This is a genomic window from Enterobacter cloacae complex sp. IR5401 (assembly GCF_049238425.1).
Taxonomy (GTDB): Bacteria; Pseudomonadota; Gammaproteobacteria; order Enterobacterales; family Enterobacteriaceae; genus Enterobacter; species Enterobacter hormaechei_C.
Map to the genome: position 1 here is coordinate 1 of NZ_JBMKHN010000019.1, position 57,671 is coordinate 57,671.

Sequence of the window (57,671 nt, forward strand, 5' to 3'; positions counted from 1 at the left end):
TTCAATCTGAGCCATGATCAAACTCTTCAATTTAAAAGTTTGATGCTCAATGAATTAAACTTCGTAATGAATTACGTGTTCACTCGTTGAGACTTGGTATTCATTTAGTGTCCGAGGACGTTAAGAATCCATGTCACTTTGAGTGCCCACACAGATTGTCTGATAAATTGTTAAAGAGCAGTGCCGCTTCGTTTTCGCTGCGGCGCGGGGTGTGCATATTACGCTTTCCCGCTTCAGAGTCAAGCGTTTGTTTTGCTTTTCTCTGCTGACCCGGCGGCTTGCGTGCCGTTGTTCCGTGTCAGTGGAGGCGCATTATAGGGAGTTCTTCTGAAGTGACAAGCACTAAATACAAAAAACTTTTCGTTCGCTCATTTTTCAAACTCAACGCTTATTAAACCCGCGCATCGTCCGTTAAATGCGCAATTTCACGGGCAAAACTGGCGACCTGAGCCCAGTCGGTATAAACCACTTCTTTACGCGTATCCGTTTCCCCGCCCGTCATTTTCATGATCAGGCGGATCATAAAGCGGTCGTACCAGCGGTAACGCGGGTAACGCAGCGCGCCAGCAAAGACAGAACAGATATCGGGCTGCCATGGCGAACTCAGCAAAAACTTACGCGTATAGCTGTTAGTCTGCGGCGTACGCTTCTCTGCTTTACGGGCAACCAGGTTGACCGAGTAAAACGCGCCAGGCAGCTGAGCGAGTTCCGCCGTATGCTTTTTCACAAAGCGATCCAGCGCCGGATGGAAATGGCCGTAACGAATTGAAGCGCCAATGACCACGCGGTCGTAATCCTGCCAGGCAATCTGTTCAGTGCGATTCAGGTTCACCACATCAGAATAAATGCCCAGCTCTTTGAGTTCAGAAGCCAGATATGAAGCAATCTCACGCGTTTGTCCGTCACGCGTTGAGAAAAGAATTAACGTTTTCACCAATGTCTCCTTACTCACGCCAGAATGTTGGGGTAAACAGCACCAGCAGCGTAAAGACCTCAAGACGCCCAAACAGCATATTGGCGATTAAGATCCACTTCGCCACCGGGTTCATACTGGCGAAGTTATCCGCCACGACGCCCAGCCCCGGCCCCAGGTTGTTTAACGTTGCCACCACAGAGGCGAAGGCAGAAAAATCATCCACGCCCGTGGCGATTATCGCCAGCATACTGACAATAAAGACCAGTGCATAAGCGGAGAAGAATCCCCACACCGCTTCGAGGATGCGTTCCGGCAGCGCGCGGTTCCCCAGCTTAATACTGTAAACCGCATTCGGGTGGACCAGACGTTTCAGCTCACGGTTCCCCTGCTTGAACAGCAGCAGAATACGGATCACCTTCAGACCGCCGCCCGTTGACCCGGCACAGCCGCCGATAAACGCAGAGCACAACAGCAGCACCGGCAGGAACAGCGGCCAACGCGCAATACTGTCCGTGGTGAAACCGGCGGTTGTTGCCATCGATACCACCTGGAAGAAGGCCTGGTTCAGGGTCGTGACCGCCGAGTTATAGACATCGTGGAACCACAGTACCAGGGTACAGATGATCACCAGAGTCAGCTGGACGCCAATAAACATCCGGAATTCCGGGTCGCGCCAGTACACCTTCAGGCTCCGTCCGCTAAGCAACGAGAAGTGTAGACCGTAGTTACAGCCTGAGATCAGCAAAAAGATGGCAATGATGGTATTGATTGTCGGGCTGTCGAAGTAGCCGACGCTGGCATCGTGGGTGGAGAACCCGCCGATAGCAATAGTCGCAAAGCTGTGCCCGATGGCATCAAACGCAGGCATCCCGGCAAACCACAGCGCCAGCGCGCAGGCCACCGTCAGCAGGACATAGATAAGCCACAGGGTTTTCGCCGTCTCCGCAATACGCGGGCGCATTTTGTTATCTTTCAGCGGGCCGGGCATCTCCGCCCGGTAAAGCTGCATCCCCCCGACGCCCAGAATCGGCAGGATAGCCACCGCCAGGACAATGATCCCCATACCGCCGAACCACTGGAGCATCTGCCGGTAAAAGAGAATCGCATGCGGGAGCGAATCCAGCCCCACAAGCGTGGTGGCCCCGGTGGTCGTTAATCCGGAGAACGATTCAAAAAACGCATCCGTGACGGTGAGATTCGGTTGTTCGGAGAAGATAAACGGCAGCGCACCCACGCTTCCCAGTACCGTCCAGAACAGGACCACAATCAGAAACCCCTCCCGGGATTTCAGTTCACCTTTCTCACGGCGGTTTGGCCACCACAGCAGGGAGCCAATCGTCAGCGCGACAAAAAAGGTTTGCGTAAATGCACGCCCCGCACCGTCCCGGTAGATGAGCGCCACCAGTCCGGGAATGATCATTGTCCCGGAGAAAAGTATGACCAGCAATCCAACGATTCGGGTAATGGCACGAAAATGCATCTCTGCCGCTTCCTTAGGTATTCAAAATTGTGAGGTGGGGATTATTCTTCAATCGGCAGTAATTGCAATGAACCGCGACTAAAATCAGCGAGTTTTGCTGAAAAAGCAGCCAGTTCCGCCTGAGGAAGCGCCACGCGTAATTGCACCATTGCCTGATAATCACTGTGTGCGATGACACCGTTAAACTGTTTAAGCAGTGCTTCGATACCCGATAGCTGGGCGTAATCGCATAACAAAGTATATTCCGTAAGTGGCGTTTTGCGGGTTGTTATCAGAAGATTAAGCGCCTGCTGGACACCACCTCCGTAGGCTTTGACCAGCCCTCCGGTGCCTAACAAAATGCCCCCGTAGTAGCGGACCACGACGGCGGTGATTTCACCCACGCCGCTGCCCATCAACTGGGAGAGCATCGGTTTTCCGGCCGTACCCGCCGGTTCACCGTCGTCAGAAAACCCGAGCTGCTGTGAGTCGTCTGGCGGCCCTGCGACCCACGCCACACAGTGATGGCGGGCATCCGGGTGCTGCGCGCGGACGGACTCGACGAACGCCTTCGCCGCCTCCACGCCGTCGGTATGCGCCAACAGCGTGATAAAGCGGCTTTTTTTGATTTCCTCAACAAAGGTGACCGGCTCGGCCGGTATCAGCCAGCTTTCCATCAGGCCAGCTTCAAATCTCGCGTCATGTTCTCAATGCTGTTCTCGTGAATAACCACGTTATCCTCGATACGAATGCCGCCATAAGGCTTCAGCGCTTCAATTTTCTCCCAGTTGAAGTGTTTGCTGAATTGCCCTTCGCGCCACGGCGCCAGCAGGGATTCAATAAAGTAGATGCCCGGCTCGATGGTCAATACCATACGCGGCGCCAGAACGCGGGTGCAGCGCAGATAAGGATATTTAGACGGTGCCGCCAGGTGCGTGCCGGTATCATCCTGCATAAAGCCCGCGACGTCATGAACCTGCAAACCCAGCGGGTGGCCGATACCATGCGGCATAAATGGCCCGGTCAAATCGTTCTCAACCATCGCCTCTTCGCTCATGTCTTTGATAATCTGATGCTTACGCAGCAGTTTAGCGATGCGCTGATGGAACTGGATGTGATAATCCACGTAGCTGGTTCCGGCCTTCATGGTGCCAATCAGCGCCAGCTGTTCGTCGTTCACGTCTTTAATCAATTGCGCAAAATCGGTATCCGCATTCGCCGCCCAGGTACGGGTCAGGTCTGCCGCATAACCATTGTACTCAGCCCCCGCGTCCAGCAGGAAGCTACGCATCTCAGCCGGAACCTGATGATCCAGTTTGGTGTAGTGCAGAACCGAGGCATGTTCATTCAGCGCCACGATGTTGCTGTACGGCACGTCGGTATCGCGGTGGCCGGTCGCCGTCAGGTAAGCCTGATTGATATCGAACTCGCTCATACCGGACTGGAACGCTTCGTGCGCCGCACGGTGGCCATTCACCGCCGTTTTTTGCGCTTCACGCATGCAGTAAAGTTCGTAGTCGGTCTTGTAGGCGCGATAGTAGTGCAGATAATCCAGCACGCCTTTCGGGTTGAGTTTATCTGCCGGAATATCCAGACCCAGCGCGCGCTCAGGAACCGGACCAATGTAGCCGATGTTGCCGCGCGCCGCTGGCAGCTGGCTGCCTATGCCGTCTGCTTTTGGCAGCGCAATCACGTCAATTTCTTCGGTCCAGAATGAGGTCGGCAGCGGCTCCACGTTGTGCCAGTAATCGACCGGCAGGTAGAACCACAGTTTCGGCTTGTTCACGCCATCCACCAGCAGCCAGCAATTTGGAACCTGCGTGACAGGCACCCAGGCTTTAAACTGCGGGTTAACCTTGAAGGGATAAGCATGGTCATCAAGAAAAGTATTCATCAGCTCGCCGGAGTGGATCAGCAGGGCATCCAGCTTGAAGCGGGCCAGTACATCGCGGGTACGTTCCTGTAGGGTAACGATATGATTTTTATAAAGCGAAGCCAGTGAGTCCATCATTCTTCCTTTCGTTTTTTTGACCTCAAGTCATCGCATCTTAGCACACCTCACTCCGGCTGCGTGATTTCCACCGACCGTGATCAGTGCAGCAATTTCTTAATGACTAATTTGCATTTTATTAACATAAATTCCACACTCCGTTTCATCTGGTATGACCAGATCCAATTGCTGGATTCAGGAGACCGACATGCTCTACAAAGGCGACACCCTGTACGTAGACTGGCTGGAAGATGGCATTGCCGAACTGGTGTTCGATGCCCCCGGCTCAGTGAATAAGCTTGATACCGCGACGGTGGCCAGTCTTGGCCAGGCGCTGGATGTACTTGAAAAGCAATCAGATTTAAAAGGGCTGCTGCTGCGCTCCAACAAAGCGGCCTTTATCGTTGGCGCGGATATCACCGAATTCCTGTCGCTGTTCCTGGTGCCCGAAGAACAGCTGAGCCAGTGGCTGCACTTCGCGAACAGCGTCTTTAATCGTCTGGAAGATCTGCCTGTCCCGACCCTTTCTGCCGTCAACGGTTACGCGCTGGGCGGCGGCTGCGAATGCGTGTTAGCCACTGATTACCGTCTGGCGACCCCGGACCTGCGTATCGGCCTGCCGGAAACCAAGCTGGGCATCATGCCGGGCTTTGGCGGCTCCGTCCGTATGCCGCGCATGCTGGGCGCCGACAGCGCGCTGGAGATCATTGCCGCGGGTAAAGACGTCGGCGCAGAACAGGCGCAGAAAATTGGCCTGGTCGACGGCGTTGTAAAACCTGAGAAGCTTGTTGAAGGCGCACTCGCCATTCTGCGTCAGGCCATTAACGGCGACCTCGACTGGAAAGCCAAACGTCAGCCGAAGCTGGAGCCGTTGAAGCTCAGCAAAATTGAAGCCACCATGAGCTTCACCATCGCCAAAGGCATGGTGATGCAGACGGCGGGTAAACACTACCCGGCGCCGATCACGGCGGTGAAAACCATTGAAGCGGCAGCCCGTCTGGGCCGTGATGACGCCCTGAAGCTGGAAAACCAGAGCTTTGTCCCGCTGGCGCACACCAACGAAGCCCGCGCGCTGGTTGGTATCTTCCTTAACGATCAGTTTGTGAAGGGCAAAGCCAAACAACTCACCAAAAACGTTGAAACGCCAAAACACGCGGCGGTACTCGGCGCGGGCATTATGGGGGGCGGCATCGCCTACCAGTCTGCCTGGAAAGGCGTGCCGGTGGTGATGAAGGACATCAACGAGAAATCCCTGACGCTGGGCATGACCGAAGCGGCCAAGCTGCTGAATAAACAGCTTGAGCGCGGCAAAATTGATGGTCTGAAGCTTGCAGGCGTGATCTCCACCATCCAGCCAGTGCTGGAATACAGCGGGTTCGACCGTGTGGACGTGGTGGTTGAAGCGGTCGTCGAGAACCCGAAAGTGAAAAAAGCGGTGCTGGCCGAAACCGAAGACAAGGTGCGTCCGGAAACCGTGCTGGCCTCTAACACCTCCACCATTCCTATCAGCGAACTGGCGAGCGTGCTGAAGCGTCCGGAAAACTTCTGCGGGATGCACTTCTTTAACCCGGTGCACCGCATGCCGCTGGTCGAAGTGATCCGTGGGGAGAAAACCTCCGACGAAACCATCGCCAAAGTGGTGGCGTGGGCGAGCAAGATGGGCAAAACGCCGATCGTCGTTAACGACTGCCCGGGCTTCTTCGTTAACCGCGTGTTGTTCCCTTACTTCGCCGGCTTCAGCCAGCTGCTGCGCGACGGCGCAGACTTCCGCAAAATCGATAAAGTGATGGAAAAACAGTTCGGCTGGCCGATGGGCCCGGCGTATCTGCTGGACGTTGTCGGCATCGATACTGCCCATCACGCGCAGGCGGTGATGGCGGCGGGCTTCCCGCAGCGCATGCAGAAAGACTATCGCGACGCCATTGACGCCCTGTTCGACGCCAATCGCTTTGGTCAGAAAAACGGTCTGGGCTTCTGGCGCTATAAAGAAGACAGCAAAGGCAAACCGAAAAAAGAAGAAGATGCGGCGGTGGATGGCCTGCTGGCCGACGTCAGTCAGCCGAAACGCGACTTCACTGACGACGAGATCATCGCCCGGATGATGATCCCGATGATCAACGAAGTGGTGCGCTGCCTCGAAGAAGGCATTATCGCCAGCCCGGCAGAAGCGGATATGGCGCTGGTGTACGGCCTCGGCTTCCCTCCGTTCCACGGCGGCGCGTTCCGCTGGCTGGATACGCTCGGCAGCGCTCGCTATCTCGATATGGCTCAGCAGTACCAGCACCTCGGCCCGCTTTATGAGGTGCCGGAAGGTCTGCGTAACAAAGCGCGTCATAACGAACCCTACTACCCAGCAGTTGAGCCAGCCCGTCCGGTTGGCGCGCTGAAGACGGCTTAAGGAGTCACAATGGAAAAGGTTGTCATTGTTGATGCGATTCGCACCCCGATGGGCCGTTCAAAAGGCGGTGCGTTCCGTAACGTGCGCGCGGAAGACCTCTCCGCGCACCTGATGCGTAGCCTGCTGGCGCGTAACCCGGCGCTGGACCCTGCTGCGCTGGACGATATCTACTGGGGCTGCGTCCAGCAGACGCTGGAGCAGGGCTTCAACATTGCCCGTAACGCGTCCCTGCTGGCGGAGATCCCGCACTCGGTTCCGGCCGTCACCGTCAACCGTCTTTGCGGTTCGTCGATGCAGGCGCTGCACGACGCGGCGCGGATGATCATGACCGGCGATGCGCAGGCCTGTCTGGTGGGCGGCGTGGAGCACATGGGCCACGTGCCAATGAGCCACGGGGTCGATTTCCATCCAGGTATGAGCCGCAACGTGGCGAAAGCCGCCGGTATGATGGGCCTGACCGCCGAGATGCTCTCCCGTCTGCACGGCATCAGCCGTGAGATGCAGGATGCCTTTGCCGCTCGCTCGCATGCCCGCGCCTGGGCCGCCACGCAGTCTGGTGCCTTTAAGAGTGAGATCATCCCGACCGGCGGTCACGACGCAGACGGCGTACTGAAGCAGTTCAGCTATGACGAAGTCATCCGCCCGGAAACCACCGTTGAAGCGCTTTCTACCCTGCGTCCGGCGTTTGATCCGGTCACCGGCACGGTAACGGCGGGCACCTCGTCTGCCCTGTCCGACGGTGCCGCCGCGATGCTGGTGATGAGCGAAAGCCGCGCCCGCGAATTAGGCCTGACGCCACGCGCCCGCGTGCGTTCGATGGCGGTCGTGGGCTGCGATCCATCCATCATGGGCTACGGTCCGGTTCCGGCGTCAAAACTGGCGCTGAAAAAAGCGGGGCTGAGCGCAAGTGATATCGACCTCTTTGAGATGAACGAAGCGTTCGCCGCGCAGATCCTGCCGTGCATTAAGGATCTGGGGCTGATGGATCAGATCGACGAGAAGATTAACCTCAACGGCGGCGCGATCGCCCTCGGACACCCGCTGGGCTGTTCCGGGGCGCGTATCAGTACCACGCTGATTAACCTGATGGAACGCAAAGATGCCCAGTTTGGTCTGGCAACGATGTGTATCGGGTTGGGTCAGGGGATCGCGACAGTGTTTGAGAGGGTGTAAATTAATTGAGAGAGTGTAAATAAGGAAAAGTATCTCAAAGCCAATGACGTCAGAACAAGGCGGCAAGCGAGCGAATCCCGATGAGCTTACATTAGTAAGTGATTCGGGTGAACGAGCGCAGCCAACGCAGTTATGGCGCCATTGGCGAAGAGAGACAGTTTAGTTGCCGTTCTTCCCGCCTGTCAGGGGCGGGTTTTTTACGTTATTGCAGCAGCGAAATATCCGCCACGCGCAGGAACAGCTCACGCAGTTTCTCAAGCATCGAGAGACGGTTAATCCGCAGCTCTTTATCTTCCACGTTCACCATCACCTTCTCGAAGAAGGCGTCGATGACGTCACGCAGCTCCGCCAGCTCCACCAGCGCTTCCTGGTAGCGACCTTCCGCGAAATACGGCTCCAGCTTGTCGCGCAGCACCACAACCTGCATCGCCAGAGAAATCTCTTCCGGCTCTTTCAGGGTTGCAGCGTTTACGCGATCGTTCAGCGTCTCGTCGGATTTCGCGAGGATGTTGGATACGCGCTTGTTAGCCGCGGCCAGCGCAGACGCCGCTTCCAGCGTACGGAAGTGGGATACCGCTTTCATACGCGCATCGAAATCTGCCGGACGGGTCGGACGACGCGCCAGCACCGCCTGAATGGTATCAACGGAGTAACCTTCGTCCTGATACCACGCGCGGAAACGACCGAGCATAAAGTCGATAACATCATCCACAACCTTCGCGTTGGTCAGCTTATCGCCGTACAGACGTACCGCTTCTTCGGTTAGCGTTTGCAGATCGAGGTTCAGGTTCTTCTCAACGATGATGCGCAGCACGCCCAGCGCAGCACGACGCAGCGCAAACGGGTCTTTGTCGCCTTTTGGATGCTGGCCGATACCGAAGATACCCGCCAGGGTGTCCATCTTATCGGCAATCGCCACGGCGCAGGCAACCGGATTGGACGGCAGATCGTCACCGGCAAAGCGCGGCTGATACTGCTCGTTCAGGGCTACCGCCACGTCTTCCGCTTCGCCATCGTGACGCGCGTAGTGCATACCCATCACGCCCTGGGTGTCGGTAAATTCGAACACCATGTTGGTCATCAGGTCGCACTTGGAGAGCAGGCCCGCACGGGTAGCGTGGTTAACGTCGGCGCCAATTTCACGGGCAATCCAGCCGGACAGCTCCGCGATACGGTCGGTTTTGTCGCGCAGCGTACCCAGTTGCTGCTGGAACAGTACAGTTTGCAGACGCGGCAGGTTATCTTCCAGACGTTTTTTACGGTCGGTGTTGAAGAAGAACTCGGCATCCGCCAGACGCGGACGCACCACTTTCTCGTTACCGGAGATAATCTGGCTCGGATCTTTCGATTCGATGTTCGCCACGAAGATGAAGTTTGGCAGCAGCTTGCCGTCGTTGGCGTAAACCGGGAAGTACTTCTGGTCACCCTTCATGGTGTAAACCAGCGCTTCTGCCGGAACGGCCAGGAATTTCTCTTCGAATTTCGCGGTCAGTACAACCGGCCATTCGACCAGCGAGGTCACCTCTTCCAGCAGGCTGTCGCTCAGGTCAGCGTTTCCGCCAATCTTGCGCGCCGCTTCTTCTGCGTCCGCTTTAATTTTGGCTTTACGCTGTTCGTAGTCGGCAATCACTTTACCGCGTTCCAGCAGGATCTGCGGATACTGGTCGGCATTGTCGATGGTGAACTCCGGCTCGCCCATAAAGCGATGGCCGCGGATCACGCGATCGGACGCCACGCCCAGAATGGTCGCCGGGATAACGGTATCGCCCAGCAGCAGGGTCACGGTGTGAACCGGACGCACAAAGTGAACGTCGGACGCGCCCCAGCGCATCAGCTTAGGGATTGGCAATTTTGCCAGCGAGGTCGCGATCATGTCAGGCAGCAGCGCTTCGGCGCTTTCGCCTTTCACATGGGCACGATACAGCAGCCATTCACCTTTGTCGGTGGTCAGACGCTCGGCCTGATCAACGGTGATGCCGCAGCCGCGCGCCCAGCCTTCTGCCGCTTTGCTCGGCTTGCCTTCCGCGTCGAACGCCTGAGCAATGGCCGGGCCACGTTTTTCAACTTCGCGATCCGGCTGGGACGCCGCCAGGTTTGCCACTTTCAGCGCCAGACGACGCGGCGCAGCAAACCACTCAATTTTACCGTGCGCCAGGCCAGCGTTATCCAGCTCAGCAGTGACGTTCGCAGCAAAAGATTCAGCCAGGCTGCGCAGGGCTTTTGGTGGCAGCTCTTCAGTGCCGATTTCCACCAGGAAAGTTTTCTCAGACATGGCCGCCTCTTATTTGTTTCGGTTGCACATCGGGAAGCCAAGGGCTTCACGGGACGCGTAGTAAGCTTCTGCAACGGCTTTGGTCAGGGTACGAATACGCAGAATGTAGCGCTGACGTTCAGTCACGGAGATCGCTTTGCGGGCATCCAGCAGGTTGAAGCTGTGGGCAGCCTTCAGAATACGCTCGTAGGCAGGCAGCGGCAGCGGAGTCTCCAGCGCCAGCAGCTGCTGGGCTTCTTTCTCGTACTGCTCGAAGCAGGTGAACAGGAAGTCCACGTCCGCGTATTCGAAGTTATAGGTGGATTGCTCCACTTCGTTCTGATGGAACACGTCGCCGTAGGTGGTTTTACCCAGCGGGCCGTCGCTCCAGACCAGGTCGTAAACGCTGTCTACGCCCTGAATGTACATGGCCAGACGTTCCAGACCATAGGTGATTTCGCCGGTAATCGGTTTACATTCCAGACCACCAACCTGCTGGAAGTAAGTGAACTGGGTCACTTCCATGCCGTTCAGCCACACTTCCCAACCCAGACCCCAGGCACCCAGCGTTGGGTTTTCCCAGTTATCTTCCACGAAACGAATGTCGTGAATGGTTGGATCCATACCCAGCTCTTTCAGTGACCCGAGGTACAGTTCCTGAATGTTGTCGGGTGATGGTTTAATCACCACCTGGAACTGATAGTAGTGCTGCAAACGGTTCGGGTTTTCGCCATAACGGCCATCGGTCGGACGACGGGATGGCTGCACATAGGCGGTCGCCATTGGCTCTGGCCCTAACGCGCGCAGGCTGGTCATAGGGTGTGAGGTGCCTGCGCCAACTTCCATGTCCAAAGGTTGAACAATGGTGCAGCCCTGACGAGCCCAGTAATCCTGTAAGGTCAGGATCAGGCCCTGGAAGGTCTTGGTATCAAACTTTTGCATAGTATTTCGTGCTGGATACGTGTGGTTTTAAATGGAAGGGATCAGTATACCCGCTGGCTGCAAGATATACAGTACGAAACGGGGTTGTTTAGGGAAAATTGGGGAATAAGCCCTACAGCCAGAACCTGCGAAGGCTCTGGTTGCTGCTTATACGAGCAATTTAACGCATTGAGAGATGTAAAAACTGGCCGTCTGCATCAAAAGAGCAGACAAAGCCCTCTTTACGCGCCGTATAGCCTTTCAGTTCATAGCTGCCCTGAAAGCGCTCGAAGCCGTTTATATGAATTTTCTGTGCTTCAGAATTATAGCGGTGAGCCGCCTGATCCCTGCACAGCTGTTCCATATTCAGGGAACGCTCCGGGCTCATTTTCCCCTGCTGCGCTTTTTGGACAGGTATCTCCTCAGAAGCACTGCATCCTGTTAATAAGAGCAGCAGAAAGAGTGACACCCCACGCTTCATCATCATTTTTATTACCGCCCTGGTCAGTGGCTGTTATTTTTAGTAGCAACACGTTTATAGATTAAAGTCCGTCATTCTGCGAATCTCGCCAGCTCCCTACAAGTTAGCCTGGCTAAACTCAGAATTTTCCAAGGGAAAAGTTTTACGCAATCGCAGTCACACTTTCTTTATCAGGAATACAGAGGAACTGATGCAGTCAAAAATTAACTGGATTGATAACCTGCGGGGAATAGCCTGTCTGATGGTGGTGATGATCCACACAACGACCTGGTATGTCACGAACGCGCACAGTATCAGCCCTGTTAACTGGGATGTCGCCAATGTTCTGAACTCGGCCTCCCGCGTGAGCGTCCCGCTGTTCTTTATGATTTCCGGTTTTCTCTTTTTTGGCGAGCGTAGCGCACAGCCGAGACATTTCATCCGTATTGTCTCCTGTCTGCTGTTTTACAGCGCGATTTCGCTGCTCTATATCGTCCTGTTCACTTCAATTAACGCTGAACGTTCCCTGCTCAACTTGTTGCAAAAACCGGTGTTCTATCATCTATGGTTTTTCTTCGCGATAATCGTTATTTATCTTGTTTCACCGTTAATTCAGGTAAAAAACGTCAACGGTAAAATGCTGCTGGCGCTGATGGTGGTCATCGGGATCGTGGCCAACCCGAATACCGTCTCACAGAAAATTGATGGCTTTGAATGGCTGCCCGTTAACCTCTATATCACCGGGGATACGTTTTATTACGTGCTGTACGGCATGCTGGGGCGCGCCATTGGCATGATGGAGACGCAAAAGCGAGGAATAAACTGGCTATGCGCGGCCGCGTTTCTCGTCGGTGTGTTTATTATCTCTCGCGGGACGCTGCATGAGCTGCAATGGCGCGGCAACTTTGCCGATACCTGGTATCTGTACTGCGGCCCGATGGTCTTTATCTGCGCGCTCTCTCTGCTGACGCTGGTTAAAAACACCCTGAATGCCCGCCCGCTTCCGGTGCTGGGGTTTATCTCTCGCCACTCGCTGGGCATTTACGGTTTTCACGCGCTGGTGATCCACGCCCTGCGCACCCGAGGCGTTGAGCTTAAAAGCTGGCCGGTGCTGGATATTGTCTGGATATTTACCGTTACGCTGGTTGTCAGCCTGCTGCTGTCAATGTTGCTGCAAAGAATCGATACGCGCCGGTTTGTGAGCTAACCCGGTTGAAGGCTGGCAGGCCGGGTAAGCGTTAGCGCCACCCGGCTCCTGTTTATGACATTAGCGGCAAAAGCTGCCGATAAATTTTGCGGAACACGTCTCGTCTTTCAGCATAGCGAGCATGATTTTTCGCATCAGGACGATGCTGCTGTTCAAGCGACAGCTGGGGCAAAAGCTGGGGCAGTGGTTTATCCCGGTTCAGCGCAATTTGCGCCAGCCGTGCCGCACCGAGCGCCGGGCCGACATCGCCTCCCGTACGATAGTCCAGCTGCAACCCGCTGATATCGGAAAGCATTTGCCGCCAGTAGCTGCTTCGCGCACCGCCGCCAATTAACGTAATGCTGGATGGCGTAAGTCCACAGTCATGCACGACATCCATTCCGTCCGCCAGAGCATAGCCAACGCCTTCAAGCACCGCGCGCGCCAGCTCTGCCGGGCCGTGCTGATGGGTAAGACCGAAGAACACCCCTTTCGCTTCCGGGTTGTTATGAGGCGTCCGCTCGCCGGAAAGGTACGGTAAAAACCAGACCGCACCGGCATTATCATCCGCCTGCTGTGCCGCTGCGATAAGCGCCGGGACGTCCGCCATTCCGGTTAGTTTTGCCGCCCAGTCGAGGCAGGAAGCCGCGCTCAGCATCACCGACATTAAATGCCATTTACCCGGCAACGCGTGGCAGAAGCTGTGTACGGCGCTTCCAGGATTGCTACGATACCCGTCACTGACGGCAAAATAGACACCGGAAGTGCCGAGCGAGAGCATGGCCTGTCCTGCCTCGACCATCCCCACGCCGACCGCCCCCGCCGCATTATCGCCGCCGCCAGCGACGACAGGTACGGCTGGCATATTCCAGCGTTCAGCAACAGAAGGCTGCAAAGCGCCCGTGATTTCGCTGCCTTCAAACAGCGCAGGCATATGATCGCGCGTCAGCTGGCAGGCATCCAGCATCGCCTCGCTCCAGTCCCGTTTCGCCACGTCGAGCCACATCGTGCCCGCGGCGTCAGACATGTCGCTGGCAAAATCCCCCGTCATGCGAAAACGCAGGTAGTCTTTCGGCAACAGAACCTTCGCCACCTGGCGAAAAATATCAGGCTCATGGCGCTGCACCCACAGGAGTTTTGGCGCGGTAAAACCGGGCATCATCAGGTTGCCCGTAATCTCGCGGGACGCAGGCACACGTTCCTCAAGGATCGCGCACTCTTCCGCACAGCGGCCATCGTTCCAGAGAATAGCCGGGCGCAGAACGCGATGCTGGCTATCCAGCAACGTTGCGCCATGCATTTGTCCGGCGATGCCCAGCGCTTTAACGTCGCGCAGGCTGTGCTGCTCGCCTAAGGCTGTCATCGCGCGGTCCGTCGCCTGCCACCACTGCTCCGGATCTTGTTCCGACCAAAGCGGATGCGGGCGTGAAACCTGCAACTTTTCAGTCTGCGTGGCTAACACATCGCCCTGCTCGCTTAACAGGATGGCTTTCACCCCCGACGTGCCAAGATCGATCCCGATATACATGTGGTGACTCCTTTGACAGAAATGCCCGGTGGCGCAGCGCTTACCGGGCATGAATGCTGTTATTTATCGAACAGGTAGTGATTGACCAGGTTTTCCAGCAGCTCCTGATGGCCGCTCTGATGCTGCGGCGCAAGCTGATGCTGTTCAGCGTACTTCGCGATCTCCGCAAGCGATAACTGACCTTTCAAAATTTGCTGGCCCAGCTCACTGTTCCAGCCGCTGTAGCGCTTCGCCACGCGCTTATCCAGCTCACCGTCTTCAATCATACGGGCTGCCACTTTCAGCGCCAGCGCCATGGTGTCCATCGCGCCAATATGCCCGTAGAACAGATCGTATTTGTCGGTGCTCTGGCGACGCACTTTGGCGTCGAAGTTCAGGCCGCCGGTGGTGAAACCGCCCGCTTTGATGATCTCGTACATCACCAGCGCATTCTCTTCCACGCTGTTCGGGAACTGGTCGGTATCCCAGCCCAGCTGTGGATCGCCACGGTTAGCATCGACAGAGCCGAAGATGCCCAGCGCAATCGCAGAGGCAATTTCGTGATGGAACGAGTGGCCCGCCAGGGTAGCGTGGTTAGCCTCAATATTCACTTTGATCTCTTTTTCCAGACCAAACTGCTTCAGGAAGCCATACACGGTGGCGACATCATAATCATACTGATGCTTGGTTGGCTCCTGTGGTTTTGGCTCAATCAGCAGCGTGCCGCGGAAACCGATTTTGTGTTTGTGGTCCACCACCATCTGCATAAAGCGACCAATCTGCTCACGCTCCTGACGCAGGTCGGTATTCAGCAGCGTTTCATATCCTTCACGACCGCCCCAGAGTACATAGTTCTCACCGCCCAGCTGATGCGTGGCGTTCATCGCAGTCACGACCTGGGTTGCCGCCCAGCTGAAGACTTCCGGATCCGGGTTGGTTGCCGCGCCCGCGCCATAGCGAGGGTTGGTAAAGCAGTTAGCCGTACCCCAGAGCAGCTTGACGCCACTTTGCTGCTGTTTTTCAGCCAGTACGTCGACCATCTGCGCGAAGTTGTTCAGATACTCTTTCAGCGATGCCCCTTCCGGCGACACATCCACATCGTGGAAACAGTAGTACGGCACGTTCAGCTTATGGAAGAACTCGAACGCGACGTCGGCTTTACGCTTCGCCAGCTCAATGGCCTCGCCCGGCTGTTGCCATGGACGGTCAAAAGAGCCCACGCCGAACATATCGGCACCGTTCCAGCAGAAGGTGTGCCAGTAGCAGGCGGCAAAGCGCAAGTGATCTTCCATGCGCTTACCCAGCACCAGCTCATCCGGGTTGTAGTGACGAAATGCTAAAGGATTGGTCGTTTTCGTGCCTTCGAAACGAACGCGATCGAGTTGGTCGAAATAAGCTTGCATATTGAGCTCCATAATCAGGGTATGCGGCGTGGTCTTGCTTCTGGAGTAATAGTGAATAGACATTGGAGGTTGCTCAATTACGTTATTTCACACTGCTATTGAGAGAATGCGCAATTGTGCGCTGGCTCGCAAAATAATGTGCAGACAAACTATTTTTCGGCGCGCATTCCAGAATCAAATGTAATTAATAGGTTACGCTTTTTAAAATCCGATCGCGGTCATAAATTCAGAAATAAACCAAATATCGTAATGAGAAGATAAAAATCTGTAATTGCCAGCAGGCCTTTCCACGTTAAAAATTTGCTGCGTCTCAGCAGTGAATGTTTCTTTTATCTCAGCTACACATACCCCTACAAAAAGGCCTAATAATTATGAAGATAAAGAACCTGACCCTAACGCTCTGCACTACTCTCCTGCTTGCAAGCTTTGCCGGCCACGCCAAAGAGGTCAAAATCGGCATGGCGATTGATGACTTACGCCTGGAGCGCTGGCAAAAAGATCGCGATATCTTTGTTAAAAAAGCGGAATCTCTCGGCGCGGAGGTGTTCGTTCAGTCCGCTAACGGCAACGAAGAGACGCAAATGTCGCAAATCGAGAATATGATCAACCGTGGCGTCGATGTGCTGGTCATTATCCCGTATAACGGCCAGGTATTAAGCAACGTGGTGAAAGAAGCGAAACAGGAAGGCATAAAAGTCCTGGCTTATGACCGCATGATTAATAATGCCGACATTGATTATTATATTTCGTTCGACAATGAAAAGGTGGGCGAATTACAGGCTAAAAGCCTGGTCGCAAAAGTGCCTCAGGGGAATTATTTCCTGATGGGCGGCTCGCCCGTGGATAACAACGCCAAACTGTTCCGCCAGGGACAAATGAAAGTGCTGAAGCCGTATATCGACGAGGGCAAAATTAAAGTCGTCGGCGACCAGTGGGCTGACGGCTGGTTACCGGAAAACGCGCTGAAAATTATGGAAAACGCGTTGACTGCAAATAACAACAAAATCGATGCGGTGGTGGCCTCTAACGATGCCACTGCGGGTGGCGCCATTCAGGCGCTGAGCGCGCAGGGTCTGGCCGGGAAAGTCGCTATTTCCGGACAGGACGCCGACCTTGCGGGTGTAAAACGCATCATCGCGGGTACCCAGACCATGACGGTGTATAAGCCCATTACCGAGCTTGCCAATACGGCCGCCGAAATTGCCGTTGAGCTGGGCAATGGCCAGCAACCTAAAGCAGACGCGACGTTAAATAACGGCCTGAAAGACGTACCTGCTCGCCTGCTTACCCCTATCGAAGTCAACAAAGAGAATATTGACGCCACCGTGGTGAAAGACGGTTTCCATAAGAAGAGTGAACTGTAATCCAGCGCAGCCCCTGCCCGGCAGGGGCGCATCGACCTGCCCTGTACATCTGTCGGGCCATGCGGAGCAGTTATGTCTTATTTACTTGAAATGAAAAGCATCACCAAAGCCTTCGGGGCGGTGAAAGCAGTCGATAACGTAAGCCTGCGGCTGAATCCCGGCGAAGTGATGTCGCTGTGCGGCGAAAATGGCTCGGGAAAATCCACGCTGATGAAAGTGTTGTGCGGGATCTATCCGCACGGCAGCTACGAGGGCGAAATCGTCTTTGCCGGCGAGGTGCTCCAGGCCACGCACATTCGCGATACCGAACGTAAAGGCATCGCTATTATTCACCAGGAGCTGGCGCTGGTGAAGCACCTTACCGTGCTGGAAAATATTTTTCTCGGCGCCGAACTCTCACGCCACGGCGTACTGGATTACGACACCATGACGCTGCGCTGCGAAAAACTGCTGGCCCAGGTGAGCCTGGCTATCTCACCGGATACGCGCGTGGGCGACTTAGGTTTGGGCCAGCAGCAGCTGGTGGAGATCGCCAAGGCGCTGAACAAGCAGGTACGCCTGCTGATCCTCGACGAGCCAACCGCCTCACTCACCGAACAGGAAACCGCCGTTCTGCTCAATATCATCCGCGACCTGCAAAACCACGGTATCGCCTGCATCTATATTTCGCACAAGCTCAATGAGGTGAAAGCTATTTCCGACACCATCTGCGTCATCCGCGACGGGCAGCACATTGGCACGCGTGAAGCAGAAGGCATGAGCGAAGATGACATCATCACCATGATGGTGGGTCGCGAACTCACCGCACTGTATCCCAACGAACCACACACCATAGGCGAAGAACTCCTGCGCGTGGAAAACCTGACGGCGTGGCATCCCGTTAACCGCCACATCAAGCGCGTGGATAACCTCTCCTTCTCGCTGCACCGCGGCGAAATTCTCGGTATTGCGGGTTTAGTGGGTGCCGGAAGAACCGAGGCCGTGCAGTGTCTGTTTGGCGTCTGGCCGGGGCGCTGGGAAGGCAAAATTTATATCGACGGTCAGCCGGTAAAAATCGACAACTGCCAGCAGGCCATTGCCAAAGGCATTGCTATGGTGCCCGAAGACCGCAAAAAAGACGGCATCGTGCCGGTCATGGCGGTGGGAAAAAATATCACGCTGGCGGCGCTCAGCCAGTTTTCCGGCGCGCTGAGCAGCCTGGATGATGCCGCAGAACAGCAGTGTATTCTTCAGTCACTTGCCAGGCTCAAGGTGAAAACCTCCTCGCCGGAACTGGCGATAGGTCGCCTGAGCGGCGGCAACCAGCAGAAAGCGATTCTGGCGCGCTGCCTGTTGCTTAATCCGCGCATTTTAATTCTGGACGAACCCACGCGCGGGATCGATATCGGCGCGAAGTATGAAATCTACAAGCTGATCAACCAGCTTGTGCAGCAAGGGATTGCCGTCATTGTTATCTCGTCCGAATTGCCTGAAGTGCTGGGGCTGAGCGACCGCGTGCTGGTCATGCATGAAGGGAAACTCAAAGCCAACCTGAACAACCAGAACCTGACGCAAGAGCAGGTGATGGAAGCTGCCTTAAGGAGCGAACGCCATGTCGAAAAGCAACCCGTCTGATATCAAAGTCGCTGTTCCGACGCCCGGTGCGTTCGCAGGACTTAAATCGCTGAATCTGCAAGTTTTTGTAATGATTGCCGCCATTATCGTGATCATGTTGTTCTTTACCTGGATGACCGATGGCTCCTATTTGAGCGCACGTAACGTTTCTAACCTGCTGCGTCAGACCGCCATCACCGGGATCCTGGCGGTGGGGATGGTCTTTGTGATTATCTCAGCGGAAATTGACCTGTCAGTAGGGTCGATGATGGGTCTGCTCGGCGGCGTGGCGGCAATTTTTGACGTCTGGCTCGGCTGGCCGCTGCCGCTGACGATTGCGGTCACGCTGGTACTGGGTCTGCTGCTGGGGGCGTGGAATGGCTGGTGGGTGGCCTACCGTAAGGTCCCGTCGTTTATCGTCACCTTAGCGGGGATGCTGGCCTTCCGCGGCATTCTGATTGGGATCACCAACGGCACTACCGTCTCCCCGACCAGCGCCTCGATGTCCCAGATTGGCCAAAGCTACCTCTCTGATGGCGTCGGTTTTACGATCGGCGTGGTTGGGCTGATGGCGTTTGTCGCGTGGCAATGGCGAGGACGCATGCGTCGCCAGGCGCTGGGGCTGGCCTCGCCTGCTTCAACCTCGGTTGTCGGCCGTCAGGCGCTTACTGCGGTGATTGTACTGGGCGCCATCTGGCTGTTAAACGATTATCGCGGCGTCCCAACGCCCGTTTTGCTGCTGGCGCTGTTGCTGTTAGGTGGGATGTTTATGGCCACGCGTACCGCATTCGGTCGCCGTATTTATGCCATCGGTGGCAATCTCGAAGCCGCGCGTTTGTCCGGCATTAACGTAGAACGCACCAAACTCGCCGTCTTTGCCATCAACGGCCTGATGGTGGCCATAGCGGGGCTGATCCTCAGCTCACGTTTGGGGGCGGGCTCCCCCTCTGCCGGTAATATTGCCGAGCTGGACGCCATCGCCGCCTGCGTGATTGGCGGGACCAGCCTCGCCGGGGGCATTGGCAGCGTGGCGGGGGCGGTGATGGGCGCATTTATTATGGCTTCGCTGGATAACGGGATGAGTATGATGGACGTGCCGACGTTTTGGCAGTATATCGTCAAGGGTGCCATTCTTTTGCTGGCAGTCTGGATGGACTCTGCCACCAAGCGGCGCGCCTGATAACAGTATCGTGACTAATTTGGGAAATAAGCCATGTTTGAAAAGCGTCACCGCATTACGTTGTTATTCAATGCCAACAAAGCCTATGACCGGCAGGTGGTTGAAGGGGTTGGCGAATATTTGCAGGCGTCGCAATCCGAATGGGATATTTTCATCGAAGAAGATTTTCGTACCCGTCTGGAGAACATCAAAGACTGGCTGGGCGACGGGGTCATCGCTGACTTTGACGACCCCGTGATTGAACAGTTGCTGAGTGGCGTTGACGTGCCTATCGTGGGCGTTGGCGGCTCTTATCATACACCGGAACATTATCCTCCCGTTCACTACATCGCCACGGATAACCATGCTCTGGTCGAGACCGCCTTCCTCCATTTAAAGGAGAAAGGCGTCCATCGTTTTGCGTTTTACGGATTGCCCGCCACGAGCGGAAAGCGCTGGGCGATGGAGCGTGAGTATGCCTTCTGCCAGCTGGTTGCCCAGGAGAAGTATCGCGGCGTCGTTTATCAGGGGCTGGAAACCGCGCCAGAAAACTGGCAGCACGCACAAAATCGTCTGGCTGACTGGCTGCAAACGCTGCCGCCCCAGACAGGGATTATCGCCGTGACGGACGCCCGCGCCCGCCACGTATTACAGGTGTGCGAACATTTGCATATTCCGGTGCCTGAAAAGCTGTGCGTGATTGGTATTGATAACGAAGAGCTTACGCGCTATCTGTCGCGCGTGGCGCTCTCATCCGTGGCTCAGGGTACCCGTCAGATGGGCTATCAGGCCGCAAAGCTGCTGCACAGACTGTTAGACAACGAATCCCTGTCGCTCCAGCGTCTGCTGGTTCCTCCCGTTCGCGTGGTCGAACGTCGCTCAACTGACTACCGCTCATTAAACGATCCGGCCGTGATTCAGGCGATGCACTACATTCGCAATCATGCCTGCAAAGGGATTAAGGTCGATCAGGTGCTCGATTCGGTCGGCATATCACGTTCGAATCTGGAGAAGCGGTTTAAAGAGGAAGTGGGTGAGACGATCCACGCCGTGATCCATGCGGAAAAGCTGGAGAAAGCGCGCAGTCTGCTGATCTCCACCTCGCTGTCGATCAACGAGATTTCACAGATGTGTGGCTATCCGTCGCTTCAGTATTTCTATTCGGTGTTCAGGAAAGAGTATGACACCACGCCGAAGGAGTACCGGGAACGGTACAGTGAAGTCCTGCTCTAGAAAAAAGAACGCCTTCCAGTGGAAGGCGTTTTTCATTACATATGTGCGGCAATCAGACGCTGGTTATCCTGGTACATGGAGAACAGGTAATTGTTATAACGCTGTCCCTGAGTGGAATAACCTTTCAGCTTATGGATCATCGCCGTGGCCGTCACTTCCTGATCCGCCTTACGCAGCTGAGCGCGTGACTTACGGAACGAGGAATAGGCCGGGTGGGTGTTCAGGTTCACCACGTAGGCATTCACGGAATCTTTCACCGATTCAAACTGTGAATAGCCCTTCACCTTGCCGGGCGCGTTAGTACAACGACCTTTTACGCATTTCATGCCAAACAGATTGTTGTTGTTGCGCGCCAGCTTCGAGGTGCCCCAACCGCTTTCGGCGGCGGCCATTGTCGCGACCATACTGCCTGGAATGATGTCCACACGTTCTAACAGTGAGTTCCAAGGCACGCGACGCGTGTTCCCGCTCCACTTCACTTTATAGCGTTTGGCGATATCTTTCAGGCGAGTGCGCTCAGACGGCGACCAGCGGCTGTCGTACTGTTTGGAGATCAGCCAGTTACGATCCGCAGTAATCGCGGCATTTTGGCTTTTAATGTAAGGCATTACCGTCCGGAGAAACGCTTTTTTCCTTGGTGTCCCGGAAGGGTATTTTCGCAAATCAGGAAGTGAACTACTCTTTGCACTATTGCGAGAATACTCTTGTTTACTGCTAACCTTACTGCTTGTCGTCTTTATTACGTGGGCTTTCTTACTCGTTGTATCCGTGTGCGTCTTTGCAAGCACCTCACCTGAAAATGCCATGGTGAGTAACATGAGTATCGCGGCCCCATATCGTCGAATGGGAGTCGATATCATTAGGTCTCCTGGTCGGATATAAACATTCCAACACCTTATTTTCTTCAAAAATTTGAGAGCGGAATCTCAAATCGTACCAAAAATAGTCTTCAAGAGCACGTCTATAAATAGTCCAATTCCGAAACTATGTCATCCGGAACATGCTCATTAAAGCATCAACGCTGGAAAAATGTGCGCGATATCGCAGATAACTGCCTAATTTTGCGCGGGATCACTCATCCCTTCGCGTCCTCCTTGCAGAAAGCCGTAGAGGAGGAGTTTTTCCCCTGAGCCGAATGGCACACTGGTCAAAAATGCCGCGACAGGAAAATGGAATGAAACGCACTGCATTAGCTGTTCTGATGTTACCCGCATTCGCGCATGCCGACTGGTCATCGCCGGGATTTAACGCGTTTAGCGCTGAAGGTACCGGCGTCTTTACCAGCCAGGCAACGCTTGCGAAGGGTACCCGCCCGCTGACGTTGAGTCTTGACAACGCGTGCTGGCAGCCGACAGGTGCCATTAAGCTCAACGAGATGCTGTCGCTCAAACCGTGCGAAGGCACCCCACCGCAGTGGCGGTTATTCCGTGACGGCGTTTATCAGATGCGTATTGATACGCGCTCGGGAACGCCGACGCTGATGTTGACGGTGCAAAGTGCGGCGCCACAGCCTGTCGCAAACGTCACCCGCCAGTGCCCGAAGTGGGACGGCAAACCGCTGACGATCGACGTCGTTAACACCTTCCCGGAAGGCACGGTGGTGCGTGATTTTTACACTAAACAGACCGCGACCGTTCAAAATGGCAAAGTGACTCTTCAGCCAGCCGCCAACAGCAATGGCCTGCTGCTGCTTGAGCGCGCCGAGACGGACAAACCCGCGCCGTTCAGCTGGCAAAACGCCACCGTCTATTTCGTGCTGACCGATCGCTTCGTGAATGGCGACCCCACCAACGACAACAGCTATGGCCGTCATAAAGACGGTATGCAGGAGATTGGTACTTTCCACGGCGGCGATCTGAAAGGGCTTACCAGCAAACTGGATTACCTTCAGCAGCTGGGCGTGAATGCGCTCTGGATAAGCTCGCCGCTGGAGCAGATCCACGGCTGGGTTGGCGGCGGCACCAAAGGGGATTTCCCCCACTACGCCTATCACGGCTATTACACTCAGGACTGGACGAAGCTCGACGCCAACATGGGCAACGAAGATGATTTACGCCAGCTTGTCGACGACGCGCACAGGCGCGGTATCCGCGTCCTGTTTGACATTGTCATGAACCACGCGGGTTATGCGACGCTTGCAGATATGCAGGAGTATCAGTTTGGCGCGCTCTATTTGCAGGGCGATGAGCTGAAAAAAACCCTCGGCGAGCGCTGGACTGACTGGAAGCCAGGAGCGGGGCAAAGCTGGCACAGCTTCAACGATTACATCAACTTCAGTGACAAAGCCGCATGGGAAAAATGGTGGGGTAAAAAATGGATCCGTACCGATATCGGTGATTACGACAACCCGGGCTTTGACGATCTGACCATGTCGCTGGCCTTCCTGCCGGATCTGAAAACGGAATCTAAGATCCCGTCAGGTTTGCCGAACTTTTATCAACACAAGCCCGACACCAACGCGAAAATGATGACGAATTTCACGCCGCGAGATTACCTGACCCACTGGCTTAGCCAGTGGGTACGTTACTACGGCATCGACGGTTTCCGGGTCGATACCGCTAAGCACGTTGAGCCTGAAGCCTGGCAGCAACTGAAAAACCAGGCCAGCCAGGCGCTGGCCGCGTGGAAAGCCGCCAACCCGGACAAAAAACTCGACGATGCGCCGTTCTGGATGACCGGTGAATCCTGGGGCCACGGCGTAATGCAGAGCGATTATTACCGCCACGGCTTCGATGCGATGATCAACTTTGACTATCAGGAGCAGGCGGCGAAAGCGGCGGACTGTCTGGCCGATATGGATTTGACCTGGCAGCAAATGGCAGAAAAGCTGCAAAGTTTTAATGTGCTGAGCTATCTCTCCTCCCATGATACGCGTCTGTTCCGTGAAGGAGGCCAGCGCGCCGCTGAGTTACTGTTGCTGGCACCGGGAAGCGTGCAGATCTATTACGGCGATGAATCAGAGCGTCCTTTCGGCCCGACGGGCTCCGATCCGCTACAGGGAACCCGTTCGGATATGAACTGGCAGGACGTCACGGGTAAACAGGCGTTAACTGTCGCCCACTGGCAGCTTCTGGGGCAGTTCCGCGCCCGTCATCCGGCGGTGGGTGAAGGCAAGCAAACAACGCTGTCAATGAAAGAAGGCTACGGCTTTGTGCGCGAGCACAAGGGCGATAAGGTGATGGTGGTGTGGGCGGGTAATCAATAGACCCCCTCACCCTAACCCTCTCCCAAAAGGGGAGAGGGCTGGGGTGAGGGGCATTCACCAGAACAATTCACCACACAAATACAAATCTACCACATAAAACAACAAATCCGACCACATCCGCCGATTTGCACCAACACGGTGCTGGCGTTATGGTTACTGCCTTTCATATTAAGCCCGACAGATCACCTGCTATGACGTTTTCACTTTTCGGCGACAAATTTACCCGCCATTCAGGCATTACCCGCCTGATGGAGGACCTCAACGACGGGCTGCGCACCCCAGGCGCTATCATGCTTGGCGGCGGAAACCCGGCTCAAATTCCGGAGATGAACACCTACTTCCAGACGCTGCTGGCAGAGATGCTGGAAAACGGTAAAGCAACCGATGCGCTATGTAATTACGACGGCCCTCAGGGTAAAACAGAACTACTGACGCTTCTGGCGGCAATGCTGCGGGAAGCGCTGGGTTGGGATATCGAACCACAGAATATTGCACTGACAAACGGCAGTCAGAGCGCGTTTTTCTACTTATTCAATCTGTTCGCCGGACGCCGCGCCGATGGCACCACGAAAAAAGTGCTGTTCCCGCTGGCACCGGAATATATTGGCTATGCCGATGCCGGCCTCGAAGAAGACCTGTTTGTTTCCGCACGTCCGAATATCGAGTTGCTGCCAGAGGGCCAGTTCAAATATCACGTCGATTTTGAACATCTGCATATCGGTGAAGAGACGGGCATGATCTGCGTATCACGTCCCACCAACCCGACGGGCAACGTGATCACCGACGACGAGCTGATGAAGCTGGATGCGCTGGCGAATCAGCACGGCATCCCGCTGGTGATCGATAACGCCTATGGCGTACCGTTCCCGGGGATCATCTTCAGCGAAGCGCGTCCGCTATGGAACCCGAATATCATCCTCTGCATGAGCCTCTCCAAGCTGGGCCTGCCGGGCAGCCGTTGCGGCATTATCATTGCTAACGAGAAAATCATCACCGCCATTACCAACATGAACGGCATTATCAGCCTTTCGCCTGGCGGCATCGGCCCGGCGATGATGTGCGAGATGATCAGGCGTAACGACCTGCTGCGCCTGTCGAATGAGGTGATTAAGCCGTTTTACTCTCAGCGCGTTCAGGAAACTATAGCCATCCTTCGCCGCTACTTACCGGAAGAACGCTGCCTGATCCATAAACCGGAAGGGGCAATTTTCCTGTGGCTGTGGTTTAAGGATCTGCCCATTACGACAGAGCTGCTTTATCAGCGTCTGAAAAAACGTGGCGTACTGATGGTGCCAGGGGATTACTTCTTCCCGGGGCTGGATAAGCCGTGGCCGCACACGCACCAGTGCATGCGTATGAACTACGTCCCGGACCCGGAAAAAATCGAAGCGGGTGTGAAAATTCTCGCCGAAGAGATTGAGAACGCCTGGCGCGAGGCCGGTTAATAAAACCTCAGGCCAGATTACGCAGCCGTTCCGCGCGTAATCTGGCGGGGTCTATGCAGCGCAGCGCGTGGGTGGGACAGGCTTCGACGCAGGCGGGACCGCTCTCGCGATGCGCGCACAAATCACATTTCAGCGCCTGAACGCGATCTTCCACGACCCGAACCTGCATTGCCCCGAACGGGCACGCCACCATACAGCTTTTGCAGCCGATACAGCGCGATTGCTTAACGAGCCAGGCTCCCGCAGCGTGGTGAATGGCCCCCGTCGGGCAGACATTCGCGCAGGGCGCATCTTCACACTGGTGGCAGCCCACCGCCGTAGTGAAGGTTCCCCCCTTAACCACGCGGATCCGTGACGTAAACGCTACTGGCGTGGCGCTGCTTTGATGCGACATCATGCACGCTACCTCACAGGTACGACACCCGATACATTTTTCAGGATCCGCCAGGATAAATTGGTTCATGGATAACGCCTCGCGCAGGTTAAAAGTCAGTTCCGTTGAATTATCGTTAGCGCATCATACCTTGCGTGCGAATCGTTAAGGATGCTGTGGGTCAAAGAGCGGGCGCGGATACTTTTAGCTTACCCGAAGGTGCGCCAACAGGCGGAGGGGATCGGTTATCAGGCGCAGGGCTCTAATGCTACCCTCACTCCGTGGTTTAGCTGGGCAAACCGGCGTGGAGAGGAAATGCGGTTATAGGTGAATGTAGGCATAATTTGAAAAAATAAAATAGCTTTATATATATAATATACTTAATAAGCTCGGCGTTAACGGGCTTATTTTCTTTTATTCAATTTAATCACTCTGTGATCCAAACCCCGGAATCGTTTTTTTTGCTGTTAACTCCCCATGGAGTTCATTGAATGGCATGCATTTTGATGCTATTTCATCAGGACACACAGTATTGAAATAAGGATATCCCATGGAATTTACAGAAAAACTGAATGCATTATCTACTAAAATTAGACAGCAAATTGAAGTAATTAATACTGAAGAAGCAACCAAAACGGCATTTGTTATGCCTTTTATTCATAATGTCTTAGGGTACGATGTGTTTGACCCGTCAGAGGTTACACCTGAATTTGTATGTGATATTGGCACAAAAAAAGGTGAAAAAATTGACTATGCGATAATGAAAAACAATGACGTGCAAATTCTCATCGAATGTAAAAAAATTGGTGAGCCTTTAAATATAAATCATGCATCACAACTTTTTAGATACTTTCATGTTACAAACGCAAGGATATCAATCTTAACGAACGGACAAATATACAGATTTATACCGATCTCGACGCACCTAATAAAATGGATGAAAAACCTTTTTTAGAGGTCGACCTGCTTGATATTGATGAAAACGTTATACCTGAATTAAAAAAACTCACCAAATCTTCTTTTGATCTTGAATCCATCATAAACGCTGCTGGAGAGTTAAAGTACGTTAGCCAAATCAAGAGAATATTGCATACACAACTTAACAATCCAGAAGACGATTTCGTTAAGTTTTTTGCTTCGCGAGTTTATGACGGTATGCTGACCCAAAAAGTCAGAGAGTCTTTTCAAAATCTCACCAGAAAGGCAGCAAGCCAGTACATAAACGATCAAGTTAATGAGAGGCTTAAGTCTGCCATCACAGGTATCACTCCGGCTACTGTCGAAACTCAAACAGAAACACAGCAAAGTGAGGATGATGAACAAAAGGATGAAAGTGAAATCATAACGACTCTGGAAGAATTGGAAGGTTTTCACATTGTTAAAGCAATCACCCGAGCCGTTCTTGAGGCGCCTCGCATTACCCATAGAGACACAAAGAGCTATTGCGGCATTCTTGTAGACGACAATAACCGCAAGCCTCTTTGCCGACTGCATTTTAATCGAACACAAAAATACATCGGGCTTTTTGATCTGGAAAAAAACGAAACACGGCACCCAATTGCTACAGTTGATGATATTTATTCCTTTGCTGATATCCTGAAAGCAACTGCTGCTCTTTACAACTAATCATCACCGGGGCAGTACACGCCGTGCTGCCTCTGCAAGAAAAGCACTTCGGTTAGTAAATTGTGGATGCTCGCTGACAAAGGAATCAATCTTCACCAGCAAACGGCGAGGTATCGTAATATTGATGCGCTCTACTCTGCCTTCAAACTGTTTCATATTGATATCCACCAGCAACCATTGTCCGCCAATGAAATCCTCCGGATGACTTGCCAGATGCGCTTCAACCATACCCGGAAGTGGCAACATTTCATCCATTTCAAACAACGCTTCAAAATGGGCAGTTAATGCATCACGTGCATCCTGAAAAGCATCATCCAGTGAATCCCCCGCAAAAAAACACCCCGGAACGTCAGGAAAGAAACCACTGGCGCTACCGTCGGAATCAGAATGAATGTAAGCCGGATAAAACATAACTACTCCTGATATCAGTGTTTAATTCCCGCCTGTCGCCAGATTTGTGCGAGAGTGCCTGGTTTAATGTCCTTTTTAGGATGTGGGACGGTAACCAACCCTTTTTGCACTGGATGGCGAAACTGATGATGGCTTCCCTTCGTTCTTACACATTTCCAGCCATGGCTAACCAGAACAGTAATGATATCCGCACTTTTCACATCCCAATCCTTCCCTGATTATACACATGATACACACCATCGCTACTGGGTTGAATGAGACTACCGCATTAAAAACGGCAGCGCAGCCAGACTTTAGCGAAACAGGAAGAGGCATCGAGAAAAGAAGAGGGAAGATTGTCATGTTGCAAATAAAAATGCGGCCACTATCGTAGGCCGGGTAAGGCGAAGCCGCCACCCGGCTTTAACCCGGCTCAGGCCACCCCACCCGGGACGGCCTGAGCCCGGAGATTAAAACAACCCCAGCGGTTTATCGGAGTAGCTGACCAACAGACATTTCGTTTGCTGGTAGTGCTCCAGCATCATCTTATGGGTTTCACGCCCGATGCCCGACTGCTTGTAGCCGCCAAACGCCGCATGAGCCGGATAGGCGTGATAGCAGTTTGTCCATACGCGTCCGGCCTGAATGCCCCGGCCCATTTTATAGGCCAGATTACCGTTACGGCTCCAGACGCCCGCCCCCAGGCCATACTGCGTGTCGTTGGCGAGCTCCAGCGCCTCGTCCATGGTTTTAAACGTGGTGACGGCCAGCACCGGTCCAAAAATTTCCTCCTGGAAAACGCGCATGTTGTTCTTACCGAACAGGATAGTCGGCTCAAGGTAGTAGCCCTCCTGCAAATCGCCGCCCAGCACCTTACGACGACCGCCGGTCAACACATCGGCCCCCTCTTTTTTACCGATATCAATATAGTTGAGGATGGTTTCCAGCTGGCCATGCGATACCTGCGCCCCCATCTGGGTAACGTTATCCAGCGGATTACCGCTGCGAATCGACTCCACGCGCCGGATCGCCCGCTCCATAAAGCGCTCATAAATGGATTCCTGCACCAGCGCGCGGCTCGGACAGGTGCAGACTTCGCCCTGGTTAAACGCGAACAGCGCAAACCCTTCCAGCGCTTTGTCGAAGAAGGCGTCCTCTTCGTCCATCACGTCGGCAAAGAAGATGTTCGGCGATTTGCCGCCCAGCTCGAGCGTGACCGGAATGATGTTCTGGGTCGCGTACTGCATGATCTGCTGGCCCACTTCCGTTGAGCCGGTGAACGCCACTTTGGCGATACGTTTTGAGGTAGCCAGATATTCGCCGATCTCTCCCCCGGCCCCGTTGACCACGTTAATGACCCCCGGCGGCAACAGGTCGCCAATCACCTCCATCAGCAGCAGTACCGAAAGCGGCGTTAAGCGAGCGGGTTTCAGCACAACGCAGTTACCCGCCGCCAGCGCGGGCGCCATTTTCCAGCTCGCCATCAGCAGCGGGAAGTTCCACGGAATAATTTGCCCCACCACGCCGAGCGGCTCGTGGAAGTGATACGCCACGGTATCTTTGTCAACTTCACTTATTCCCCCCTCCTGGGCACGAATGCAGGACGCAAAATAGCGGAAATGGTCAATCGCCAGCGGCACGTCCGCCGCCATGGTTTCCCGGATCGGCTTGCCGTTGTCCCACGTTTCTGCGGTCGCCAGCAGCTCCAGATTCTGCTCCATCCGATCGGCGATTTTGAACAAAATGGCCGCTCTGTCCTGAACGGACGTTTGTCCCCACTTATCTTTCGCCTTATGCGCCGCATCCAGCGCTAAATCTATATCCCGCTTGCCCGAACTGGCAATTTCACACAGCGGCTGGCCGGTAACGGGCGTCAGGTTGGAATAGTATTCACCGTCGACGGGCGCCACCCAGTCGCCGCCGATAAAGTTGTCATAGCGGGGCTTCAGCTTAAGGGGAAAACCATACTCGCCTGGCTGGATACGCGATGAGGGAGGATTGTTTGTCATGACCGTCTCCTTGCAGTAGGTGTACAACAAGGGTAGTTCCGGCTGGTGGTTTTCTCGCCTGTCGGTAACGGGTTTACGAGCCGTATCACGGATTACCGTACTTTACGTTTCGTTTCTGCCGCCAGAGCCATACTTAATAGCTCAGGGGCTCATGAGGAACGATGCAATGCAGCTATTTATCGGCTTTGACGTGGGCGGAACCCACATCAAACACGGCGTGATTAACGAAAACGGCGAAGAACTGACATCCGATGAATATGATACGCCTGACGATGAAAGCACCTTCAAACAGAAGTGGAAAGCGGTGGTGGATAAGTACCGCCAGGAGCATGAGATCGTCGGCATCGGCGTGAGTTTTCCGGGCCACATCAATCACCATACCGGCGAAGCGGCCAAGGCCGGGGCGCTGGATTACCTTGACGGTGAAAACCTGTGCGAGCTTTTCGCACAGCTGACCGATCTCCCCGTAACAACCGAAAATGACGCCAACTGCGCGGCGCTGGGCGAACGCTGGCAGGGCGCCGGCAAGGACTATGAGCATTTTGTCTGCATCACCATCGGCACCGGCATCGGCGGCGGTATCGTCATGGAGGGCGATCTCTACCGTGGGTCGCACTACCGGGCGGGTGAGTTTGGCGTGCTGCCCGTTGGCAACAACGGCGAGCCGATGCACGAAGTAGCGTCCGCCAGCGGCCTGATGAAAGCCTGCCGCCGTGCGCTGGCCGTGTCGGAAGATGAGATGCCTGACGGTGAGGAGCTGTTTAAACGCATGGACAGCGACGTGCATCTGCGTGAGGCCATAGAAGAGTGGGCGCATTTCCTCTCGCGGGGCATCTACAGCGTGATCTCCATGTTTGATCCGCAGGCGGTGCTGATTGGCGGCGGCATTAGCGAGCAGGAGAAAATCTATCTCCTGCTGGATAAATACCTACAGCGATTCGAGGAGTGGGAGGCGCTCCGGGTGCCCATCCTTCCCTGCGAGCTGGGTAACCAGGCGGGGAGGCTGGGCGCGGTCTGGCTGGCTAAGCAGAAACAGGCGCGCAGCGCTTAACGCTTACGGAAATAACTGCGCGTCGCGTAGCACATGGTCATTGCCACGACGACGCGTAAACCCGATGCGGTTGAAATACTCCAGGATCTGAATCGCCAGTTTGCGTCCCACATTCAGCCGATCGCGGAAGTCTGCGGCGCAGGTTGATCCGCGCGCCTGATCCAGCTCCCGGATCAGGTTCGCAAACGCTACGATCCGATCGTTGCGGTAATAACGATCTTTCACGATCGCCACAATCATCCCCTGCTGTGCCGCATGGCGCAGTACCTGACGCATCAGCTGCTCATCGGTATTGGTTTCACGCGCCAGATCGCGCACCCACCACGGTTCATCGCCAAACAGCGCCGCCACTTTTTGCCAGACCGCGTCCTGCTCAGCGGTAAAACCGGCCTTGTGTTCCGGCAGGTGTAGCCAGCCGTGATGACTTGCAATCACGCCGCTTTCACGCATGTTTTCAATCAGCAACAGCACCAGCGCGTCGTCTTCCATGGGCAACGCCATGCGCCGCAGACGTTCACGACCCGGACCGGGCTCATCCTGATGCTGTTCATGGTAGGTCGCCAGCGTGCTCAGCACTTTGCGCTGCCAGCGCGCCGCCACCGGCGCGTTCAGCAGGCTGTTTCCGGCCTGAATAAAACCTGGCTCCTGCGTCAGAAGACGCAATCCTTCGCCGCTGAGCTGGCGCGCCCAGGCGAACGCCGCCAGATCCACCGCGCCACGCTCAAGGTGGATATCTAACGCAGACTTATCATCGCGGGTCTGGGCCAGCGCGGCCAGCCACTGTAAATACTCGGGCTTACGTTTGCCGCGACGGGGCGGATCCAGCATGACCACGCGCGCGCCCGCCAGCGTTTCCCGCGCCGAAATATCGCGCAGAACCAGGCGGTCGTTATCCGCCAGCCAGAGCGGGGAGTCGAACACCAGTTCGGCGAGATCGTTTTCCAGCAGCGACACGCGTCCGGTGATGTGGCTGGCCGCGTGGTGGATATGCAGCGGCTGCCACTGGGTCAGCGGCGTATGGGTCTGGAGAGAAACGATAATCCGTTCAGAGGGCTCCGGCGGCGCGTCGGCCAGCAACCAGTCGCCGCGGTTAAGCTGGTCTTTTTCGGCATCACCGGCAATATTCAGCGCGATACGCTGCCCGGCGTGGGCCTGTTCCACCGGCTGGTTTTGCGCATGAAGCCCGCGCACGCGCATCGGTTTGTTCACGCCCGTGAGCCACAGGGTATCGCCCACGTTCACTTCCCCGCTCAGCGCGGTACCGGTCACCACCAGCCCAGCCCCTTTCACGGTAAACGCCCTGTCGATCGCCAGACGGAAGCGGTGATGGCTGGCCTGTTCACGAGACGGGATCTGCTGCAAATGGTTGCGAAGAGCATCGATACCGCGGCCTTCTGTCGCTACGGTGACAAACAGTGCGACATCCTTAAAACCGTATTCACTCAGCGCCGCCAGCACCTCTTGACGCACCTCGTCGATACGCGCCTCATCCACACGGTCCGCTTTGGTGAGGGCGACGGTCAACTGCGGGTTTCCCGTCAGCTGGAGGATCGCCAGATGCTCGCGCGTTTGCGCCATCACCCCGTCATCGCACGCGACCACCAGCAGAGCGTGATCGATCCCGCCCACGCCCGCGAGCATATTGGAAAGAAACTTCTCGTGGCCGGGCACGTCGATAAAGCCCAGCACGCGACCGTCGGGCTGCGGCCAGTAGGCGTAACCCAGGTCAATGGTCATGCCGCGCTTTTTCTCTTCCGGCAGGCGATCGGCATTCACGCCCGTAATGGCCTGCAATAACGTGGTTTTGCCGTGGTCAACGTGACCGGCGGTGGCAATAATCATTTCAACATCATCTCCAGAAACCGCACTTCATCTTCCAGACAGCGTAAATCCAGCCACATGCGCCCGTCACCGATCCGGCCAATCACCGGCGTCGGTAATGCGCGCCAGCGCGCCGACAGCGCCTCAAGCTGGCTTCCGCGTCCGTCGCGCGGGGTGAACGTCAGCGCTTCGCTCGGTAACCTGTCCACCGGCAGCGAGCCGCTGCCAATTTGCGACAGGCAAGGCTCGATACGAACTTCAAACTCAGGGTAATGAGGAGCAACCTGCGGCAGTAGCGCTTCCGCCTGCGCGCGAACAGAGGCCGCATCACGGCTCAGCAAACGCAACGTGGGCAGGCGGTCAGCCAGTTTCTCCGGGTGGAGATAGAGCCGCAGCGTGGCTTCCAGCGCGGCCAGCGTCATTTTATCGGCACGCAGGGCGCGCTTCAGCGGATGCTGCTGTAGCTGCGCAATCAGCTCGCGCTTGCCGACGATAATACCCGCCTGCGGCCCGCCCAGCAGTTTATCGCCAGAGAAACTAACCAGGCTTACGCCCGCGGCAACCATTTCCTGCACCATTGGCTCTTTTGGCAGACCATACTGGCGCATATCCACCAGCGACCCACTGCCAAGATCGGCAATCACCGGCACGTTTAGCTCGCGCCCGATGGCGGCCAGTTCAGCCTCTTCCACCGTTTTGGTGAAACCCTCAATGTGGTAATTGCTGGTATGCACTTTCATCAGCAGGGCGGTGTTTTCATTCACCGCCGTGCGATAATCTTTTGCATGGGTACGGTTGGTTGTGCCCACTTCATGCAGCGTGCAGCCCGCCTGGCGCATGACGTCCGGAATACGAAACGCCCCGCCGATCTCCACCAGCTCGCCGCGAGAGACGACAACCTCTTTTCCGCTCGCGGTGGCCGCCAGCATTAACAGCACCGCCGCCGCGTTGTTATTCACAATGCAGGCATCTTCCGCGCCGGTGATCTGGCAGAGAAGATCCGCCAGCGCGCGATCGCGATGTCCGCGCCCGGCGCCGTCCAGATCGTACTCCAGCGTCACCGGCGAGCGCATGGCCCGGGTGACGGCCTCTATTGCCTCTTCTGCCTGCTGTGCCCGGCCCAGATTGGTGTGCAGAACCGTGCCTGTCAGGTTAATAACCGGGCGCAACGCGCTTTGCGCGTGCTTGCTCAACCTCCTTTCAACTTCCTGCGCCCATGCCTCGCACCAGCCGGGTAGCGCGTTCTCAGCCTGAATATGGCGACGCGCATCGTCCTGAAGCTGGCGTAGCATGTCGACCGTTGCAGTATGGCCAAACTGCTCCAGCACCGCAGTGATGCGCGGGTCACGAAGCAGACGATCGGTAGCGGGGATCTGGCTGTAGAGGGAATGATGAGTAGTCATGAATGCGCCTGGCGAGTAAATATCTTCCCCCCTCCCGACGGGAGAGGGAATTAACATGTGGGGGGATTGTACCGCCTCCCGCCAGGAAGTGTTATAACCCGCATCAAGCCTTTGGTGGTTCAGTCCGGGCGAAACTTTCGCGCTGGAAGAGCGTCTCCGCCAGTTTGACCAGCAGCGGACGATCCACGCACCAGCCCGGCGAGACGCGGCGGAAATTGAGGTAGCCGATGGCGCAGGCGATGGCGATCGTCGCCAGATTCAGGCTATCGCTCTGAATTTTCCCGTCGCGGATCAGCTGTTCGCACATATCCAGGCTGCGGCTGATTTTTTCGCGCTGGCGCAGCAGCTCATTTTCTGACTGCTGGGCGGCGGGCCTTGCCTGCTCGCGTACGGACGTTAATGCCGCATCCATAATGCCATCCGCCAGGGCTTCAATTTGCTTCATCGCCAGCGCTGCTTTTGGATCCGCCGGCAGCATGGCTGGCGCAACGCCAAGCAGCTCGATGTACTCCGCAATGATCGGGGAATCAAACCAGTAGTCGCCCTCGTCCGTTACCAGCGCCGGGACTTTCCCCAGCGGGTTGTACTGCGCAACGCCGTTCTCTGCGTTGTAGGGTTGTTCATTTACGAATTCAAATTCAATCCCTTTCTCCAGCAGGAGAATCGAAATCTTACGCACGAAAGGACTTGTATAACTGCCGATGAGTTTCATTGCTTATCCTTAATGCCCACAAAGAGGTCAGTATGGATCAAGCCGTGGTAAAAGGCAGGTGTGCGTATCGCATTCCTGTCGTGAGGGGATACGGGAGAAATCTGCATAAAAATATTTTGTGAATCAAATCACAATCTGAAAACAAACAGCCAACTTAACATTGTGATATTAATCACAAAAACTCGCCCATTTTGGCGTAATTCTGAACGATGTATTTTTTTTACACACTCATTATGTGATCGCGATCACTTCATTAATGTCCTCACCCCCTACATTCATGTGATTCAGATCACACAAAATTTCGCTGTCTGGACAGTTGAACGATTCAGTGCCAGATTTCACAGCATCAGAACAGGGCCCGGCTACCTCTGCCGCCGCACATTAACGATAAACCTCGGGCCACAAGCCTAAGCGTAAACATAAGAAGGGGTGTTTTATGTCATCCGATTTCAAGATCAAAGTGCAAAGCTTTGGTCGTTTCCTCAGCAACATGGTGATGCCTAATATCGGCGCGTTTATCGCGTGGGGTATTATCACCGCATTATTTATTCCGACAGGGTGGTTGCCTAACGAAACGCTGGCGAAACTTGTTGGCCCAATGATTACGTACCTGCTGCCGCTGCTCATCGGTTATACCGGTGGTCGTCTGGTGGGCGGTGACCGTGGTGGCGTCGTGGGTGCCATCACAACCATGGGGGTGATCGTCGGTGCGGATATGCCGATGTTCCTCGGTGCGATGATTGCCGGTCCTCTGGGCGGCTGGGCGATTAAGAAATTTGACGTCTGGGTTGATGGCAAGATCAAATCCGGCTTCGAAATGCTGGTGAACAACTTCTCCGCGGGCATCATCGGGATGATCCTCGCGATTCTGGCGTTCCTCGGCATTGGCCCTGCGGTTGAAGTGCTCTCCAAGCTGCTGGCGGCGGGCGTTAACTTCATGGTGGCGCATGACATGCTGCCGCTGGCGTCAATCTTCGTTGAACCGGCGAAAATCCTGTTCCTGAACAACGCCATCAACCACGGTATCTTCTCGCCGCTGGGTATTCAGCAGTCTCACGATCTCGGCAAGTCCATCTTCTTCCTGATTGAAGCGAACCCGGGTCCGGGTATGGGCGTTCTGCTGGCATACATGTTCTTTGGTCGCGGCAGCGCGAAACAGTCTGCTGGCGGCGCGGCGATCATTCACTTCCTGGGCGGTATTCACGAAATTTACTTCCCGTATGTACTGATGAACCCACGTCTGATCCTGGCCGTTATCCTTGGCGGTATGACCGGCGTGTTCACCCTGAGTGTACTGGGCGGTGGTCTGGTGTCTCCTGCTTCTCCGGGCTCTATCCTGGCGGTGCTGGCGATGACCCCGAAAGGCGCCTACTTCGCGAACATCGCGGCGATCTGTGCGGCCATGGCGGTCTCCTTCGTGGCCTCCGCTATCCTGCTGAAAACCAGCAAGGTGAAAGAAGACGACGATATCGAAGCGGCAACCCGTCGTATGCATGACATGAAAGCCGAATCCAAAGGCGCAACGCCGCTGGCGGCAGGCGATGTCTCTAACGACCTGAGCCACGTTCGTAAAATCATCGTTGCCTGCGATGCCGGTATGGGCTCCAGCGCAATGGGTGCGGGCGTGCTGCGTAAGAAAGTGCAGGATGCGGGTCTGACCAACATCTCCGTCACCAACAGCGCGATTAACAGCCTGCCGCCGGACGTTGACCTGGTGATCACGCACCGCGATCTGACCGAACGCGCTATGCGTCAGGTACCGCAGGCGCAGCACATTTCCCTGACCAACTTCCTCGACAGCGGCCTGTACACGAGCCTGACCGAACGTCTGGTGGCGGCGCAGCGCCATGAAGATAACGAAGTGAAAGTACGTACCAGCCTGCAAGACAGCTTCGACGAGAGCAACGCGCATCTGTTCAAACTGGGCGCAGAAAACATCTTCCTTGGCCGCACGGCGACCAATAAAGAAGAGGCCATTCGCTTCGCCGGTGAGCAGCTGGTGAAAGGTGGCTACGTTCAGCCGGAATACGTTGAGGCGATGCTGGAGCGTGAAAAGCTGACCCCAACCTACCTGGGTGAATCCATCGCGGTTCCACACGGTACGGTGGAAGCCAAAGACCGCGTGCTGAAAACCGGCGTGGTGTTCTGTCAGTATCCTGATGGCGTGCGCTTCGGTGAAGAAGAGGACGACATCGCCCGTCTGGTGATTGGTATCGCCGCTCGCAACAACGAGCATATCCAGGTGATTACCAGCCTGACCAACGCGCTGGATGACGAAACGGTTATTGAGCGTCTGGCCAACACCACCAGCGTTGAAGAAGTTCTGGCCCTGCTTAACAAATAACGGTACTCCTCCCTCTCCCCCCGGGGAGAGGGCTAGGGTGAGGGGAAAACGTTCCTCACCCCAGCCCTCTCGGGTAAAAACATTGATGAAGGTTAACACTATGAAAGCATTACATTTTGGCGCAGGTAATATTGGTCGTGGCTTTATCGGTAAACTGCTGGCAGACGCGGGTATTACCCTGACATTCGCCGATGTGAATCAGGTGGTTCTGGATGCCCTGAATGCCCGTCATAGCTATCAGGTTCACGTGGTGGGTGAAAACGAACAGGTTGAAACGGTCTCTGGCGTCAACGCGGTAAGCAGCATTGGCGACGATGTTATCGATCTTATTGCCAGCGTTGATCTGGTCACCACCGCCGTGGGTCCGGTGGTGCTTGAGCGTATCGCCCCGGCGGTCGCGAAAGGCCTGGCGAAGCGTAAAGCACAGGGCGTTGAAACGCCGCTGAACATCATCGCCTGTGAAAACATGGTGCGCGGCACCACGCAGCTGAAAGGCCACGTTCTGGCCGCTGTGGCTGATGAAGATAAAGCCTGGGTTGAAGCGCACGTAGGTTTTGTTGATTCCGCCGTTGACCGCATCGTTCCGCCGTCAGCATCCGCCACCAACAACCCGCTGGAAGTGACGGTGGAAACCTTCAGCGAGTGGATCGTTGATAAAACCCAGTTTAAGGGCGCGCTGCCGACCATTCCGGGAATGGAATTAACCGATAACCTGATGGCATTTGTCGAACGTAAACTCTTCACGCTGAACACCGGGCATGCTATAACCGCGTACCTCGGAAAATTGGCCGGTCATCAGACCATTCGTGACGCGATCCTCGATGAGAACATCCGTGCGGTGGTCAAAGGGGCAATGGAAGAGAGCGGCGCGGTGCTGATCAAACGCTACGGTTTTGATGCTGATAAACACGCAGCATACATCCAGAAAATCCTCGGTCGTTTTGAAAACCCGTATCTGAAAGATGACGTTGAGCGCGTGGGTCGTCAGCCGCTGCGTAAACTGAGCGCGGGCGATCGCCTGATTAAACCGCTGCTGGGCACGCTGGAATACGGCCTGCCGCACGCTAACCTGGTGAAGGGAATCGCTGCCGCAATGCACTACCGCAGCGAGCAGGACCCGCAGGCAATTGAGCTGGCTCAGCTGATTGATGACAAAGGCGCGCAAGCTGCGCTGGCGCAGATCTCCGGTCTGGATGCCAACAGTGACGTAGTTGCGGAGGCGGTCAGCGCATACAACGCAACCAAATGATGCAGAGTCCGGCGCAGGTGAGCCTGCGCCCGAATAACAGATTGTCAGATATGCAGGCAATAATGGAACAAACCCAGGCCTTTGAAAATCGTGTGCTTGAGCGTCTGAATGCTGGCAAAACCGTACGAAGTTTCCTGATTACCGCCGTCGAGCTGTTAACCGAGGCGGTAAACATTCTGGTGCTTCAGGTGTTTCGCAAAGACGACTACGCGGTAAAGTACGCTGTAGAACCGTTACTGGACGGAGACGGACCGCTGGGCGATTTATCGGTACGGCTGAAGCTGATTTACGGTCTCGGCGTGCTGAACCGTCAGGAGTATGAAGACGCCGAGCTGTTAATGGCGCTGCGCGAAGAGCTCAATCATGACGGCAATGAGTACACCTTTACCGATGATGAGATACTGGGGCCCTTCGGCGAACTGCACTGCGTATCCGCGCTCCCTCCCGCACCTCAGTTTGATAACAGCGACCCAGAGCTGTACGCGATGCAAAAGCTGCGTTATCAACAGGTTGTCCGCTCCACCATGGTGCTTTCCCTGACTGAGCTGATTTCTAAAATCAGCTTAAAAAAAGCGTTTCAGAAGTAAGCCCGCACACATTGGTGTATCCTTCCCTGTAAATTCCCCGTTTTCAGAGTTATTTGTCATGAAAGAAGTCGAAAAGAACGAAATTAAACGCCTGAGCGACCGTCTGGATATGATCCGCCATCAGATGGCTGGCCTCACCCTTGTTGATTCCGCCGAGAAATATGCCGAGCTGGAAAAAGAGTCCGTGAAGCTGGAGGCGGAAATTGAACGCCTGCGCGAAGTGAAAGGCCAGAAGCTGAGTAAAGAAGCGCAGAAGCTGATGAACATGCCGCATCGCCGCGCGATCACCAAAAAAGAGCAGGCCGATATGGGCAAGCTGAAGAAAAGCGTCCGTGGCCTGGTGGTGGTGCACCCGATGACCGAGCTTGGCCGCGAAATGGGCCTGAAAGAGATGACGGGTTTTTGTAAGACCGCGTTCTGATCGTCCTCCCCTGCCGCTGCGGCAGGGGAAACTCAGTTGTAAATCAGGTTAAACGTGGCCATCGCATCCGCTTTTCCCGCCGTCACGTTCGCTTCCGTCTGAATGTAATGCGCATCAAACCAGAAGGTTTGCGTCTGGTTATCCCCTACTTGCCCAAGCGCTGACACCTGCGGGGTGTTCCACGGTACCACCTGCCCCTGAACCGAACCGGTATTGTCACCGTAAAGCAGTTCGATCCCGACACCGCTGGCGCTATCCTCCTGCTTCGTCAACGCCAGCGCCCGATCGTTGCCCGGCGTGGTATCGCCAAAGAAACCCATCTTAACCGCCGTGTTATTTTCGCAAGTCACCGGAATGCTGAAGCGTCCGCCCCCGGCGCGGGAGCCGATGCCGTGAAATTCACGCTGGCTCACGCTCCCCATGGGAACAAGAATGCTGCGAGAGCCCACTGAACAGCTGGTACGCCTGACGGTGAAGCTGGCGAGATGAATCTGTACTGGTGTCGCCACGTTGGTGGCGCTGGCTTGATTTTCTCCCGCCTGCAATATCAGCGATCCGACATTTTGCTCCTGGGAGTTGGCGTTATCGTCAGGCATGGGGCTGGTCGTCGGGATTTTGTAAAACACCACCCAGAACTGCAATTTATACGTTGGGGCGCTGGCAAAGGCAGGATTCTGTGAGGCATCACAGATACGCCGGGACTCTTTGCCATTCACCTGACTTGTGCCGTCAATATAGCGTACCGCATCGGCGCCGCAGTACTGCTGTTCCCGGAACCCCAGCGCGTAGCCGATGCCGTCGATCTGAGTTTTATAGACGTGACGTGACGCGCCGTCTTCCCCCACCACGGTGCCGACGGGGTTATCCAGCTCGACAAAGCCGATACTACGCCAGGCGTCATTCCCGCCATCACAGCTGTAGAAATCCGCCCCGGTAGACTGTATCGGCGCAGATATCGGCGTCCAGTCAGCCGTGCCGGGCGCATACCCAATGGCATAAGGCACCTGAACGACCCACTGATCGCGCGTGGTGCGGCAGGTTGAAGTCTGGGCATGGGCATGAAAACTCAGCATGCCAAAAAGCGAAAGAAGGCTCAGATAGAAAACCCATTGAATAAAGTGACGCATGATATTCCTCTAGTGGCACTCAAGAGACAGCGTAGCGATGCCGGGGGCCATATGAGCTTTCCCCAGTCTGAAAGGTGTCTGGCATTGCTGCTGCTCCCCGTTTTCATACCAGGTGACGCGCAGGGTACCGCGCTCGGGTACTCCGCTCAGGTAGGCCTGACCGCCGTCAGCGACCATGCTTCGGTTTGCAGAATGGCGGTTCTGCTCCACCACTTCAGCCTGCGCGCCAAACGGCAACGGTTCACCGTGGTAGCGCAGGGAAAACAGAACGCGATAACCAATGTGGGTTTTGTAATTGGCCAGCACCACCGCGCCGCTGGTGGGAATGAGCGTCAGACCGCTCTGCTCAACGTCGACGTTCTCACCCAGCGTCGCCGTATCAAGGCTGACGGTATTTTTGCGATACGCCGAGAGCGTTGGCATGACCGCATAGCCGCGGCTGTCGGTATGGATCCCGTTGTAACCCTCCGGCTCAACGTTCGCCGCACCGGGCACGCGCAGCAGGGCGACGGTATCGCCCAGCGGCTCGCTAAGTGTGACGCCATACTGCGTGGCGATAACGCCTCCGGCGAGTCCGAGGCTCGCGTTGCTACCGCTTCGGCTGTGGTCATAACCGAGGCTGACGTTGCCGTAGCCACCGTTGTATTGCAGCGCCAGGCTGGTACTGTCGGCTTGTCCTTCGCTGGCCTTACTCTGCTGAACGCTGTAATTAAGGTTGCGATTCGCCAGCGCGCTGCCGTTGAGAGACATCTGCTGCGTGGTCATTCCACGATTGTTGTGGTTGATGAAGTAACTGACCGAGCTGTCCGGTAACCCGTGGCCAAGCGGAACATTGACGTTAAACGACACGGTGCGATCGGGATGCTGCTCACGCGCTGAGTCGGTGTAGTCATATCCCGCGCCCCAGGAAATGCCCCGCCAGCTGGTGTACCAGCCAATGTGGATGGTTTTATCCTGCCCGGACGTATGCCAGTAATCCTGCATCCATGCCGAGACGCTGAGGCTGCCGAACTGACCCAGCGTCTGTGAAAAGGTGACCTGCGAGCGGCTACGGCGATTATTGAGTTGCAGCTGTTGGCTGTCAGACTGATTCAGTTCACTAAATTCATAGTAATTGCGCGAGGCATAGCGATAACTCGCCAGGTTGAAGGCGGTGCCGGTAGCGCTGAAATCTTTCTGATACTGAATGCGCCACGCCTGCCCTATCGCGTTTTTGCCGTCGGGTAAATGGCTTTTTGCCAGCGTATCGTCAATGCCCAGCGAGCCAAATGCGCCAAACCCTCTGCCTATGCCAATTGCACCGGCCTGGTAGTTGCTCGCCGTACGAAAGCCGCCATACACCGTCATCCTGGAGAGCAGACCGTAGAAAAAAGCGCCTTCAACAAACTCAGGCGAACGCGCATCGCCGGAGCCGGAGTGAAATCGTCCGGCGTTGAGACTGTATTTCAGGCTGCCCTGGCGTCGCATAAACGGCACCGCAGAATAGGGTTGGGTAAAGACGCGCGTTGAGCCGTCACTTTCCGTGACCGTAACCTGTAGATCGCCGCTTTGTGCGCCGGGGAACAGATCGTTAATGATAAATGGCCCGGCGGCCACCCAGGTTTCATAGATCACATAGCCATTTTGCGAAACGGAGACTTTAGCGAAGCTGTGTACAACGCCGCGGATGGTTGGTGCGAAGCCGCGCTGGCTGTCGGGTAACATGCTCTCGCTGGACGAGAGCTGAACCCCGCGAAACGCCACGCTATCGAAGACGTCGCCTGCGGTCCAGGCATCGCCGATCCGTAGCTGGCTGTTAAGACGGCGAATATCCCGGCTCAGCCAGCTACTTTGCGACTGAAAATGGTTGCCGCCCGCGTCGCTGTGGCTCCAGGCCGAAGTGTTGCGCAACCGCCACGCCCCCAGATTGATGCCGTTACGCAGGCTCAGATAGCTGGATGTCGTGACCCCGCTCTGATGACGGGCCTGACCGCCCGACAGACTGTAATCACTAAATGCCGCCGGGATACCATCGTCCCACTGCGACTGCGGCACGTAGCCACGGCTGCGGTGTTTCATCGCCGCCTGCGGCAGGTTGAGAAAAAGGCGCTGTTGGTTGAAATCATAGGAGGTTCGCGCTGCCGGAATAAAATCCTCGAGGTGCGTGAACGTTTCTCCCTCCTGCAACCGGGAGAATGCAGGAATGGCCCCTACATTTACGCCAAGCGCTTCCAGCAGCGATACGCTAAAAACGGGTTGCAGGCTGCCTTTCTCATTGACGAAGGTGATCTCCTGATGCCGCTCCTCGCGTCCGTTAATCTCCAGCGTCACGAGCCAGGTGCCTGGCATCTGCCCGCCCTTTTCAGAGAAATAGTGCAGATCCGCCGTTTTCTGTTCAGTAGAGGAAAGCTCCAGCGCGGCGGGATCAAAGTAATCCTCGGCCATCCCCGCACGGCTGAAGCTAAGCAGCAACACTGAAAGCGGCGCGTAACGAAACAGGCGAAAAGGCATGATCTTAAAGAGGCTGGGTGTGGGTGGCGGTGATGGCACCAAAATCATTAATAGCCGACCAGCTTACGCCCCCGGAGGCGGACACAGGCCATTCACGGGTTTCCCCTGGACCGATCATGCCCGGCTGCTCAATTTTATGCCCGCCAACGGTCAGCCGATAAAAAGAGACGTAGTATGGCGTCGGGTTAGCGGCCTTAAGCCCTTTTCCCGTCCGCGAAAACGTTATTTTCTGCCAGGCAGTTGCAGCGTCCCCTTTTAGATTGTCCGGGCGGTAGAAAATTTTAAATTTCGATTTAACGTTAACTTGTAATTCGTTGCTGCTCTCTTTTGGCTTTGGCGCAATCGCTTTAATATCGAGCCAGAATACAGATTCACGATCTGTGGGCAGCGGAGCGCCGGTATATTGAATACGCAGCGTATTGGTCTGCTCCGGATCAAGTCTGAACAGAGGTGGCGTGACAATAAATGGCGCAGCGTTATTTTTACCCTGCCCATCCCCTTCAACCCACGACTGAATAAGATAGGGAACCGCACTTTCCATATTAGAAACAGAAAATGCCACCTCCTTGCTGTGTTGTGGGTATACGATCCGTGTTCCCCCCATTACAACGCCAGCGGAAACTGACGCAGAACTAACCATTAATGCAGTGAGCATAATATACGATAAACGTTTCATCATTATTATCTCTGGAGGTGGCTGACAGTGAAATCAGTTATAAACCATCAGGAAGTTAGAAACGGCGTTAACATCGCCGGCGTTGATTTCTGTGCCATCTTTGTCAAGTGCGGCATAGAAAGTTAATTCAGCATTGCCTTCATCATCCGGTGCGGTTGTTTCAGATACCGTACCCGGTTTAATCGCGGTGCTGCGATCGCTGTTATAAAGCTTCACGCCGACACCCGTCGCCATACCTTCACCTGGCGTAACCTGAAGCAGTGTGTCATTCACCGTATCTTTGGTTCCGTCAAACAGTACCGCAACCGATTCAACCGTCTCCGGGCAGTTTTCCACGTTGATTTTGAACTCGCGCGGCGTCGTTTCGTTGTGATCGTCAAAGTAGCTTTTTGCCCACGCCCCAAGGTCTACCGTTTTGTTTTTAGAGGCCGGAGTAATATCACAGGAAATAAGGGTAATCTTCCCGGTAAAATTGATCACCCCGCCCGTACTTTGCGAACCCGCACCGGTATCCAGAGAAGCATTAACGCCAGAATCACTGCTTGCCAGTACCGATTGAGAAGATAACAGCAGCCCCGCCGCGGCAATCGCCAGCGCCACATTTTTGATTTTCATTTGGAACACTTTCCCCTCTGTAAATTAAACAGATATAGACTTGTTGTACCAGGTACAATAACCGCTATAAGGATTTAAAAACGCCACCGAAAGGGTTTTAGCAGAATGGGTGACGCGACCTTATAGAATAAAGCAGGGTCCATCCCATGGTGATAATCCGTATATTTTCAGAAGGCCATACACAGATATCCTTCAACTGATGAATGACTTCTGGCCGAAAATAACACTGAATACGTTGTGGTTAGTAATAAATTTAAAATCTTCTGTTACGTTGCTTCTGAATAAATAGTAAATCAAATGCCTTTTAACGTCTACGTATTGAAAAGTAATACGCCGCGCTTGTAAACATTCTGAAATTAACACTCAGCTAACAAATTTAACCCCTTTCCATTGCCCTAATAATTATTAATCTGCTTTTAATACCGCAACTAAATTACAAGAGAGTTAACTGATCATTGTTTGATCAATTTATTTCAGAATATTATTAGCCAAAAAATGTCACTTCAGCAAAAAATTCTTTCACTTTATCCTGAAAAATCACGGTTAAACAGGATATTTCCTTATCGATCAGCAATTGATCGTTTGTAATACACTGTTAAAATCTATATGTGAAATTTACCTTAATTAAAATTTTTTGCTACAGCTTCGATTTCGCATTTTTAACCAAAAAAATTTTTTATTTATAGGAAATATATCACTCTGATCACACATATACAGATTTTCAAAAACATAAATAAAACAAACAAACCTCATTTGATTCACGCAATATTATCACATACCCATTTTATTCAACCTCTTTTACGCGCCGTATCTGCTCAAAAGGCGAATGTAATGCCCTCCACCTGACTACCGCTCCCAACGCACGCGGTGAGTTGAACTTGCGGTTTTGGTCCTACCAATCATGCGTAAAGCTATCCATCGTTCACAGTTTCGATGCTCCACTTCACAAAAGCATTGCTGAATAGCAACACTTGGTTAACCATTTATTGCCATTAACCCTACATCACAATATTGGAAGGACCACTTTTACACTAAGTGTGACGCTGAGATGAGCAGAGACTCACCCGACGAACACCTGTGTGGTCCTCAGGAGACCTGCATGAGCCTCTGGCAACAAAACTACGATCCGGCCGGGAATATCTGGCTGTCGAGCCTGATCGCATCGCTACCGATCCTGTTCTTCTTCTTTGCGCTGATAAAGCTCAAGCTGAAGGGCTACCTTGCCGCAACGTACACCGTTGCCATCGCCCTGCTGGTGGCGCTGTTCTTCTATAAAATGCCGGTCGATCGCGCGCTGGCCTCTGTGGTGTATGGTTTCTTCTACGGCCTGTGGCCGATTGCGTGGATCATCATCGCCGCTGTCTTTGTCTACAAAATCTCGGTGAAAACCGGGCAGTTCGACATTATTCGCTCGTCGATTCTCTCTATTACACCGGACCAGCGTTTACAGATGCTGATTGTCGGTTTCTCCTTCGGGGCGTTCCTTGAAGGGGCGGCAGGATTTGGCGCGCCGGTGGCGATCACCGCCGCTCTGCTGGTCGGGCTGGGCTTTAATCCGCTGTATGCCGCTGGCCTGTGCCTGATTGTGAACACCGCCCCGGTGGCGTTTGGCGCGATGGGCATTCCGATTCTGGTGGCGGGCCAGGTGACCGGGCTGGACAGCTTCGAGATCGGCCAGATGGTGGGCCGCCAGCTGCCGTTCCTGACCATTATCGTGCTGTTCTGGATCATGGCGATTATGGACGGCTGGCGCGGCGTGAAGGAGACCTGGCCTGCGGTGATGGTAGCGGGCGGTTCGTTCGCCATTGCCCAGTATCTCAGCTCCAACTTCCTCGGCCCGGAACTGCCGGACATCATCTCTTCCCTGGTGTCGCTGGTCTGTCTGACGCTGTTCCTGAAACGCTGGCAGCCGGTACGTATCTTCCGCTTTGCTGACATGGGCGCATCGCACGTGGATCAGACGCTGGCGCGCACCGGCTATACCGCCGGACAGATTGTGCGCGCGTGGTCACCGTTCCTGTTCCTGACCGCCACCGTGACGCTGTGGAGCATTCCGCCGTTTAAAGCCCTGTTCGCCCCGGGCGGCGCGCTGTACGACATGGTGATTAATATCTCCGTGCCGTTCCTCGACAAAATGGTCGCCCGTATGCCGCCGGTGGTGCACGACGCCACGCCGTATGCGGCAGTGTTTAAGTTCGACTGGTTCTCAGCCACCGGTACGGCCATCCTGTTTGCCGCTATCCTTTCCGTTGTGTGGCTGCGCATGAAGCCTGCCGCCGCGGTACAGACCTTTGCGGCGACGATTAAAGAGCTGATGCTGCCGATTTACTCCATCGGCATGGTGCTGGCGTTCGCGTTTATTTCGAATTACTCCGGCCTGTCGTCGACGCTGGCGTTAGCGCTGGCGCATACCGGCCACGCGTTTACCTTCTTCTCGCCGTTCCTCGGCTGGCTGGGGGTGTTCCTGACCGGTTCAGATACGTCATCTAACGCCCTGTTTGCTGCCCTACAGGCCACGGCCGCGCAGCAGATTGGCGTCTCGGACGTGCTGCTGGTCGCCGCGAACACCACCGGCGGCGTGACCGGGAAGATGATCTCACCGCAGTCCATCGCCATTGCCTGTGCTGCGGTGGGGCTGGTAGGCAAAGAGTCGGATCTGTTCCGCTTTACCGTTAAACACAGCCTGATATTTACCTGCATGGTGGGCGTGATCACCACATTGCAGGCCTATGTCTTAACCTGGATGATTCCATGATAGTGATGCCCAGACGCCTGTCCGACGAGATTGCCACTCGCGTACGGGCGCTGATAGAAGAACAACAGCTGGAAGCGGGCATGAGATTGCCCGCCGAGCGTCAGCTTGCCGCTCAGCTTGGCGTGTCGCGCAACTCACTGCGCGAGGCGCTGGCGACGCTGGTCAGCGAAGGGGTGCTGCTGAGCCGTCGCGGCGGCGGCACCTTCGTGCGCTGGCAGCATGACGACTGGTCCGAACAAAACATCGTGCAGCCGCTGAAGACGCTGATGGAAAACGACCCGGACTACAGCTTCGACATCCTCGAAGCGCGTCACGCCATCGAAACCAGCACCGCGTGGCACGCGGCGATGCGGGCAACCGACGCCGACAAAGAGAAGCTCAAAGCCTGTTTTGAAGCCACGCAAAGCAGCGACCCGGACATCGCCTCCCAGGCGGACGTGCGGTTCCATCTGGCGATTGCCGAGGCCTCGCACAACGTGGTGCTGCTGCAAACCATGCGCGGGTTCTTCGACCTGCTGCAATCCTCCGTGAAGCAGAGCCGCCAGCGCATGTATCTGGTGCCGCCGGTGTTTGCCCAGCTGACCGAACAGCACGAGGCGGTGCTCAACGCCATTCTGGCCGGAGATGCCGAGGCCGCGCGTAAGGCGATGATGGCGCATCTCGGCTTCGTGCATACCACCATTAAACGATTCGATGAAGATCAGGCCCGACAGGCGCGTATTACCCGTCTGCCTGGCGAGAGTGATATTTCCAGGGAGAACAAAGCATGATTATTTCAGCAGCCAGTGACTATCGCGCCGCGGCGCAGCGCATTTTGCCCCTGTTCCTGTTCCACTATATCGACGGCGGGGCCTATGCCGAATATACCCTGCGCCGTAACGTGGAGGATCTGTCGGAAGTGGCCCTGCGCCAGCGCGTGCTGAAAAATATGTCTGACCTGAGCCTTGAGACGAAGCTGTTTAACGAGACGCTCTCCATGCCGGTAGCGCTCGCACCTGTCGGTTTATGTGGCATGTATGCCCGTCGCGGTGAAGTGCAGGCCGCCGCCGCCGCAGATGCCAAAGGCATTCCGTTTACCCTTTCCACCGTGTCCGTCTGCCCGATTGAAGAAGTCGCCCCGACCATCAAGCGCCCGATGTGGTTCCAGCTGTACGTCCTGCGCGATCGCGGTTTTATGCGCAACGCGCTGGAGCGCGCCAAAGCGGCGGGCTGCTCAACCCTGGTCTTTACCGTCGACATGCCGACCCCCGGCGCGCGCTACCGCGACGCCCACTCCGGCATGAGCGGCCCTAACGCGGCCCTGCGCCGTTACTGGCAGGCGGTGACGCACCCGCAGTGGGCGTGGGATGTCGGGTTGAACGGCCGTCCGCACGATCTGGGCAATATTTCGGCCTACCTGGGTAAACCGACCGGGCTGGAGGACTACATTGGCTGGCTGGCGAACAATTTCGATCCGTCGATCTCCTGGAAAGACCTGGAGTGGATCCGCGAATTCTGGGACGGCCCGATGGTGATCAAAGGGATCCTCGACCCGGAAGATGCCCGCGACGCGGTGCGTTTTGGCGCCGATGGGATCGTGGTCTCTAACCATGGTGGCCGCCAGCTTGATGGGGTGCTCTCCTCCGCCCGCGCCCTGCCGGCCATTGCCGATGCGGTGAAAGGCGATATTGCGATCCTGGCCGATAGCGGCATCCGTAACGGGCTGGACGTGGTGCGCATGATTGCGCTCGGCGCCGACAGCGTGCTGCTGGGCCGTGCTTACCTGTACGCGCTGGCCACCAGCGGCCAGGCGGGCGTGGCGAATCTGCTGAACCTGATCGAGAAAGAGATGAAAGTAGCGATGACCCTGACCGGGGCGAAGTCGATTAGCGAAATCAGCAAAGACTCTCTGGTGCAGGAGCTCAGTAAGCTGCCTGCGGCGCTGGCCCCTCTTTCCCAAGGAAACGCGGCCTGATCTTCCCCGGTTAGCCTCCCCTTCTTCCGCGCCCGACTTTCCCCTCGGGCGCTTTTTTTGTCGAAAATAACACCTGCGTAACATTCTTGATAAGAAAATTTGACACACCCCGCCCCTCCGCAATTGTATAGACAAGCAAATACAAGAACACAAAAACAACATCACATCGGAGGGGAACGTATGACGTATTCAGGTCGGGTGGATATTCAGCAGGTGATCGATGAAAGTCCTTTTTCAGGGTTTCACTGGCTTCTTATTGTGCTGGGCTTTCTGGTGCTGGCGATCGATGGGTTTGATACCGCAGCGATGGGTTACATTGCGCCTACGCTGTCGACGGAGTGGGGAATACATAAACAGGATCTGGGGCCGGTGCTGAGTGCGGCGCTGCTGGGGCTGTCGCTGGGAGCCCTGATTGCAGGTCCGGTATCGGACCGGATGGGACGCAAGCGCGTGCTGGTCTTTTCGTGTCTCTTCTTCGGCCTGGCGAGCCTGGGCACGGCCTGGGCGCAAAGTCTGAATACCCTGACGCTATGGCGATTTCTGACCGGTCTCGGGCTGGGCGCCGCGATGCCTAACGCCATCACGCTGATCTCAGAGTTTGCCCCCCAGCGCTGCCGCGCCATGGCAATTAACACCATGTACTGCGGCTTTCCGCTGGGTGCGGCGGGCGGCGGGGCGATCTCGTCCTGGCTTATCCCTCACCATGGCTGGCGAAGCGTGCTGCTGACCGGCGCGATTGCGCCGCTGATTTTAACGGTGCTGCTGGCGCTGCTGTTGCCGGAGTCGGTGAAGTTTCTGGTGCAGCGCGGGAAAGACGTCGCCCAGGTTCGCCGCATCGCCAGCCGGTTCGCCCGCAGCACGCTGGATAGCGTCACGGGCTTTTTCCTGACAGAGGAGAAAGTCGCGTCGAAAAAAGGCAGCGTGTCGCAGCTGTTTTCCATGCCCTGGCTGCCCGGCACCCTGATGCTGTGGGTCACCTACTTTATGGGACTGGTGATTTATTACGTCCTGCTGAGCTGGATGCCGACGCTGATGCAGGGGATGGGGTATGCGCTGGCGGAATCCGCCTGGCTCACCTCGCTGTTCACCTTCGGCGGCACCGCTGGCATTTTGCTCGCGGGCTGGATGATGGATCGCTGGGAAGCGCACAAGGTGGTCGCGTGTGGTTTCGTGCTGACGATGGGCCTGATTCTTTTACTCGGCATTGAGCATAACCATATCGCCCTGTTTGGCGGGTTAATTTTCCTGATGGGGATCGCGATGAACGGCGCGCAGTCGGGCATGCAGACCCTGGCCGCCACCTTTTACCCTACCGAGTGCCGCGCGACGGGTATCGCCTGGATGCAGGGGATCGGCCGCTTCGGCGGCGTGGCGGGCACCATGACCAGCGCCCAGCTTCTTTCCATGCAGTGGCAGGCAGACAGTATTTTAATGATCCTCAGCGTGCCTGCTCTCGTGGCCGCGGCGGCAACCGTCTACAAAATGCTGTATAGCCGCGCGCAGGAGCCGGGCGTCGCCTAGTCCCTCTCTTTTCTGCTATTCTGCCCCCGCAATTAAGGGGGCAGCATGCTTAACATCGTCTTATTCGAACCAGAAATTCCGCCGAACACCGGCAATATTATCCGCCTGTGCGCCAACACCGGTTTTCGTCTGCACATCATTGAACCGATGGGCTTTACGTGGGACGACAAACGTCTGCGCCGCGCGGGGCTGGACTACCATGAGTTTACTGCCGTCGTTCGTCATCACGATTACGCCGCGTTTCTGGACGCAGAGAAGCCGCAGCGCATGTTCGCCCTGACCACCAAAGGCACGCCAGCACACAGCGCCGTAAGCTATCAGGACGGGGATTATCTGATGTTTGGTCCGGAAACCCGCGGCCTGCCGGCCACCATTCTGGATGCCCTGCCAGCCGAGCAGAAAATTCGTATTCCGATGATGCCGGACAGCCGCAGCATGAACCTGTCGAATGCGGTGTCGGTGGTGGTGTATGAGGCGTGGCGCCAGCTGGGTTATCCCGGCGCGATACTGCGTAGCTAAAACAGTTCGGGTGGCTTGCGCCACCCGATTCATCGTGTTTAGCCTGCTACCGCGATACGTTTCATATCGGTCATGTAGCCACGCAGTTTCTGGCCCACTTTCTCGATTTCGTGGCTGCGAATCGCTTCGTTAACGTCACGCAGCTGCGCGTTATCAACCGCACCTTCCGCAATCGCCTGGCCCAGATCGCCCGCTTGCAGGGTGGTCATGAACTCTTTCAGCAGCGGTACGCAGGCGTAAGAGAACAGGTAGTTACCGTACTCGGCGGTATCGGAGATCACCACGTTCATCTCATACAGACGCTTACGGGCGATGGTGTTTGCGATCAGCGGCAGCTCGTGCAGCGATTCGTAGTACGCAGACTCTTCAATGATGCCGGAATCCACCATGGTTTCGAACGCCAGCTCAACGCCTGCTTTCACCATCGCAATCATCAGGACGCCTTTATCGAAGTACTCCTGCTCGGTGATCTTGCCGTCGTACTGTGGTGCGGTTTCGAACGCGGTTTTACCGGTCTCTTCACGCCAGGTCAGCAGTTTCTTATCGTCGTTCGCCCAGTCTGCCATCATGCCGGAGGAGAACTCGCCGGAGATGATGTCGTCCATATGTTTCTGGAACAGTGGCGCCATGATGGTTTTCAGCTGTTCAGAGAGTGCGAACGCGCGCAGTTTTGCCGGGTTGGACAGACGGTCCATCATCAGCGTAATGCCGCCCTGCTTCAGCGCTTCGGTGATGGTTTCCCAGCCGAACTGAATCAGTTTTTCCGCGTATGCCGGGTCGGTGCCTTCTTCCACCAGCTTGTCGAAGCACAGCAGAGAGCCAGCCTGGAGCATGCCGCACAGGATAGTCTGCTCGCCCATCAGGTCAGATTTCACTTCCGCAACGAAGGAAGATTCCAGTACGCCCGCACGATGGCCGCCGGTGGCCGCTGCCCAGGCTTTGGCAATCGCCATGCCTTCGCCTTTCGGATCGTTTTCCGGGTGAACGGCGATCAGCGTCGGTACGCCGAAGCCACGCTTGTACTCTTCACGCACTTCGGTGCCCGGGCACTTCGGTGCCACCATCACCACGGTGATGTCTTTACGGATCTGCTCGCCCACTTCAACGATGTTGAAGCCGTGGGAGTAACCCAGCGCGGCGCCGTCTTTCATCAGCGGCTGTACGGAACGCACAACGTCAGAGTGCTGCTTGTCCGGCGTCAGGTTCACCACCAGATCCGCCTGCGGGATCAGCTCTTCGTAGGTGCCCACTTTGAAGCCGTTTTCGGTCGCTTTACGCCATGAAGCGCGCTTCTCGGCAATCGCTTCTTTGCGCAGGGCGTAGGAGATATCCAGCCCGGAGTCACGCATGTTCAGGCCCTGGTTCAGACCCTGTGCGCCACAGCCGACAATGACCACTTTTTTACCCTGAAGGTAGCTCGCGCCATCAGCAAATTCATCGCGCGCCATGAAGCGGCATTTGCCCAGCTGCGCCAGCTGCTGGCGCAAGTTCAGTGTATTAAAGTAGTTAGCCATGGGTGATACCTCGTGATGTTGTGTTGTTTATTACTCTATGGATTTCACGTTTTAGGAAGGCGTCAAGTCTGCGAACCCCCAGGAGCTTACTCTGGTAAGTGACTGGGGTGAGTTGACGCAGACAACACACCTACAACGTGAAAGACGACGAGTAATTTATTGTTCGGTTCGCCTTTCAGCGACAATGTACCCACATTACAACAGAAAATTTATTGCGGAAATTGATATATTCACAACGTCACATTGCAATTTATGCAATGTAAAAAGAGGGAGTGGAATCGGTGGATTTACGCGATCTGAAAATGTTCCTGCACCTGGCGGAAAGCCGTCACTTTGGCCGCAGCGCCCGGGCGATGCACGTCAGCCCCTCCACGCTGTCGCGCCAGATCCAGCGCCTTGAGGAAGACCTCGGCCAGCCGTTGTTCGTGCGCGATAACCGCACCGTCACCCTCACAGAAGCCGGTGAAGAGCTGCGCATCTTTGCCCAGCAAACCTTGTTGCAGTACCAGCAGCTGCGGCACACCATCGACCAGCAGGGGCCGTCGCTTTCCGGCGAGCTGCATATTTTCTGTTCCGTGACCGCTGCCTACAGCCATCTTCCCCCCATTCTTGACCGCTTCCGCGCGGAACATCCGTCGGTTGAAATTAAGCTCACCACCGGCGATGCCGCCGACGCGATGGAAAAAGTGGTCACGGGCGAAGCGGATCTGGCGATTGCCGGGAAGCCGGAAACCCTGCCGGGCGCGGTAGCGTTCTCGATGCTGGAGAATCTGGCGGTGGTGCTGATTGCCCCGGCGCTGCCCTGCCCGGTGCGTAACCAGGTCTCGGTAGAAAAACCGGACTGGTCGACGGTGCCGTTTATCATGGCCGATCAGGGGCCGGTGCGCCGCCGCATCGAGCTGTGGTTCCGCCGTCAGAAAATCAGCAACCCGTCGATTTACGCCACCGTCAGCGGCCATGAGGCGATGGTGTCGATGGTGGCGCTTGGCTGCGGCGTGGCGCTGCTGCCGGAAGTGGTGCTGGAAAACAGCCCGGAACCGGTGCGCAACCGCGTGATGATTCTGGAGCGCAGCGACGAGAAGACGCCGTTTGAGCTGGGCGTGTGCGCACAAAAAAAGCGGCTGCATGAGCCGCTTATTGATGCGTTCTGGACGATATTGCCGAACCACTAGCCAGCCAGAAAGAACCTGAAAGCCGGGTTATGGGTTTCGTCATGACATTCATAGCCCAGTTCGTTCAGCCGCGTTTCGAAATCCGGCTCGTGCTCGCCCAGCTCGAACGCCGCCAGCACGCGGCCATAGTCGGTGCCGTGGCTGCGGTAGTGGAACAGAGAGATGTTCCAGTGCGTGCCCAGCGTGTGCAGGAACTTGAGCAGCGCGCCCGGCGATTCCGGGAACTCGAAGCTGAACAGACGTTCTCTCAGCGGCTTGGAAGGACGGCCGCCGACCATGTAACGCACGTGCAGCTTAGCCATTTCGTCGTCGGAGAGATCGACCACGCTGTAGCCGCCTTCATGCAGCAGGCTGAGGATCTCTTTACGCTCCTCCACGCCACGGCTCAGACGCACGCCGACAAAAATGCAGGCATCTTTCGCATCGGCAAAACGGTAGTTGAACTCCGTTACCGAACGACCGCCCAGCAGCTGGCAGAACTTGAGGAAGCTGCCCTTCTCTTCCGGAATCGTCACCGCCAGCAGCGCTTCACGCTGTTCGCCCAGCTCGCAGCGCTCGGAAACGTAGCGCAGGCCGTGGAAGTTCACGTTCGCACCAGAGAGCACGTGCGCCAGACGTTCGCCGCGAATGTTGTGCTGGGCGATGTATTTCTTCATCCCCGCCAGCGCCAGCGCGCCGGACGGTTCCGCCACCGCACGCACGTCTTCGAACAGATCTTTCATCGCCGCGCAGATAGCGTCGCTGTCGACGGTGACGATATCGTCGAGATACTCCTGGCACAGGCGGAACGTTTCGTCGCCAATGCGCTTCACCGCCACGCCCTCGGCAAACAGCCCGACGCGCGGCAGATCCACAGGATGCCCGGCATCCAGCGCCGCTTTTAGGCAGGCGGAGTCTTCCGCTTCCACGGCAATGACTTTGATCTGCGGCATGAGCTGTTTGATCAGCACCGCCACACCAGCGGCTAAGCCGCCGCCGCCCACCGGGACGAAAACGCGGTCGAGATGGGCGTCCTGCTGCAACAGCTCCAGCGCCAGCGTACCCTGCCCGGCAATCACCATCGGGTGGTCGAACGGCGGCACCCAGGTGAACCCCTGCTGCTGCGCCAGCTCAATCGCTTTGGCTTTGGCTTCGTCAAAGTTAGCCCCGTGGAGCAAGACTTCTCCGCCGAAACCGCGCACCGCGTCGACCTTGATGTCTGCGGTAGCAACCGGCATCACGATCAGCGCCTTCAGCCCCAGACGCGCCGAGGAAAACGCCACGCCCTGCGCGTGGTTGCCCGCCGACGCGGTAATCACCCCGCGCGCTTTCTGCTCGTCCGTCAGCCCGGCCATCATCGCGTAGGCTCCGCGCAGCTTGAAGCTGTGCACCGGCTGCCTGTCTTCACGCTTCACCAGAATGACGTTGTCGAGGCGCGAGGAGAGTTTTTCCATTTTTTGCAGGGGCGTGACCTGCACGGCTTCATAGACCGGCGCGCGTAGCACCGCTCTCAGGTATTCCGCCCCCTCAGGGGCGGCGGATAAGGGTTGTGACTCGGCCATCGTTAGCCCCCCAGTTTAGATTTATCGCGCACCGCGCCTTTATCTGCACTGGTTGCAAGGCTCGCGTAGGCGCGCAGGGCGAAGGAGACTTCGCGCTGGCGATCTTTCGGCTTCCAGGCTTTGTCGCCGCGGGCTTCCTGCGCTTCACGACGGGCCGCAATCTCCTGGTCACTCAGCTTCAGCTGAATGCCGCGGTTCGGAATGTCGATTTCGATCAGGTCGCCATCTTCGATGATCGCGATATTGCCGCCGCTTGCCGCTTCTGGCGAGACGTGGCCAATGGAGAGGCCTGACGTGCCGCCAGAGAAACGACCATCGGTGATCAGCGCGCAGGCTTTGCCGAGGCCCATCGATTTCAGGAAGGTGGTCGGGTAGAGCATCTCCTGCATGCCCGGACCGCCTTTCGGCCCTTCGTAGCGAATGACCACCACGTCGCCTTCCACCACTTTGCCGCCGAGGATAGCGTCTACCGCTTCGTCCTGGCTTTCATACACTTTTGCCGGGCCGGTAAATTTCAGGATGCTGTCGTCCACGCCTGCGGTTTTCACAATGCAGCCATTTTCTGCGAAGTTACCGTACAGCACGGCCAAACCGCCGTCTTTGCTGTAGGCATGTTCCAGCGAGCGAATGCAGCCTTCGGCGCGATCGTCATCCAGCGTGTCCCAGCGGCAATCCTGCGAGAACGCCTGGGTGGTACGGATGCCCGCCGGACCGGCGCGATACATGTTTTTCACCGCGTCGTCTTTGGTCAGCATCACGTCGTACTGCTCCAGCGACTCCGGCAGCGTCAGGCCGAGCACGTTTTTCACGTCGCGGTTCAGCAGCCCGGCGCGATCCAGCTCGCCGAGAATACCAATCACGCCACCCGCACGGTGGACATCTTCCATGTGGTACTTCTGGGTACTCGGCGCGACTTTACACAGCTGCGGCACTTTGCGGGAGAGCTTGTCGATGTCGCTCATGGTGAAGTCGATTTCAGCTTCCTGCGCGGCGGCCAGCAGGTGCAGAACGGTGTTGGTGGAGCCGCCCATGGCGATATCCAGCGTCATGGCGTTTTCGAACGCCGCTTTACTGGCGATGTTGCGCGGCAGCGCGCTGGCATCGTCCTGCTCGTAGTAGCGTTTGGTCAGCTCAACGATGCGCTTGCCCGCGTTAAGGAACAGCTGTTTACGGTCGGCGTGGGTCGCCAGCAGCGAGCCGTTGCCCGGCTGAGAAAGGCCCAGCGCTTCGGTCAGGCAGTTCATGGAGTTGGCGGTGAACATCCCGGAACAGGAGCCGCAGGTCGGGCACGCGGAGCGTTCCACCTGGTCGCTCTGCTCGTCAGAGACTTTCGGGTCCGCGCCCTGGATCATCGCATCGACCAGGTCGAGCTTGATGATTTTGTCGGAGAGCTTGGTTTTCCCCGCTTCCATTGGGCCACCAGAGACGAAGATCACCGGAATGTTCAGGCGCAGGGAAGCCATCAGCATCCCCGGGGTGATTTTGTCGCAGTTGGAGATACAGACCATCGCATCGGCGCAGTGGGCATTAACCATGTACTCCACCGAGTCGGCGATCAGCTCGCGCGACGGCAGTGAATAGAGCATCCCCCCGTGGCCCATTGCGATACCGTCATCCACCGCAATGGTGTTGAACTCTTTCGCCACGCCGCCGGAGGCTTCGATTTGCTCGGCAACCAGCTTACCGAGATCGCGCAGGTGCACGTGGCCCGGTACAAACTGGGTGAAGGAGTTCACCACGGCGATAATTGGCTTGCCGAAATCGGCGTCGGTCATTCCGGTGGCGCGCCACAGCGCGCGGGCACCCGCCATATTACGGCCGTGGGTGGTGGTGGCTGAACGATACTTAGGCATGCTTTATTTACTCCCGTCTGACTATTTAATGGGACGGTGCGTGCCGTCCCAAATTTATATTTAGTGATTAACCTGATCCAACCAGCCGTATTTATCTTCTGTCTCGCCGGTGAAGAGGCCAAAGAACGCTTGCTGAATGCGTTTGGTCACCGGGCCACAGCGGCCTTCGCCCACCTGAATGCCATCGACGCTACGCACCGGCGTAATTTCAGCCGCGGTACCGGACATAAACACTTCGTCAGCCAGGTACAGGGATTCGCGGGACAGCACCTGCTCGCGCACTTC

45 protein-coding genes and 1 pseudogene (1 of these 46 running past the window's edge) are annotated in these 57,671 nt (G+C 55.9%); 21 read left to right on the top strand and 25 right to left on the bottom strand.

Annotated elements, in window-relative coordinates; all coding sequences use genetic code 11:
• Positions 1–391: 391 nt before the first annotated feature.
• Genes hemG through pepQ form a run of 4 tightly spaced genes read right to left on the bottom strand, consistent with a single transcriptional unit; the run spans position 392 to position 4,383 of the window.
• Positions 392–934: a menaquinone-dependent protoporphyrinogen IX dehydrogenase gene (gene hemG / locus ACOTX1_RS20565; RefSeq protein ID WP_003860122.1), complete on the bottom strand. Its 543-nt coding sequence runs from the start codon at positions 932–934 to the stop codon at positions 392–394.
• Positions 935–944: 10 nt separating this feature from the next.
• The gene (gene trkH / locus ACOTX1_RS20570; protein WP_022649737.1) at positions 945–2,396 is read right to left on the bottom strand and encodes a Trk system potassium transporter TrkH; all 1,452 of its coding nucleotides are present in this window, start codon (positions 2,394–2,396) and stop codon (positions 945–947) included.
• Positions 2,397–2,437: 41 nt separating this feature from the next.
• Positions 2,438–3,052, bottom strand: coding sequence for an IMPACT family protein (locus ACOTX1_RS20575; protein WP_015572737.1), 615 nt, complete (start codon positions 3,050–3,052; stop codon positions 2,438–2,440).
• Positions 3,052–4,383 (bottom strand): Xaa-Pro dipeptidase, encoded by a 1,332-nt coding sequence (pepQ, locus tag ACOTX1_RS20580; protein WP_003860124.1) that lies wholly within the window; start codon positions 4,381–4,383, stop codon positions 3,052–3,054. The genes ACOTX1_RS20575 and pepQ overlap by 1 nt, the downstream gene beginning before the upstream one ends.
• 190 nt (positions 4,384–4,573) lie before the next feature.
• On the opposite strand from pepQ, the gene fadB reads away from it, so the two are divergent.
• Positions 4,574–6,763 carry a fatty acid oxidation complex subunit alpha FadB gene (gene fadB / locus ACOTX1_RS20585; RefSeq protein ID WP_023315008.1) on the top strand — a complete coding sequence of 730 codons (2,190 nt, stop codon included), beginning with the start codon at positions 4,574–4,576 and terminating at the stop codon, positions 6,761–6,763.
• A 9-nt stretch (positions 6,764–6,772) separates the two neighbouring features.
• Positions 6,773–7,936: an acetyl-CoA C-acyltransferase FadA gene (fadA, locus tag ACOTX1_RS20590; protein ID WP_023315009.1), complete on the top strand. Its 1,164-nt coding sequence runs from the start codon at positions 6,773–6,775 to the stop codon at positions 7,934–7,936.
• A gap of 202 nt (positions 7,937–8,138) precedes the next feature.
• Here the strand turns inward: fadA and glyS are convergent, their stop codons facing one another.
• From glyS to ACOTX1_RS20605, 3 genes are all read right to left on the bottom strand, one after another.
• Positions 8,139–10,208 carry a glycine--tRNA ligase subunit beta gene (glyS, locus tag ACOTX1_RS20595; RefSeq protein ID WP_022652021.1) on the bottom strand — a complete coding sequence of 690 codons (2,070 nt, stop codon included), beginning with the start codon at positions 10,206–10,208 and terminating at the stop codon, positions 8,139–8,141.
• A 9-nt stretch (positions 10,209–10,217) separates the two neighbouring features.
• Positions 10,218–11,129: a glycine--tRNA ligase subunit alpha gene (gene glyQ / locus ACOTX1_RS20600; protein ID WP_003860141.1), complete on the bottom strand. Its 912-nt coding sequence runs from the start codon at positions 11,127–11,129 to the stop codon at positions 10,218–10,220.
• A 160-nt stretch (positions 11,130–11,289) separates the two neighbouring features.
• Complete coding sequence (locus tag ACOTX1_RS20605; RefSeq protein WP_017693801.1) at positions 11,290–11,595, bottom strand: YsaB family lipoprotein; 306 nt, start codon at positions 11,593–11,595, stop codon at positions 11,290–11,292.
• A 184-nt stretch (positions 11,596–11,779) separates the two neighbouring features.
• Between ACOTX1_RS20605 and ACOTX1_RS20610 the strand changes: the two genes are divergently transcribed.
• A complete protein-coding gene (locus tag ACOTX1_RS20610; RefSeq protein ID WP_022652022.1) occupies positions 11,780–12,775 on the top strand; it encodes an acyltransferase in 996 nt (331 codons plus the stop codon).
• A 52-nt stretch (positions 12,776–12,827) separates the two neighbouring features.
• On the opposite strand, the gene xylB is transcribed toward ACOTX1_RS20610, so the two are convergent.
• Both xylB and xylA read right to left on the bottom strand, forming a co-directional pair.
• Positions 12,828–14,282, bottom strand: a complete 1,455-nt coding sequence (gene xylB, locus ACOTX1_RS20615) for a xylulokinase (RefSeq protein WP_022652023.1) — start codon at positions 14,280–14,282, stop codon at positions 12,828–12,830.
• 59 nt (positions 14,283–14,341) lie between these two features.
• Positions 14,342–15,664, bottom strand: coding sequence for a xylose isomerase (gene xylA, locus ACOTX1_RS20620; protein WP_026080557.1), 1,323 nt, complete (start codon positions 15,662–15,664; stop codon positions 14,342–14,344).
• Between the two features lie 371 nt (positions 15,665–16,035).
• Between xylA and xylF the strand changes: the two genes are divergently transcribed.
• From xylF to xylR, 4 genes are all read left to right on the top strand, one after another.
• Positions 16,036–17,028: a D-xylose ABC transporter substrate-binding protein gene (gene xylF / locus ACOTX1_RS20625; protein WP_006808602.1), complete on the top strand. Its 993-nt coding sequence runs from the start codon at positions 16,036–16,038 to the stop codon at positions 17,026–17,028.
• A gap of 72 nt (positions 17,029–17,100) precedes the next feature.
• A complete protein-coding gene (locus ACOTX1_RS20630) occupies positions 17,101–18,642 on the top strand; it encodes a xylose ABC transporter ATP-binding protein (RefSeq protein ID WP_015572746.1) in 1,542 nt (513 codons plus the stop codon).
• Positions 18,620–19,801 carry a xylose ABC transporter permease XylH gene (gene xylH, locus ACOTX1_RS20635; protein WP_003860151.1) on the top strand — a complete coding sequence of 394 codons (1,182 nt, stop codon included), beginning with the start codon at positions 18,620–18,622 and terminating at the stop codon, positions 19,799–19,801. Before ACOTX1_RS20630 ends, xylH begins: the two co-directional genes overlap by 23 nt.
• A 33-nt stretch (positions 19,802–19,834) precedes the next feature.
• Positions 19,835–21,013: a D-xylose utilization transcriptional activator XylR gene (gene xylR, locus ACOTX1_RS20640; RefSeq protein ID WP_263522661.1), complete on the top strand. Its 1,179-nt coding sequence runs from the start codon at positions 19,835–19,837 to the stop codon at positions 21,011–21,013.
• Between the two features lie 35 nt (positions 21,014–21,048).
• Here the strand turns inward: xylR and ACOTX1_RS20645 are convergent, their stop codons facing one another.
• On the bottom strand, positions 21,049–21,873 hold the full coding sequence (locus ACOTX1_RS20645) for a protein bax (protein WP_022652025.1): 825 nt from the start codon (positions 21,871–21,873) through the stop codon (positions 21,049–21,051).
• A gap of 314 nt (positions 21,874–22,187) precedes the next feature.
• Here ACOTX1_RS20645 and ACOTX1_RS20650 point away from each other — a divergent pair, with 314 nt between their 5' ends.
• Together ACOTX1_RS20650 and avtA are read left to right on the top strand one after the other, a co-directional pair.
• On the top strand, positions 22,188–24,218 hold the full coding sequence (locus ACOTX1_RS20650) for an alpha-amylase (protein WP_023315011.1): 2,031 nt from the start codon (positions 22,188–22,190) through the stop codon (positions 24,216–24,218).
• Positions 24,219–24,409: 191 nt separating this feature from the next.
• Positions 24,410–25,663, top strand: coding sequence for a valine--pyruvate transaminase (avtA, locus tag ACOTX1_RS20655; protein ID WP_015572749.1), 1,254 nt, complete (start codon positions 24,410–24,412; stop codon positions 25,661–25,663).
• Positions 25,664–25,670: 7 nt separating this feature from the next.
• Here avtA and ACOTX1_RS20660 read toward each other — a convergent pair whose 3' ends face one another.
• Entirely contained in the window at positions 25,671–26,126 is a 456-nt protein-coding gene (locus ACOTX1_RS20660; RefSeq protein ID WP_023315013.1) for a 4Fe-4S dicluster domain-containing protein, read from the bottom strand.
• A gap of 460 nt (positions 26,127–26,586) precedes the next feature.
• Here ACOTX1_RS20660 and ACOTX1_RS20665 point away from each other — a divergent pair.
• Positions 26,587–27,662 (top strand): annotated as a pseudogene (locus tag ACOTX1_RS20665) (type I restriction endonuclease).
• A gap of 3 nt (positions 27,663–27,665) precedes the next feature.
• Here ACOTX1_RS20665 and ACOTX1_RS20670 read toward each other — a convergent pair.
• From ACOTX1_RS20670 to aldB, 3 genes are all read right to left on the bottom strand, one after another.
• Complete coding sequence (locus tag ACOTX1_RS20670; protein ID WP_023315016.1) at positions 27,666–28,073, bottom strand: type II toxin-antitoxin system HicB family antitoxin; 408 nt, start codon at positions 28,071–28,073, stop codon at positions 27,666–27,668.
• 14 nt (positions 28,074–28,087) lie between these two features.
• Positions 28,088–28,273 carry a type II toxin-antitoxin system HicA family toxin gene (locus ACOTX1_RS20675; protein ID WP_057979982.1) on the bottom strand — a complete coding sequence of 62 codons (186 nt, stop codon included), beginning with the start codon at positions 28,271–28,273 and terminating at the stop codon, positions 28,088–28,090.
• 249 nt (positions 28,274–28,522) lie between these two features.
• On the bottom strand, positions 28,523–30,061 hold the full coding sequence (gene aldB, locus ACOTX1_RS20680; protein WP_006808612.1) for an aldehyde dehydrogenase AldB: 1,539 nt from the start codon (positions 30,059–30,061) through the stop codon (positions 28,523–28,525).
• Positions 30,062–30,227: 166 nt separating this feature from the next.
• Here aldB and ACOTX1_RS20685 point away from each other — a divergent pair, with 166 nt between their 5' ends.
• A complete protein-coding gene (locus tag ACOTX1_RS20685) occupies positions 30,228–31,112 on the top strand; it encodes an ROK family protein (protein ID WP_003860164.1) in 885 nt (294 codons plus the stop codon).
• A 3-nt stretch (positions 31,113–31,115) separates the two neighbouring features.
• On the opposite strand, the gene selB is transcribed toward ACOTX1_RS20685, so the two are convergent.
• From selB to ACOTX1_RS20700, 3 genes are all read right to left on the bottom strand, one after another.
• On the bottom strand, positions 31,116–32,954 hold the full coding sequence (gene selB / locus ACOTX1_RS20690; protein ID WP_023315017.1) for a selenocysteine-specific translation elongation factor: 1,839 nt from the start codon (positions 32,952–32,954) through the stop codon (positions 31,116–31,118).
• A complete protein-coding gene (selA, locus tag ACOTX1_RS20695) occupies positions 32,951–34,336 on the bottom strand; it encodes an L-seryl-tRNA(Sec) selenium transferase (protein WP_023315018.1) in 1,386 nt (461 codons plus the stop codon). The genes selB and selA overlap by 4 nt, the downstream gene beginning before the upstream one ends.
• A gap of 103 nt (positions 34,337–34,439) precedes the next feature.
• Positions 34,440–35,048 (bottom strand): glutathione S-transferase, encoded by a 609-nt coding sequence (locus tag ACOTX1_RS20700; RefSeq protein WP_015572763.1) that lies wholly within the window; start codon positions 35,046–35,048, stop codon positions 34,440–34,442.
• A gap of 436 nt (positions 35,049–35,484) precedes the next feature.
• Between ACOTX1_RS20700 and ACOTX1_RS20705 the strand changes: the two genes are divergently transcribed.
• The 4 genes from ACOTX1_RS20705 to ACOTX1_RS20720 all read left to right on the top strand — a co-directional run bounded on the left by ACOTX1_RS20705 (position 35,485) and on the right by ACOTX1_RS20720 (position 39,649).
• On the top strand, positions 35,485–37,392 hold the full coding sequence (locus ACOTX1_RS20705; protein ID WP_023315019.1) for a PTS mannitol transporter subunit IICBA: 1,908 nt from the start codon (positions 35,485–35,487) through the stop codon (positions 37,390–37,392).
• 100 nt (positions 37,393–37,492) lie between these two features.
• Positions 37,493–38,641, top strand: coding sequence for a mannitol-1-phosphate 5-dehydrogenase (mtlD, locus tag ACOTX1_RS20710; RefSeq protein WP_023315020.1), 1,149 nt, complete (start codon positions 37,493–37,495; stop codon positions 38,639–38,641).
• A complete protein-coding gene (gene mtlR / locus ACOTX1_RS20715; RefSeq protein ID WP_023315021.1) occupies positions 38,638–39,228 on the top strand; it encodes a mannitol operon repressor MtlR in 591 nt (196 codons plus the stop codon). Before mtlD ends, mtlR begins: the two co-directional genes overlap by 4 nt.
• A 58-nt stretch (positions 39,229–39,286) precedes the next feature.
• Entirely contained in the window at positions 39,287–39,649 is a 363-nt protein-coding gene (locus ACOTX1_RS20720; RefSeq protein WP_023315022.1) for a YibL family ribosome-associated protein, read from the top strand.
• 32 nt (positions 39,650–39,681) lie between these two features.
• Here the strand turns inward: ACOTX1_RS20720 and ACOTX1_RS20725 are convergent, their stop codons facing one another.
• From ACOTX1_RS20725 to ACOTX1_RS20740, 4 genes are read right to left on the bottom strand one after another with little or no spacing between them, the layout of a single operon-like run.
• On the bottom strand, positions 39,682–40,776 hold the full coding sequence (locus ACOTX1_RS20725) for a fimbrial protein (RefSeq protein ID WP_023315023.1): 1,095 nt from the start codon (positions 40,774–40,776) through the stop codon (positions 39,682–39,684).
• A gap of 9 nt (positions 40,777–40,785) precedes the next feature.
• Positions 40,786–43,266, bottom strand: a complete 2,481-nt coding sequence (locus tag ACOTX1_RS20730) for a fimbria/pilus outer membrane usher protein (RefSeq protein ID WP_032667188.1) — start codon at positions 43,264–43,266, stop codon at positions 40,786–40,788.
• A gap of 4 nt (positions 43,267–43,270) precedes the next feature.
• A complete protein-coding gene (locus ACOTX1_RS20735; RefSeq protein WP_022652045.1) occupies positions 43,271–43,945 on the bottom strand; it encodes a fimbrial biogenesis chaperone in 675 nt (224 codons plus the stop codon).
• Between the two features lie 30 nt (positions 43,946–43,975).
• Entirely contained in the window at positions 43,976–44,557 is a 582-nt protein-coding gene (locus ACOTX1_RS20740; RefSeq protein ID WP_003860173.1) for a fimbrial protein, read from the bottom strand.
• A gap of 1,099 nt (positions 44,558–45,656) precedes the next feature.
• Here ACOTX1_RS20740 and lldP point away from each other — a divergent pair.
• The 5 genes from lldP (at position 45,657) to trmL (ending at position 51,306) form a co-directional block, all read left to right on the top strand.
• Positions 45,657–47,312, top strand: coding sequence for an L-lactate permease (gene lldP, locus ACOTX1_RS20745; RefSeq protein ID WP_003860175.1), 1,656 nt, complete (start codon positions 45,657–45,659; stop codon positions 47,310–47,312).
• The gene (gene lldR / locus ACOTX1_RS20750) at positions 47,309–48,082 is read left to right on the top strand and encodes a transcriptional regulator LldR (protein ID WP_006808630.1); all 774 of its coding nucleotides are present in this window, start codon (positions 47,309–47,311) and stop codon (positions 48,080–48,082) included. The genes lldP and lldR overlap by 4 nt, the downstream gene beginning before the upstream one ends.
• A complete protein-coding gene (gene lldD / locus ACOTX1_RS20755; protein ID WP_421766866.1) occupies positions 48,079–49,266 on the top strand; it encodes an FMN-dependent L-lactate dehydrogenase LldD in 1,188 nt (395 codons plus the stop codon). The genes lldR and lldD overlap by 4 nt, the downstream gene beginning before the upstream one ends.
• Positions 49,267–49,446: 180 nt before the next feature.
• Complete coding sequence (locus ACOTX1_RS20760) at positions 49,447–50,787, top strand: MFS transporter (RefSeq protein ID WP_023315025.1); 1,341 nt, start codon at positions 49,447–49,449, stop codon at positions 50,785–50,787.
• Positions 50,788–50,832: 45 nt separating this feature from the next.
• On the top strand, positions 50,833–51,306 hold the full coding sequence (gene trmL / locus ACOTX1_RS20765; protein WP_022649772.1) for a tRNA (uridine(34)/cytosine(34)/5-carboxymethylaminomethyluridine(34)-2'-O)-methyltransferase TrmL: 474 nt from the start codon (positions 50,833–50,835) through the stop codon (positions 51,304–51,306).
• A 38-nt stretch (positions 51,307–51,344) separates the two neighbouring features.
• On the opposite strand, the gene ilvC is transcribed toward trmL, so the two are convergent.
• The gene (gene ilvC, locus ACOTX1_RS20770) at positions 51,345–52,820 is read right to left on the bottom strand and encodes a ketol-acid reductoisomerase (protein ID WP_006808634.1); all 1,476 of its coding nucleotides are present in this window, start codon (positions 52,818–52,820) and stop codon (positions 51,345–51,347) included.
• A gap of 281 nt (positions 52,821–53,101) precedes the next feature.
• Here ilvC and ilvY point away from each other — a divergent pair, with 281 nt between their 5' ends.
• Complete coding sequence (gene ilvY, locus ACOTX1_RS20775) at positions 53,102–53,992, top strand: HTH-type transcriptional activator IlvY (protein ID WP_022652050.1); 891 nt, start codon at positions 53,102–53,104, stop codon at positions 53,990–53,992.
• Here the strand turns inward: ilvY and ilvA are convergent.
• The 3 genes in view from ilvA to ilvE are tightly spaced (at most 60 nt apart) and all read right to left on the bottom strand, a layout consistent with a single transcriptional unit that may run on beyond the window.
• Complete coding sequence (gene ilvA / locus ACOTX1_RS20780) at positions 53,989–55,533, bottom strand: threonine ammonia-lyase, biosynthetic (protein WP_023315026.1); 1,545 nt, start codon at positions 55,531–55,533, stop codon at positions 53,989–53,991. The genes ilvY and ilvA overlap by 4 nt on opposite strands.
• Positions 55,534–55,535: 2 nt before the next feature.
• Complete coding sequence (gene ilvD, locus ACOTX1_RS20785) at positions 55,536–57,386, bottom strand: dihydroxy-acid dehydratase (RefSeq protein WP_023315027.1); 1,851 nt, start codon at positions 57,384–57,386, stop codon at positions 55,536–55,538.
• A gap of 60 nt (positions 57,387–57,446) precedes the next feature.
• Positions 57,447–57,671: the final stretch of a branched-chain-amino-acid transaminase gene (gene ilvE / locus ACOTX1_RS20790; protein WP_003860182.1), read on the bottom strand. 705 nt of this gene lie beyond the right edge of the window; only the last 225 of its 930 coding nucleotides appear in the window; its start codon lies off the right edge, out of view; its stop codon occupies positions 57,447–57,449.

What these genes read in the sequence shown, in the direction of transcription:
- lldP (WP_003860175.1), top strand. Translation starts at nt 45,657, where the DNA reads ATGAGCCTCTGGCAACAAAACTACGATCCGGCCGGGAATATCTGGCTG.
- ACOTX1_RS20730 (WP_032667188.1), bottom strand. Translation starts at nt 43,266, where the DNA reads ATGCCTTTTCGCCTGTTTCGTTACGCGCCGCTTTCAGTGTTGCTGCTT.
- ACOTX1_RS20645 (WP_022652025.1), bottom strand. Translation starts at nt 21,873, where the DNA reads ATGATATCGACTCCCATTCGACGATATGGGGCCGCGATACTCATGTTA.
- ACOTX1_RS20610 (WP_022652022.1), top strand. Translation starts at nt 11,780, where the DNA reads ATGCAGTCAAAAATTAACTGGATTGATAACCTGCGGGGAATAGCCTGT.
- ACOTX1_RS20725 (WP_023315023.1), bottom strand. Translation starts at nt 40,776, where the DNA reads ATGCGTCACTTTATTCAATGGGTTTTCTATCTGAGCCTTCTTTCGCTT.
- mtlD (WP_023315020.1), top strand. Translation starts at nt 37,493, where the DNA reads ATGAAAGCATTACATTTTGGCGCAGGTAATATTGGTCGTGGCTTTATC.
- ACOTX1_RS20670 (WP_023315016.1), bottom strand. Translation starts at nt 28,073, where the DNA reads ATGTTTTATCCGGCTTACATTCATTCTGATTCCGACGGTAGCGCCAGT.
- ilvC (WP_006808634.1), bottom strand. Translation starts at nt 52,820, where the DNA reads ATGGCTAACTACTTTAATACACTGAACTTGCGCCAGCAGCTGGCGCAG.
- fadA (WP_023315009.1), top strand. Translation starts at nt 6,773, where the DNA reads ATGGAAAAGGTTGTCATTGTTGATGCGATTCGCACCCCGATGGGCCGT.
- selB (WP_023315017.1), bottom strand. Translation starts at nt 32,954, where the DNA reads ATGATTATTGCCACCGCCGGTCACGTTGACCACGGCAAAACCACGTTA.
- mtlR (WP_023315021.1), top strand. Translation starts at nt 38,638, where the DNA reads ATGATGCAGAGTCCGGCGCAGGTGAGCCTGCGCCCGAATAACAGATTG.
- ACOTX1_RS20700 (WP_015572763.1), bottom strand. Translation starts at nt 35,048, where the DNA reads ATGAAACTCATCGGCAGTTATACAAGTCCTTTCGTGCGTAAGATTTCG.
- ACOTX1_RS20685 (WP_003860164.1), top strand. Translation starts at nt 30,228, where the DNA reads ATGCAGCTATTTATCGGCTTTGACGTGGGCGGAACCCACATCAAACAC.
- xylB (WP_022652023.1), bottom strand. Translation starts at nt 14,282, where the DNA reads ATGTATATCGGGATCGATCTTGGCACGTCGGGGGTGAAAGCCATCCTG.
- ACOTX1_RS20650 (WP_023315011.1), top strand. Translation starts at nt 22,188, where the DNA reads ATGAAACGCACTGCATTAGCTGTTCTGATGTTACCCGCATTCGCGCAT.
- ACOTX1_RS20760 (WP_023315025.1), top strand. Translation starts at nt 49,447, where the DNA reads ATGACGTATTCAGGTCGGGTGGATATTCAGCAGGTGATCGATGAAAGT.
- ilvD (WP_023315027.1), bottom strand. Translation starts at nt 57,386, where the DNA reads ATGCCTAAGTATCGTTCAGCCACCACCACCCACGGCCGTAATATGGCG.
- xylA (WP_026080557.1), bottom strand. Translation starts at nt 15,664, where the DNA reads ATGCAAGCTTATTTCGACCAACTCGATCGCGTTCGTTTCGAAGGCACG.
- xylR (WP_263522661.1), top strand. Translation starts at nt 19,835, where the DNA reads ATGTTTGAAAAGCGTCACCGCATTACGTTGTTATTCAATGCCAACAAA.
- fadB (WP_023315008.1), top strand. Translation starts at nt 4,574, where the DNA reads ATGCTCTACAAAGGCGACACCCTGTACGTAGACTGGCTGGAAGATGGC.
- trkH (WP_022649737.1), bottom strand. Translation starts at nt 2,396, where the DNA reads ATGCATTTTCGTGCCATTACCCGAATCGTTGGATTGCTGGTCATACTT.
- lldR (WP_006808630.1), top strand. Translation starts at nt 47,309, where the DNA reads ATGATAGTGATGCCCAGACGCCTGTCCGACGAGATTGCCACTCGCGTA.
- avtA (WP_015572749.1), top strand. Translation starts at nt 24,410, where the DNA reads ATGACGTTTTCACTTTTCGGCGACAAATTTACCCGCCATTCAGGCATT.
- xylF (WP_006808602.1), top strand. Translation starts at nt 16,036, where the DNA reads ATGAAGATAAAGAACCTGACCCTAACGCTCTGCACTACTCTCCTGCTT.
- selA (WP_023315018.1), bottom strand. Translation starts at nt 34,336, where the DNA reads ATGACTACTCATCATTCCCTCTACAGCCAGATCCCCGCTACCGATCGT.
- lldD (WP_421766866.1), top strand. Translation starts at nt 48,079, where the DNA reads ATGATTATTTCAGCAGCCAGTGACTATCGCGCCGCGGCGCAGCGCATT.
- trmL (WP_022649772.1), top strand. Translation starts at nt 50,833, where the DNA reads ATGCTTAACATCGTCTTATTCGAACCAGAAATTCCGCCGAACACCGGC.
- ACOTX1_RS20720 (WP_023315022.1), top strand. Translation starts at nt 39,287, where the DNA reads ATGAAAGAAGTCGAAAAGAACGAAATTAAACGCCTGAGCGACCGTCTG.
- ACOTX1_RS20705 (WP_023315019.1), top strand. Translation starts at nt 35,485, where the DNA reads ATGTCATCCGATTTCAAGATCAAAGTGCAAAGCTTTGGTCGTTTCCTC.
- ACOTX1_RS20660 (WP_023315013.1), bottom strand. Translation starts at nt 26,126, where the DNA reads ATGAACCAATTTATCCTGGCGGATCCTGAAAAATGTATCGGGTGTCGT.
- ACOTX1_RS20740 (WP_003860173.1), bottom strand. Translation starts at nt 44,557, where the DNA reads ATGAAAATCAAAAATGTGGCGCTGGCGATTGCCGCGGCGGGGCTGCTG.
- ACOTX1_RS20735 (WP_022652045.1), bottom strand. Translation starts at nt 43,945, where the DNA reads ATGATGAAACGTTTATCGTATATTATGCTCACTGCATTAATGGTTAGT.
- ilvA (WP_023315026.1), bottom strand. Translation starts at nt 55,533, where the DNA reads ATGGCCGAGTCACAACCCTTATCCGCCGCCCCTGAGGGGGCGGAATAC.
- pepQ (WP_003860124.1), bottom strand. Translation starts at nt 4,383, where the DNA reads ATGGACTCACTGGCTTCGCTTTATAAAAATCATATCGTTACCCTACAG.
- ACOTX1_RS20630 (WP_015572746.1), top strand. Translation starts at nt 17,101, where the DNA reads ATGTCTTATTTACTTGAAATGAAAAGCATCACCAAAGCCTTCGGGGCG.
- glyQ (WP_003860141.1), bottom strand. Translation starts at nt 11,129, where the DNA reads ATGCAAAAGTTTGATACCAAGACCTTCCAGGGCCTGATCCTGACCTTA.
- aldB (WP_006808612.1), bottom strand. Translation starts at nt 30,061, where the DNA reads ATGACAAACAATCCTCCCTCATCGCGTATCCAGCCAGGCGAGTATGGT.
- ACOTX1_RS20575 (WP_015572737.1), bottom strand. Translation starts at nt 3,052, where the DNA reads ATGGAAAGCTGGCTGATACCGGCCGAGCCGGTCACCTTTGTTGAGGAA.
- ACOTX1_RS20605 (WP_017693801.1), bottom strand. Translation starts at nt 11,595, where the DNA reads ATGATGATGAAGCGTGGGGTGTCACTCTTTCTGCTGCTCTTATTAACA.
- glyS (WP_022652021.1), bottom strand. Translation starts at nt 10,208, where the DNA reads ATGTCTGAGAAAACTTTCCTGGTGGAAATCGGCACTGAAGAGCTGCCA.
- xylH (WP_003860151.1), top strand. Translation starts at nt 18,620, where the DNA reads ATGTCGAAAAGCAACCCGTCTGATATCAAAGTCGCTGTTCCGACGCCC.